59 protein-coding genes (1 of these 59 running past the window's edge) are annotated in these 53,593 nt (G+C 63.0%); 31 read left to right on the plus strand and 28 right to left on the minus strand.

The features are described from left to right. Positions 1-10: 10 nt before the first annotated feature. Both ACH79_RS18750 and ACH79_RS18755 read right to left on the minus strand, forming a co-directional pair. On the minus strand, positions 11-853 hold the full coding sequence (locus ACH79_RS18750) for a MoxR family ATPase (protein WP_057836460.1): 843 nt from the start codon (positions 851-853) through the stop codon (positions 11-13). Between the two features lie 98 nt (positions 854-951). Then, the gene (locus ACH79_RS18755) at positions 952-1,194 is read right to left on the minus strand and encodes a GlsB/YeaQ/YmgE family stress response membrane protein (RefSeq protein WP_161852315.1); all 243 of its coding nucleotides are present in this window, start codon (positions 1,192-1,194) and stop codon (positions 952-954) included. 141 nt (positions 1,195-1,335) lie between these two features. Here ACH79_RS18755 and ACH79_RS18760 point away from each other — a divergent pair, with 141 nt between their 5' ends. The 3 genes from ACH79_RS18760 to sseA all read left to right on the plus strand — a co-directional run bounded on the left by ACH79_RS18760 (position 1,336) and on the right by sseA (position 4,027). Continuing rightward, positions 1,336-2,511: a VWA domain-containing protein gene (locus ACH79_RS18760; RefSeq protein ID WP_161852316.1), complete on the plus strand. Its 1,176-nt coding sequence runs from the start codon at positions 1,336-1,338 to the stop codon at positions 2,509-2,511. Positions 2,512-2,641: 130 nt separating this feature from the next. Continuing rightward, positions 2,642-3,055, plus strand: coding sequence for a rhodanese-like domain-containing protein (locus ACH79_RS18765; RefSeq protein ID WP_161852317.1), 414 nt, complete (start codon positions 2,642-2,644; stop codon positions 3,053-3,055). A gap of 117 nt (positions 3,056-3,172) precedes the next feature. Further along, positions 3,173-4,027 (plus strand): 3-mercaptopyruvate sulfurtransferase, encoded by an 855-nt coding sequence (sseA, locus tag ACH79_RS18770; protein WP_161852318.1) that lies wholly within the window; start codon positions 3,173-3,175, stop codon positions 4,025-4,027. A 17-nt stretch (positions 4,028-4,044) separates the two neighbouring features. On the opposite strand, the gene ACH79_RS18775 is transcribed toward sseA, so the two are convergent. Then, positions 4,045-4,872 (minus strand): hypothetical protein, encoded by an 828-nt coding sequence (locus ACH79_RS18775; RefSeq protein ID WP_161852319.1) that lies wholly within the window; start codon positions 4,870-4,872, stop codon positions 4,045-4,047. 345 nt (positions 4,873-5,217) lie between these two features. Between ACH79_RS18775 and ACH79_RS18780 the strand changes: the two genes are divergently transcribed. Together ACH79_RS18780 and ACH79_RS18785 are read left to right on the plus strand one after the other, a co-directional pair. Further along, positions 5,218-6,585, plus strand: coding sequence for a L,D-transpeptidase (locus tag ACH79_RS18780; RefSeq protein WP_161856440.1), 1,368 nt, complete (start codon positions 5,218-5,220; stop codon positions 6,583-6,585). Positions 6,586-6,785: 200 nt separating this feature from the next. Further along, positions 6,786-7,754, plus strand: a complete 969-nt coding sequence (locus ACH79_RS18785) for an NAD(P)-dependent oxidoreductase (protein WP_161852320.1) — start codon at positions 6,786-6,788, stop codon at positions 7,752-7,754. Positions 7,755-7,765: 11 nt separating this feature from the next. On the opposite strand, the gene ACH79_RS18790 is transcribed toward ACH79_RS18785, so the two are convergent. The 3 genes from ACH79_RS18790 to ACH79_RS18800 form a co-directional block, all read right to left on the minus strand. Continuing rightward, positions 7,766-8,725, minus strand: coding sequence for a D-2-hydroxyacid dehydrogenase family protein (locus ACH79_RS18790; protein WP_161852321.1), 960 nt, complete (start codon positions 8,723-8,725; stop codon positions 7,766-7,768). Between the two features lie 103 nt (positions 8,726-8,828). Continuing rightward, positions 8,829-9,107 carry a hypothetical protein gene (locus ACH79_RS18795; protein ID WP_161852322.1) on the minus strand — a complete coding sequence of 93 codons (279 nt, stop codon included), beginning with the start codon at positions 9,105-9,107 and terminating at the stop codon, positions 8,829-8,831. Between the two features lie 103 nt (positions 9,108-9,210). Further along, the gene (locus ACH79_RS18800) at positions 9,211-9,402 is read right to left on the minus strand and encodes a hypothetical protein (protein WP_161852323.1); all 192 of its coding nucleotides are present in this window, start codon (positions 9,400-9,402) and stop codon (positions 9,211-9,213) included. Positions 9,403-9,632: 230 nt separating this feature from the next. On the opposite strand from ACH79_RS18800, the gene ettA reads away from it, so the two are divergent. From ettA to ACH79_RS18815, 3 genes are all read left to right on the plus strand, one after another. Then, entirely contained in the window at positions 9,633-11,282 is a 1,650-nt protein-coding gene (ettA, locus tag ACH79_RS18805; protein ID WP_161852324.1) for an energy-dependent translational throttle protein EttA, read from the plus strand. Between the two features lie 342 nt (positions 11,283-11,624). Further along, positions 11,625-12,215: a TIGR00645 family protein gene (locus ACH79_RS18810; protein ID WP_161852325.1), complete on the plus strand. Its 591-nt coding sequence runs from the start codon at positions 11,625-11,627 to the stop codon at positions 12,213-12,215. A 72-nt stretch (positions 12,216-12,287) separates the two neighbouring features. After that, positions 12,288-13,481 carry a lytic murein transglycosylase gene (locus ACH79_RS18815; RefSeq protein WP_161852326.1) on the plus strand — a complete coding sequence of 398 codons (1,194 nt, stop codon included), beginning with the start codon at positions 12,288-12,290 and terminating at the stop codon, positions 13,479-13,481. A gap of 114 nt (positions 13,482-13,595) precedes the next feature. Here the strand turns inward: ACH79_RS18815 and ACH79_RS18820 are convergent, their stop codons facing one another. Together ACH79_RS18820 and ACH79_RS18825 are read right to left on the minus strand one after the other, a co-directional pair. After that, positions 13,596-13,868: a hypothetical protein gene (locus tag ACH79_RS18820; RefSeq protein WP_065744450.1), complete on the minus strand. Its 273-nt coding sequence runs from the start codon at positions 13,866-13,868 to the stop codon at positions 13,596-13,598. Between the two features lie 229 nt (positions 13,869-14,097). After that, positions 14,098-14,415, minus strand: coding sequence for a hypothetical protein (locus ACH79_RS18825; protein ID WP_161852327.1), 318 nt, complete (start codon positions 14,413-14,415; stop codon positions 14,098-14,100). A 181-nt stretch (positions 14,416-14,596) separates the two neighbouring features. Between ACH79_RS18825 and ACH79_RS18830 the strand changes: the two genes are divergently transcribed. From ACH79_RS18830 to bfr, 3 genes are all read left to right on the plus strand, one after another. Beyond that, positions 14,597-14,863 (plus strand): hypothetical protein, encoded by a 267-nt coding sequence (locus ACH79_RS18830; RefSeq protein WP_161852328.1) that lies wholly within the window; start codon positions 14,597-14,599, stop codon positions 14,861-14,863. A gap of 179 nt (positions 14,864-15,042) precedes the next feature. Further along, on the plus strand, positions 15,043-15,315 hold the full coding sequence (locus tag ACH79_RS18835) for a bacterioferritin-associated ferredoxin (RefSeq protein WP_161852329.1): 273 nt from the start codon (positions 15,043-15,045) through the stop codon (positions 15,313-15,315). A 136-nt stretch (positions 15,316-15,451) separates the two neighbouring features. Beyond that, entirely contained in the window at positions 15,452-15,937 is a 486-nt protein-coding gene (gene bfr, locus ACH79_RS18840) for a bacterioferritin (RefSeq protein ID WP_161852330.1), read from the plus strand. Between the two features lie 164 nt (positions 15,938-16,101). Here the strand turns inward: bfr and ACH79_RS18845 are convergent, their stop codons facing one another. After that, a complete protein-coding gene (locus ACH79_RS18845; RefSeq protein WP_161852331.1) occupies positions 16,102-16,704 on the minus strand; it encodes an MSMEG_1061 family FMN-dependent PPOX-type flavoprotein in 603 nt (200 codons plus the stop codon). A gap of 270 nt (positions 16,705-16,974) precedes the next feature. Between ACH79_RS18845 and ACH79_RS18850 the strand changes: the two genes are divergently transcribed. After that, positions 16,975-17,625 carry a hypothetical protein gene (locus ACH79_RS18850; protein WP_161852332.1) on the plus strand — a complete coding sequence of 217 codons (651 nt, stop codon included), beginning with the start codon at positions 16,975-16,977 and terminating at the stop codon, positions 17,623-17,625. A gap of 76 nt (positions 17,626-17,701) precedes the next feature. On the opposite strand, the gene ACH79_RS18855 is transcribed toward ACH79_RS18850, so the two are convergent. Beyond that, a complete protein-coding gene (locus ACH79_RS18855; RefSeq protein WP_161852333.1) occupies positions 17,702-18,766 on the minus strand; it encodes an alpha/beta fold hydrolase in 1,065 nt (354 codons plus the stop codon). Positions 18,767-18,886: 120 nt separating this feature from the next. Continuing rightward, the gene (locus ACH79_RS18860) at positions 18,887-19,126 is read right to left on the minus strand and encodes a DUF2188 domain-containing protein (RefSeq protein WP_057839295.1); all 240 of its coding nucleotides are present in this window, start codon (positions 19,124-19,126) and stop codon (positions 18,887-18,889) included. 130 nt (positions 19,127-19,256) lie between these two features. Between ACH79_RS18860 and ACH79_RS18865 the strand changes: the two genes are divergently transcribed. Together ACH79_RS18865 and ACH79_RS18870 are read left to right on the plus strand one after the other, a co-directional pair. Then, positions 19,257-19,523: a DUF2277 domain-containing protein gene (locus tag ACH79_RS18865; protein WP_057861102.1), complete on the plus strand. Its 267-nt coding sequence runs from the start codon at positions 19,257-19,259 to the stop codon at positions 19,521-19,523. Between the two features lie 90 nt (positions 19,524-19,613). Continuing rightward, positions 19,614-19,841 (plus strand): hypothetical protein, encoded by a 228-nt coding sequence (locus tag ACH79_RS18870; protein WP_161852334.1) that lies wholly within the window; start codon positions 19,614-19,616, stop codon positions 19,839-19,841. A 16-nt stretch (positions 19,842-19,857) separates the two neighbouring features. On the opposite strand, the gene ACH79_RS18875 is transcribed toward ACH79_RS18870, so the two are convergent. From ACH79_RS18875 to ACH79_RS18890, 4 genes are all read right to left on the minus strand, one after another. After that, a complete protein-coding gene (locus ACH79_RS18875) occupies positions 19,858-21,030 on the minus strand; it encodes a cytochrome P450 (RefSeq protein ID WP_161852335.1) in 1,173 nt (390 codons plus the stop codon). A 185-nt stretch (positions 21,031-21,215) separates the two neighbouring features. Then, positions 21,216-21,974 carry an SDR family NAD(P)-dependent oxidoreductase gene (locus ACH79_RS18880; protein ID WP_161852336.1) on the minus strand — a complete coding sequence of 253 codons (759 nt, stop codon included), beginning with the start codon at positions 21,972-21,974 and terminating at the stop codon, positions 21,216-21,218. Between the two features lie 185 nt (positions 21,975-22,159). Continuing rightward, on the minus strand, positions 22,160-22,411 hold the full coding sequence (locus ACH79_RS18885; protein WP_161852337.1) for a hypothetical protein: 252 nt from the start codon (positions 22,409-22,411) through the stop codon (positions 22,160-22,162). A 187-nt stretch (positions 22,412-22,598) separates the two neighbouring features. Further along, positions 22,599-22,853, minus strand: a complete 255-nt coding sequence (locus ACH79_RS18890; protein ID WP_161852338.1) for a hypothetical protein — start codon at positions 22,851-22,853, stop codon at positions 22,599-22,601. A 177-nt stretch (positions 22,854-23,030) separates the two neighbouring features. Here ACH79_RS18890 and ACH79_RS18895 point away from each other — a divergent pair, with 177 nt between their 5' ends. Continuing rightward, positions 23,031-23,570 carry a DUF2380 domain-containing protein gene (locus ACH79_RS18895; RefSeq protein WP_161852339.1) on the plus strand — a complete coding sequence of 180 codons (540 nt, stop codon included), beginning with the start codon at positions 23,031-23,033 and terminating at the stop codon, positions 23,568-23,570. Between the two features lie 127 nt (positions 23,571-23,697). Here the strand turns inward: ACH79_RS18895 and ACH79_RS18900 are convergent, their stop codons facing one another. After that, positions 23,698-24,390, minus strand: a complete 693-nt coding sequence (locus ACH79_RS18900; protein ID WP_161852340.1) for a glutathione S-transferase family protein — start codon at positions 24,388-24,390, stop codon at positions 23,698-23,700. Between the two features lie 3 nt (positions 24,391-24,393). Further along, entirely contained in the window at positions 24,394-24,783 is a 390-nt protein-coding gene (locus ACH79_RS18905; RefSeq protein WP_161852341.1) for a RidA family protein, read from the minus strand. A gap of 377 nt (positions 24,784-25,160) precedes the next feature. Here ACH79_RS18905 and ACH79_RS18910 point away from each other — a divergent pair, with 377 nt between their 5' ends. Next, the gene (locus tag ACH79_RS18910) at positions 25,161-25,601 is read left to right on the plus strand and encodes a hypothetical protein (protein WP_161852342.1); all 441 of its coding nucleotides are present in this window, start codon (positions 25,161-25,163) and stop codon (positions 25,599-25,601) included. 145 nt (positions 25,602-25,746) lie between these two features. Next, the gene (locus ACH79_RS18915) at positions 25,747-26,292 is read left to right on the plus strand and encodes a phosphohydrolase (protein WP_161852343.1); all 546 of its coding nucleotides are present in this window, start codon (positions 25,747-25,749) and stop codon (positions 26,290-26,292) included. Between the two features lie 3 nt (positions 26,293-26,295). Here the strand turns inward: ACH79_RS18915 and ACH79_RS18920 are convergent, their stop codons facing one another. Continuing rightward, entirely contained in the window at positions 26,296-26,799 is a 504-nt protein-coding gene (locus ACH79_RS18920) for a DUF1993 family protein (RefSeq protein WP_161852344.1), read from the minus strand. A 223-nt stretch (positions 26,800-27,022) separates the two neighbouring features. After that, complete coding sequence (locus ACH79_RS18925) at positions 27,023-28,372, minus strand: lytic murein transglycosylase (protein WP_161852345.1); 1,350 nt, start codon at positions 28,370-28,372, stop codon at positions 27,023-27,025. Between the two features lie 361 nt (positions 28,373-28,733). On the opposite strand from ACH79_RS18925, the gene ACH79_RS18930 reads away from it, so the two are divergent. The 4 genes from ACH79_RS18930 to ACH79_RS18945 all read left to right on the plus strand — a co-directional run bounded on the left by ACH79_RS18930 (position 28,734) and on the right by ACH79_RS18945 (position 33,199). Continuing rightward, positions 28,734-29,606, plus strand: a complete 873-nt coding sequence (locus ACH79_RS18930; RefSeq protein WP_161852346.1) for a xanthine dehydrogenase family protein subunit M — start codon at positions 28,734-28,736, stop codon at positions 29,604-29,606. 17 nt (positions 29,607-29,623) lie between these two features. Then, positions 29,624-30,100: a (2Fe-2S)-binding protein gene (locus ACH79_RS18935; protein WP_161852347.1), complete on the plus strand. Its 477-nt coding sequence runs from the start codon at positions 29,624-29,626 to the stop codon at positions 30,098-30,100. A gap of 18 nt (positions 30,101-30,118) precedes the next feature. Further along, positions 30,119-32,404, plus strand: coding sequence for a xanthine dehydrogenase family protein molybdopterin-binding subunit (locus ACH79_RS18940; protein ID WP_161852348.1), 2,286 nt, complete (start codon positions 30,119-30,121; stop codon positions 32,402-32,404). Between the two features lie 231 nt (positions 32,405-32,635). Continuing rightward, on the plus strand, positions 32,636-33,199 hold the full coding sequence (locus ACH79_RS18945) for a DinB family protein (RefSeq protein WP_161852349.1): 564 nt from the start codon (positions 32,636-32,638) through the stop codon (positions 33,197-33,199). Between the two features lie 156 nt (positions 33,200-33,355). Here the strand turns inward: ACH79_RS18945 and ACH79_RS18950 are convergent, their stop codons facing one another. Together ACH79_RS18950 and ACH79_RS18955 are read right to left on the minus strand one after the other, a co-directional pair. After that, complete coding sequence (locus ACH79_RS18950; RefSeq protein ID WP_161856441.1) at positions 33,356-34,414, minus strand: glycosyltransferase family 4 protein; 1,059 nt, start codon at positions 34,412-34,414, stop codon at positions 33,356-33,358. A 106-nt stretch (positions 34,415-34,520) separates the two neighbouring features. Further along, positions 34,521-35,759 (minus strand): glycosyltransferase, encoded by a 1,239-nt coding sequence (locus tag ACH79_RS18955; protein WP_161852350.1) that lies wholly within the window; start codon positions 35,757-35,759, stop codon positions 34,521-34,523. 642 nt (positions 35,760-36,401) lie between these two features. On the opposite strand from ACH79_RS18955, the gene ACH79_RS18960 reads away from it, so the two are divergent. Further along, the gene (locus ACH79_RS18960; RefSeq protein WP_371419427.1) at positions 36,402-36,809 is read left to right on the plus strand and encodes a VOC family protein; all 408 of its coding nucleotides are present in this window, start codon (positions 36,402-36,404) and stop codon (positions 36,807-36,809) included. 153 nt (positions 36,810-36,962) lie between these two features. Here the strand turns inward: ACH79_RS18960 and ACH79_RS18965 are convergent, their stop codons facing one another. From ACH79_RS18965 to ACH79_RS18975, 3 genes are all read right to left on the minus strand, one after another. Further along, a complete protein-coding gene (locus ACH79_RS18965) occupies positions 36,963-37,244 on the minus strand; it encodes a hypothetical protein (RefSeq protein WP_161852352.1) in 282 nt (93 codons plus the stop codon). 268 nt (positions 37,245-37,512) lie between these two features. Further along, a complete protein-coding gene (locus tag ACH79_RS18970) occupies positions 37,513-37,767 on the minus strand; it encodes a hypothetical protein (protein ID WP_202639268.1) in 255 nt (84 codons plus the stop codon). A 998-nt stretch (positions 37,768-38,765) separates the two neighbouring features. Continuing rightward, the gene (locus ACH79_RS18975; protein WP_161852353.1) at positions 38,766-40,211 is read right to left on the minus strand and encodes a short-chain fatty acyl-CoA regulator family protein; all 1,446 of its coding nucleotides are present in this window, start codon (positions 40,209-40,211) and stop codon (positions 38,766-38,768) included. A 337-nt stretch (positions 40,212-40,548) separates the two neighbouring features. Between ACH79_RS18975 and ACH79_RS18980 the strand changes: the two genes are divergently transcribed. From ACH79_RS18980 to ACH79_RS18995, 4 genes are all read left to right on the plus strand, one after another. After that, complete coding sequence (locus ACH79_RS18980; RefSeq protein WP_161852354.1) at positions 40,549-42,180, plus strand: isocitrate lyase; 1,632 nt, start codon at positions 40,549-40,551, stop codon at positions 42,178-42,180. Between the two features lie 41 nt (positions 42,181-42,221). Continuing rightward, the gene (locus ACH79_RS18985; RefSeq protein ID WP_057838336.1) at positions 42,222-42,431 is read left to right on the plus strand and encodes a hypothetical protein; all 210 of its coding nucleotides are present in this window, start codon (positions 42,222-42,224) and stop codon (positions 42,429-42,431) included. Between the two features lie 268 nt (positions 42,432-42,699). Next, the gene (locus ACH79_RS18990; RefSeq protein WP_161852355.1) at positions 42,700-43,257 is read left to right on the plus strand and encodes a hypothetical protein; all 558 of its coding nucleotides are present in this window, start codon (positions 42,700-42,702) and stop codon (positions 43,255-43,257) included. Between the two features lie 33 nt (positions 43,258-43,290). Then, a complete protein-coding gene (locus ACH79_RS18995) occupies positions 43,291-43,986 on the plus strand; it encodes a hypothetical protein (RefSeq protein WP_161852356.1) in 696 nt (231 codons plus the stop codon). A gap of 20 nt (positions 43,987-44,006) precedes the next feature. On the opposite strand, the gene ACH79_RS19000 is transcribed toward ACH79_RS18995, so the two are convergent. Next, positions 44,007-44,897 carry a metallophosphoesterase gene (locus tag ACH79_RS19000; protein ID WP_161852357.1) on the minus strand — a complete coding sequence of 297 codons (891 nt, stop codon included), beginning with the start codon at positions 44,895-44,897 and terminating at the stop codon, positions 44,007-44,009. Positions 44,898-44,992: 95 nt separating this feature from the next. Between ACH79_RS19000 and ACH79_RS19005 the strand changes: the two genes are divergently transcribed. The 4 genes from ACH79_RS19005 (at position 44,993) to ACH79_RS19020 (ending at position 48,257) form a co-directional block, all read left to right on the plus strand. Beyond that, a complete protein-coding gene (locus ACH79_RS19005; protein ID WP_161852358.1) occupies positions 44,993-45,481 on the plus strand; it encodes an NUDIX domain-containing protein in 489 nt (162 codons plus the stop codon). 62 nt (positions 45,482-45,543) lie between these two features. Next, positions 45,544-46,695, plus strand: coding sequence for a hypothetical protein (locus ACH79_RS19010; RefSeq protein ID WP_246738596.1), 1,152 nt, complete (start codon positions 45,544-45,546; stop codon positions 46,693-46,695). 46 nt (positions 46,696-46,741) lie between these two features. Then, positions 46,742-47,677 carry a glycosyltransferase family 2 protein gene (locus ACH79_RS19015; RefSeq protein WP_161852359.1) on the plus strand — a complete coding sequence of 312 codons (936 nt, stop codon included), beginning with the start codon at positions 46,742-46,744 and terminating at the stop codon, positions 47,675-47,677. A gap of 67 nt (positions 47,678-47,744) precedes the next feature. Next, entirely contained in the window at positions 47,745-48,257 is a 513-nt protein-coding gene (locus ACH79_RS19020) for a GNAT family N-acetyltransferase (protein WP_161852360.1), read from the plus strand. 38 nt (positions 48,258-48,295) lie between these two features. On the opposite strand, the gene ACH79_RS19025 is transcribed toward ACH79_RS19020, so the two are convergent. The 3 genes from ACH79_RS19025 to ACH79_RS19035 all read right to left on the minus strand — a co-directional run bounded on the left by ACH79_RS19025 (position 48,296) and on the right by ACH79_RS19035 (position 53,151). Then, complete coding sequence (locus tag ACH79_RS19025; protein WP_161852361.1) at positions 48,296-50,095, minus strand: cation:proton antiporter; 1,800 nt, start codon at positions 50,093-50,095, stop codon at positions 48,296-48,298. 138 nt (positions 50,096-50,233) lie between these two features. Next, positions 50,234-52,618: a TonB-dependent receptor gene (locus ACH79_RS19030; RefSeq protein ID WP_161852362.1), complete on the minus strand. Its 2,385-nt coding sequence runs from the start codon at positions 52,616-52,618 to the stop codon at positions 50,234-50,236. A gap of 110 nt (positions 52,619-52,728) precedes the next feature. Beyond that, a complete protein-coding gene (locus tag ACH79_RS19035) occupies positions 52,729-53,151 on the minus strand; it encodes a DUF2946 family protein (protein WP_161852363.1) in 423 nt (140 codons plus the stop codon). 298 nt (positions 53,152-53,449) lie between these two features. Here ACH79_RS19035 and zigA point away from each other — a divergent pair, with 298 nt between their 5' ends. Next, a protein-coding gene (gene zigA, locus ACH79_RS19040; RefSeq protein ID WP_161852364.1) for a zinc metallochaperone GTPase ZigA crosses the window boundary here: on the plus strand, positions 53,450-53,593 show its 5' end (the start). The gene runs 1,062 nt beyond the window's last position; 144 of the gene's 1,206 nt are visible here — the first part of the coding sequence; it begins with the start codon at positions 53,450-53,452; its stop codon lies off the right edge, out of view.

Here is a 53,593-nt window from a genome sequence, read left to right on the forward strand (position 1 = left end):
CGTCAGCGAATTACACTTCGCGGCGGCTGAGGAAGGCCAGCCGCTCGAACAGGTGCACGTCCTGTTCGTTCTTGAGCAGGGCGCCGTGCAGCGGCGGGATCAGCTTGCGCGGGTCACGCTCCCTGAGCATTTCCGGCGTGATGTCCTCGTTGAGCAGCAGCTTGAGCCAGTCGAGCAGTTCTGACGTCGAGGGCTTCTTCTTCAGGCCCGGCACTTCGCGTACCTCGAAGAAGATGCGCAGCGCCTCTTCCACCAGCCGCTTCTTGATGCCAGGGAAGTGCACGTCGACGATCCGGCCCATGGTGTCGGCGTCGGGGAACTTGATGTAGTGGAAGAAACAGCGGCGCAGGAAGGCGTCCGGCAGTTCCTTCTCGTTATTCGAGGTGATCATCACGATCGGGCGCAGGCTCGCCTTGATGTTCTCGCCGGTCTCGTAGACGAAGAACTCCATCCGATCGAGTTCGAGCAAGAGGTCGTTCGGGAATTCGATGTCGGCCTTGTCGATCTCGTCGATCAGAAGCACCGGGCGCTTGTCGTGGGTGAAGGCTTCCCACAATTTGCCGCGCTTGATGTAGTTCGAGATATCGGAGACGCGGGGATCGCCGAGCTGGCTGTCGCGCAGGCGCGACACCGCGTCGTATTCATAGAGGCCCTGCTGCGCCTTGGTGGTCGACTTGATGTGCCAGGTCAGCAGCGGCGCGCCGAGCGCCTTGGCGACTTCCTCCGCCAACACGGTCTTGCCGGTGCCGGGCTCGCCCTTGATCAGCAGCGGGCGCTCGAGCACGATCGAGGCGTTGACGGCGACCTTGAGGTCGTCCGTGGCGACATAGTCCTTGGTGCCGGTAAATTTCATCTATCCGTTTGCCTTGTTGTTCGTCCGTAAGCCGCAATGGCCTGAACAGTAAACGACCGCCGATCCGGCGGTCGCTATTGGAGTAGCTGGCGGCTCCGTCAGCGTCTGATCAGCGACAGGATCACCAGAATGATCACCGCGCCGATCGTGGCGTTGATGATATCGCGAACCCAGCCGACGCCGAGGTTGACGCCCAGCTGCGGCAGCAGCCAGCCCGCCAGCAGCGCGCCGATGATGCCGACCACGATATTGCCGATCAGCCCGAAGCCTGCGCCGCGCACGATCAGCCCGGCAAGCCAGCCCGCAATACCGCCGATGATCAGCGCCGCAATGATACTCATTGAATTTCCCCTGCCGGAATAAGCCTTTTATGGTTCAATTGTAATTGAAAAAGCCTCCCGGTCTAGGCCTGACAGCTATGCGCCGGCCTTTGAGCATGCTCCGCACTTGACGTGCGCTGCCCGGCGGGCAATCTGTATGCCATGTTCCTGCAATTCTTCACTTCGCTTCGCGACGCGCAGGTCCCGGTGACCTTGCGCGAATATCTGACGCTGATGGAGGCGCTCGACGCTGACCTCGCCGATCAGACGGTGGAGAATTTCTATTACCTCTCCCGCGCCGCTCTGGTGAAGGACGAGCGCAACCTCGACAAGTTCGACCGCGTCTTCGGCACCGTGTTCAAGGGGCTGGAAAGCCTGCTCGACGCCATGGACAAGGCCGAGATCCCCGAGGAATGGCTGAAGAAGCTCGCGGAGAAATACCTCACCGAGGAAGAGAAGAAGCAGATCGAGGCGATGGGCTGGGACAAGCTCATGGAGACCTTGCGCAAGCGCCTCGAGGAACAGAAGGGTCGTCACCAGGGCGGCAACAAGTGGATCGGCACCGCAGGCACCTCGCCGTTCGGCGCCCATGGCTACAATCCCGAAGGCGTCAGGATCGGGCAGGAGAAGAACCGCAACAATCGCGCGGTGAAGGTGTGGGACAAGCGCGAGTTCAAAGATCTCGACGGCAATGTCGAGCTCGGCATCCGCAACATCAAGATCGCGCTGCGCCGCTTGCGCAAATTCGCCCGCACCGGCGCGCCCGACGAACTCGATTTGGACACCACGATCAGGGAGACCGCCAACCACGGCTATCTCGACGTGCACATGCGGCCCGAGCGTCGCAACGCGGTCAAGGTTTTGGTGTTCTTCGACATCGGCGGCTCGATGGATTCGCATATCGAGCAGGTCGAGGAATTGTTCTCGGCGGCGAAGTCCGAGTTCAAGCACATGGAGTATTTCTACTTCCATAACTGCCTGTATGAAGGCGTCTGGAAGCAGAACAAGCGCCGCTTCACCGACCGCACGCCGACCTGGGATGTGCTGCATAAATATCCGCACGACTACAAGGTGGTGTTCGTCGGCGACGCCTCGATGTCGCCGTACGAGATCATGGTGCCGGGCGGCTCGGTCGAGCATGTCAACGAGGAGGCCGGTTCGGTGTGGCTGGAGCGCGTCACGCGCACCTATCCGCATACGGTGTGGCTCAATCCGGTGGCGCAGAAGCATTGGGACTATTCGGAATCCACCACCATCATCCGCCGGCTGCTTTCGGGCCGCATGTATCCGATCACGATCGAAGGCCTCGAAGGCGCGATGAAGGAACTGGTGCGGTAATCACCGTCATTCCGGGGCGCGCGCAGCGCGAACCCGGAATCTGGAGCTTATTTCACCCCGTCGAGATTCCGGGTTCGATGCTTCGCATCGCCCCGGAATGACAGGTCAAGGAAAACGAAAGGTGCAATCAATGCCCCAGACCATCCACCGCGGCATCAAATCCCTGATCGACGAAGCCAACGCCGAGATCGAGACCGTCAGCGCCACCGATGCCATCAAGGCCGCGCAGGACCCGGGCGTTGTGATCGTCGATATCCGCGATCCGCGCGAGATCGAGCGCGAGGGCAAGATCCCCGGCGCCTTCTCCTGCACCCGCGGCATGCTGGAATTCTGGATCGATCCGCAAAGTCCCTACGCCAAGCCGATCTTCCAGGAGGACAAGAAATTCATCTTCCACTGCGCCGGCGGCCTGCGCTCGGCGCTAGCCGCCAAGACCGCGCAGGACATGGGCCTGAAGCCGGTCGCCCATATGGGCGGCGGCTTCGCCGCCTGGCGCGACGCCGGCGGCCCTATCGAGAAGTGGGAGCCGAAGAAGAAGGGGTGAAGATTCGTCACACGCGGCTTGACCCGCGTGTCCATCCCAAAATGAGTCCTTCGAAGAAGATGGATTGCCGGGTCAAGCCCGGCAATGACGATCTGAGAAATCCCGGAGACTGTATTCATGCCCGCTACCACCGACCCGCTCGTCTCCACCGAATGGCTCGCCGCACACCTGGGCGATCCCAACGTCAAAATCATCGACGCCTCGTTCAAGATGCCGGGCGTGCTGCCGCTGCCGAAGGACGATTATCTCGCCGCGCATCTTCCGGGCGCGGTGTTCTTTGACGTCGACGCGGTATCGGATCATTCCAACCCGCTGCCGCACATGTTTCCCTCCGCCGAACAGTTCGGCCGCGATGTCGGCGCACTGGGCATCGGCAATGACGACACCGTCGTGGTCTACGATTCCGGCGGCTGGGTCGCCGCGCCCCGGGCGTGGTGGATGTTCCTGTCGTTCGGCAAGGAGGTGCGGGTGCTCGATGGCGGCCTGAAAAAATGGGTCGCGGAAGGCCGCAAGACCGAGAAGGGCGAGGTTGTGCCGAAACCTTCGACGTTCAAGGCGACGTTCGATGCGCGGCGCGTGCGCAGCATGCAGCAGCTCGTTGCCAATCTCTCGAGCCGCGCCGAGCAGGTGATCGATGCCCGCGCCAACGAGCGCTATCAGGGCAAGGTCGCCGAACCGCGGCCGGGGCTGCGCTCCGGCCACATCCCCGGCAGCCTCAGCCTGCCCTACAACAATTTGTTCGATGCCGCGACCGGCACGATGAAGCCGCTCGATGCGTTGCGGGCGGTGTTCGCCGGCGCCGGCGTGAAGCTCGATGCGCCGATCGTGACGAGCTGCGGATCCGGCGTCAGTGCCGCGGTGCTGACGCTGGCGCTCTATCGTCTCGGCGTCGAGAACCCGGCGCTGTATGACGGCTCGTGGACCGAGTGGGGCGCCGCAGACGGCCCGCCGGTCGCAACCGGCCCGGCCTGATCTCTTGATCGAGCCCGCTAACGTGTCGCGCGCGGCGTCTGGAATTGCGTGAACGGATTGGCGAGCAGTTGTTGCTGCTGCAGTGCCGCCTCACGTGCCAGGCGTGCGCGGCGCGCGGCCAGCTGCCGCCGTTCCCGGGCCCGCTCCGCGGCCCGCTTCTTGACGGTGCTGCGGTCCGGCTTCGCTTCCGTGGTCGCGGCCGATGTCTTTTCATCGATGACGACGGCGGGACCGCCGAGCGTCGCGATCCGGGGCGCAGCAGGGCTAGCTTCGGGCGAGGCCGCTGCCGTGGCCGGCTCGGCCGGGGCCGTCACGGCCGAAGGCTGAGGCGTTTCCACGATGGCAGCGAGCTTCGCTTCCGTCTGGATCGCGGGCGCTTCGGTTACGGGAGCCGGAGCGGGCGGCGTCTGGGCGCTTGCCTCCTGCGCCGGAAGTTCCGGCTTGGCGGCTTCCATTACGGCTTCCTTTGCAATTTCCTTGGCGGCTTCGGCCTGCACGGGCTCAGCCGTCGGCAGCGCAGCCAGTTTCTCGGGCTCGGCCGGGCTGGCGTCCGGCGTTTGCCCGGTTGTCACCGGGGCGTCCGCGGCGGCTTCCGGAATGGCGGCGGCCGGGACGTTCTCCGTCGGCGTGTCCGCGACCGGCGGATCGACGCGCAGCAGCGCCAGCGTCGGCAGCGAGTCGTCGGTCTGGCGGGCAAACATCGGCTCGGGCGCCGCCCGTCGCGAGGGAAGGTTGGCAAATTCCTCATGCGCCGCCCGCAACAGCGCGGCGGCGCCAAGGCCGAAAATCAGGACCGACATCGAGAGGATGATTGCAGTGAACAGAAAACGAAAGCCGGGAAGCATGGACGCGAGTTCCACCCCTCCTTGAGGGCCGGAGGGTTATTGATTGCCAAGGGAAACGCGGTGACCACTGTGCGGCTGAATTTCGCGGGAGGCGCCGCGCGCGAATCAGGCCGATATGAGAGTATCTCAACGCCCGGCAGCTTTTTGTTACAAAATCTGCGGTTTCGAGTCGCGCGCCATGCGATATCGGCGATTTCCGGCGCGCTGAGGCATCTTTGCCGCAACTGGCGGCGATCACAAATGGCTGGCAGGACCCGAATTTCGGGGATTTGTCTTGAATGTGCCGCTATCTTCCGTCATCTGCCGTTAACCGTCCGGTGGGGCTTGGGGTCTATAAAAAAGGCGATGATGAACAACCGCATTCTGACGATTTGTGCCGCCATTGCCGCTGCCCTGGCGGGAACTTCGCTCGCCCATGCGCAGCAGGGCTATCCCGCCCAAGGCCAAGTCTATTCGACGGCTCCAGGCCCGTATGTGCAAGGTGGTTATGCGGTTCAAGAACGCCGCGGCCCCGGCGAGCCCGATTTCGACGCGCTGGACGATGATGACGACGAGGCGCCGAACGGGCAGAACTCGGCCGCGCTGCCGCCACCCGGTCCGGTGATGTCGCCCAGCGATCCCCGCTATGGCCGCCCGGCCGGTGCCCCCGTTTATTCAGACCGTGGCGCTCCGACGCCCACGGGCCCGATCCTTTCCCCCGACGATCCGCGCTATGGCCGCCCGGCCGGTGCTCCGGTCTATTCGGACCGTGGCGCTCCGACGCCCACGGGCCCGGTCCTTTCCCCTGACGATCCGCGTTATGGCCGCCCGGCCGGTCCGCCGCCGGTGATCTATGCGGACCGTCCGCCCGCCTCGCAGCAGCAGGTCTATTCGGATCGCGGTGACAGCCGCATTCCCGGCGCCAGCATTGTCTATCCGAACGACGACCGCGCTGGCCTGCGCCCGCCGGGGGCCATCGGCGCCGCACCGGCGCAGGCACCCGCCGCCACCGGCGCGCTCCCGCAGTCGCAGCAACCCGCCGTCGGCGCCGACGGCAGGCCGGTGCAGCTCGCTGCGCTGCCGCCGGAAGAGCAGCCGGAAGTGGGCCCTGCGCAGCTTCCGCCGCACCTGCGCCGCCAGGAAGTGTCCTTCGCGACCAAGGAGCCTGCGGGCACCATCGTCGTCGATACCTCCAACACCCACCTCTATTACGTGCTCGGTGGCGGACGCGCGATCCGCTACGGCGTCCGCGTCGGCCGCGACGGCTTCACCTGGAACGGCGTGCAGAAGATCAGCCGCAAGGCCGAGTGGCCGGACTGGCATCCGCCGACCGAGATGATCGAGCGCCAGCCCTATCTGCCGCGCTTCATGGCCGGCGGCCCCGGCAATCCGCTCGGCGCGCGCGCCATGTATCTGGGTTCGACCATCTACCGCATTCACGGCACCAACCAGCCGTCGACGATCGGCAAGTTCGTCTCCTCGGGCTGCATCGGCATGCTGAACGAGGACGTCTCCGACCTGTTCGAGCGCGCCAAGGTTGGCACCCGCGTGGTGGTGATGCCCGGCGGTCCGCCGCCCGCCAACACCGCAAGCGCTTCGAACGCCACGCCGCCGCCCGCCGCGGGCCCGGCCGCCGCCGCAGCCCCCGGACCGGCGCAGGCCCAGCTGGCCCCCGTTCCCGGCGCGCAGCCGACGGCGGTGCCGCCGCTGCCCGCACCGGTCACGATTCGCTGATAGGACGGTTGTCGAACAAGCATCTGAGGCGCGCCGAGAGCGCGCCTTTTTTGTTGGGTCGTCTTTGCCGGGACAGCGGGCCCGGCCCGATCTGAGTTCCGTGGCTCGCACAGATTTCTCCCGCCGCGACATTCGCCCGCTTGATTTCACGTTCGCTCCGACTACCTGCCGCCCGTCGCAACGAACATGAGGATCACGCCATGCGAATTCTTGTTGCGGGTGCCACTGGCGCCGTCGGCCTTAAGCTCGTTCCGCAGCTGATTGAGGCCGGTCATTCCGTTGTCGGCACGACGCGAACGGCAGCGAAGGTCGAAATTATCAGGCGGATGGGCGCGGAACCTGCGATTGCCGATGGGCTCGACGCACAGGCCATTCGCACTGCTGTGATCGCGGCGAGGCCGGATGTCATCGTCGATCAGATGACCGATCTCGCAGGGGTCACCGATCTCAGGCATTTCGACCGCGCCTTCGCCACCACCAACAAGTTGCGCACGCAAGGCACCGATTTCCTGCTGGCGGCTGCACGCGAAGCCGGCGTGCGGCGTTTCATAGCCCAGAGCTTCTGTGGCTGGACCTACGGTCACGGCGGCGAAGCGATCAAGACGGAGGCCGATGCGCTGGACCCCGATCCGCCGGAGGAACTGCGCCGCACGCTGCAAGCAATTCAATATCTGGAAGGCGCCGTCGCCGGTTCGGCAAGCCCTGAAGGGATCGTTCTGCGATATGGATCATTCTACGGCCCGGACACCGGCATGCTCTCGCGCGCAATGATCGATCAGGTGCGCCGCCGCCGCGTGCCGCTGATCGGCGGCGGTGGCGGACGGTGGTCGTTCATCCACGTCGATGATGCCGCTGCCGCGACCGTTGCTGCAATCGAGCGCGGCAAGCCAGGCGAAATCTACAACATCGTCGACGATGAACCGGCTGATGTCAGCGAATGGCTGCCTGCGCTTGCCACGCTGGTTGGAGCGAGGCCGCCCATTCGCGTTCCGGCCTGGCTTGGCCGGTTGTTCGCCGGCGAGCACCTGGTTTCAATGATGACCGAGGTGCGGGCGGGCTCCAACGCCAAGGCTAGGCGGGAGCTTGGCTGGCAGCCGGCGCACGTATCCTGGCGAGAGGGATTTGCGGAAGCCGTCAGGCAGTCCGGCGAGCAGAGAGCGGCGGCCTGAGGTTTGCCGCCTCAGGCCAGCCGCTGCTTCGGCTCGCCCTTGAACCAGGCGTCGATGCCCTCGACCATCTGCTGATAGTGGTTGCGGAAGCTGTCCTCGGTGACGTAGCCGAGATGGGGCGTCAGCACCATGTTGTCGAGCTTGCGGAACGGATGGTCGATCGGCAGGGGCTCGACCGAGAACACGTCGACGCCGGCGCCGGCGATCTTCTTTTGGGTCAGCGCTTCCAGCAGCGCGCCCTCATCGACGATCGGCCCGCGCGCGGTGTTGACGAGATAGGCGGTGGGCTTCATCCGCGCCAGCTCGGCAGCTCCGACCAGCCCGCGCGAGCGCTGGCTCAGCACTACATGGATGGTGACGATGTCGGCGGTCGAGAACAGCTCGTCCTTGCTGACATAGGTGACGCCGACTTCCTTGCACTTTTCAGCCGTCAAATTCGGGCTCCAGGCGATCACGTGCATGCCGAAGGCCTGCGCCAGCTTCGACACTTTGGTGCCGAGCTTGCCGAGGCCGATGACGCCGAGCGTGCGGCCCTCGATCTCCATGCCGACATGAGCCTGCAGGGGCTCGCCGGCATGCATGCGGGCGTTTTCGCGGCCGATATTGCGGGTCAGTTCCAGGATCAGGCCCATGGTCAGCGGCGCGGTCGGGTCGCGGCCCCATTGCGTGCCGCACAGCGTGACCTTGTGGTCCTTGGCGGCCTCCATGTCGATCGCGGCATTGCGCAGGCCCGAGGTGATCAGCAGCTTCAAATTCGGCAGCGCGGCAAACATGGTGCGCGGGAACGGGGTGCGTTCGCGCATCGCGCAGATGATCTCAAAATCCTTGAGCGCGCTGGCCGCCGTTTCCGCGTTCGTGAACGGCTGGCTGAACACCGTGATGTCGACGCGATCGGAGACTTTGGACCAGTCGGCGACGGTCAAGGCTACGTTGAGATAGTCGTCGAGGATTGCACAGCGCAGCCGCGTCATGGGGGAGGTCCGTTGGTGGCGAGGATGACGGTAGAATGGCCGTCGGGGGAGCGCCATGGTCGCGCGTATCGCGGCTCAGCGCAAGAAGCCGATGTCTCCAGGGCTACGAACCAAGCGGCGGTCGCACTTCGCCTTTGGTGCGGGCGTTGGTGCGCACCCGATCGTCCTCGTCAATCGCCTTCTGCTCAAGCCGCGACCACAACTTTCTGCCCCGGCGCGAATAAATCAGCATGCAAGCGGTTGCCGCCAACGCCGAAAGGAACACGACGGAAGCGACGACATCCGATGAGCTGATTCTTCCGATATGTTGCTCCTGGAAGAAAGCGAGCGCAGCCACACCCGCTAGACATCCGCCGATCAAGAGATACAGGATGCCATTCATTGAATTTGCTCGCAGGCCGCCTGACCACCGGATCGGCGCCATGCACGATAACAGAGGGGATCGGCGAGCGTCCCGCAGTTTCTCAGATTTTCCTCGAACCCACTTAGTCGCGACAAGCCTGCTTGGCGCGCCAGGCAGGTCCCGGGCCGCGCATATAGTGCAGTTCCGGGCGGTAGGGGTTGAACGCCTTGGCGATGAACTGGCGCAGGAAGGCGCGGAGTTCTGCCAGCGGTTTTGCCAGTCCGGCGCTTGCATGAGCCGGGGCGTGAAGGGATGCCGAGCTGATCGTAGCCATGACGCGGGCCTTGTTTTCAGAACGCCTGTTTCGGCGCTGAAAACGATTTTTCGCCCGATTTATTAAAAGATAGTTTCAATTGTCGGGATCTCGGCCCACATGGTGACCAACCCGTATTCACCCGTGGTGAACGGCTGGAAAACGGGTTCCCGCGGTTGCCCTTTGGCGGCCACGCCGCTACATCAGCGGCAGCAAATCTCCGTAAAATCCAACCATTTCCAAGGATCGCGATGGCTCGCCAGTTCGTCTATTTCATGCAGGGTCTGACCAAGAGCTACCCGACCCGCAAGGTGCTCGATAACATCCATCTGAGCTTTTACCCGGACGCCAAGATCGGCGTGCTCGGCGTCAACGGCTCGGGCAAATCGACCCTGCTCAAGATCATGGCCGGCCTCGACAAGGAATATACCGGCGAGGCCTGGGTCGCCGAGGGCGCCCGCGTCGGCTATCTCGAGCAGGAACCGCACCTCGACCCCGCCCTCAACGTCCGTGAAAACGTCATGCAGGGCGTCGCCAAGCAGAAGGCGATCCTCGATCGCTACAATGAGCTGGCGATGAACTATTCGGACGAAACCGCCGACGAGATGACCAAATTGCAGGACGAGATCGAGGCCCAGGGCCTCTGGGATCTCGACAGCAAGGTCGACCAGGCGATGGACGCGCTGCGCTGTCCGCCCGACGATGCCGACGTCACGAAGCTTTCCGGCGGTGAGCGCCGCCGCGTCGCATTGTGCCGCCTCCTGCTGGATCAGCCGGAACTGTTGCTGCTGGACGAACCGACCAACCATCTCGACGCCGAGTCGGTGTCCTGGCTGGAAGGCCATTTGCGGAATTATCCCGGCGCGATCCTGATCGTGACCCACGATCGCTACTTCCTCGACAACGTCACGGGCTGGATCCTCGAGCTCGACCGCGGCCGCGGCATTCCCTACGAGGGCAATTATTCGTCCTGGCTGGTGCAGAAGCAGAAGCGCCTCGAGCAGGAGGGCCGCGAGGACGCCGCGCACCAGAAGACGCTGGCCCGCGAGCAGGAGTGGATCGCATCCTCGCCAAAGGCGCGCCAGGCCAAGTCCAAGGCCCGCTACCAGCGCTATGAAGAGCTGTTGAAGCAGGCCAGCGAGAAGCAGACCCAGACCGCGCAGATCATCATCCCCGTCGCCGAGCGGCTCGGCGCCAACGTCGTCGACTTCGAGGGCTTAAGCAAAGGTTATGGCGATCGCGAACTGATCGACGATCTCACCTTCAAGCTGCCGCCGGGCGGCATCGTCGGCGTCATCGGCGCCAACGGCGCCGGCAAGACTACGCTGTTCCGCATGATCACGGGGCAGGAAAAGCCTGATAAGGGCACCATCACGATCGGCGAGACCGTGCATCTCGGTTATGTCGACCAGTCGCGCGACGCGCTCGATGGCAAGAAGACGGTGTGGGAGGAGATTTCCGGCAATAACGAGCTGATCCTGCTCGGCAAGAAGGAAGTCAATTCGCGCGGCTATTGCTCGTCGTTCAACTTCAAGGGCGCCGATCAGCAGAAGAAGGTCGGCGCGCTGTCAGGCGGTGAGCGCAACCGCGTGCATCTGGCCAAGATGCTGAAGTCCGGAGCCAACGTACTGCTGCTCGACGAACCGACCAACGACCTCGACGTCGACACGCTGCGCGCGCTGGAAGAGGCGCTGGAGGACTTTGCCGGCTGCGCCGTCATCATCAGCCATGATCGCTGGTTCCTCGACCGCATCGCCACCCACATCCTGGCCTTCGAAGGTGACAGCCATGTCGAATGGTTCGAAGGCAACTTCCAGGATTACGAAAAGGACAAGATGCGCCGGCTCGGCCAGGACAGCATCATTCCGCACCGCGTGAAGTACAAGAAGCTGACGCGGTGAGTCGGCACTCCCGAGGCAACGCCCGTGGCTCGAGCCACGGGCGTTTTTGTTTGAACTGCGGTGGCTGATTTGCTGCGGCGCTCCGCCCAACATTTTCGCGCCCCCTTGGTGAAGCGCGAACGAAAGCTGCAGCCTTATCGCCCATCGGAAATCTGCCAGCGTGGAACGAGCCCGGTAATTTCTAGGCGCGATCATAAAGACCGCTAATTTTGCCTTGAAACTCGGCATAACGTGACGTTCCCGTAATATGCGCTGCGGCCAGTTGTCGCTTCACAGCGCGGTCAGATTGCGTAGATATAAGCCGCCTTCCGCAATTCGAATCCTCCAGCCGAGCCCTCCCTGATGTCCCTTGCTCCCGAAACGCCGTTGCCGCCCGAAGTTCAGCGGAAGGCATTGCGCCCGATTCCGCTGCTGATCTTCAGCTCCCGCTGGCTGCAGTTGCCGCTCTATATCGGCCTGATCGTCGCGCAGGGCGTCTATGTGGTGCTGTTTCTGAAGGAGTTGTGGCACCTGTTCGCCCACGCCTTCGATTTCAGCGAGCAGCAGATCATGCTGGCGGTGCTGGGCCTGATCGACGTGGTGATGATTTCCAACCTGCTGGTGATGGTCATCGTCGGCGGCTACGAGACGTTCGTCTCTCGGCTCAATCTGCAAGGACATCCCGATCAGCCGGAATGGCTCAGTCACGTCAACGCCAGCGTGCTCAAGATCAAGCTCGCGATGGCCATCATCGGCATCTCGTCGATCCATCTGTTGCGCACATTCATCGAGGCCGGCGGACTGGCATCGGGCAAGAGCGGCTATACCGAAACCGGCGTGATGTGGCAGACCATCATCCACACGGTTTTCATTCTGTCGGCGATCGGCATTGCCTATGTCGATAAGCTGTCGAATGTTTCCACGGAGAATGCCAAACACGCCGCCTCGCATTGACGGGCGTGTAAATCAATTGGAGTTTCGGCTTTGCGAACGGGAGCGATCGTCGCAATTCTGATCGGAGCTGCGATGACTCTTGGAACGGCGCATCCGGCGTTCTCCGCCGATGCCGCCTTCACCCAGTTCATTGCCTCGCTGTGGCCGGAGGCGCAGGCGGCGGGCGTGTCGCGCGCGACGTTCGATCGCGAGACGCAAGGACTCGAGCCCGATTACAAATTGCCCGATCTGTTGCTGCCCGGCCGGCCCGCCACCGGCGCGCCGGCGCAGGCCGAATTCGTGCAGGTGCCCGCCGACTACGTGAAGGAATCCTCGATCGCGCGGCTGGCGGCCGAGGGGCAGAAGCTGATGCAGAAGCATCGCGCGGCGCTCAGCGAGATCGAAAAGCGTTTTGGCGTTCCTTCAAGCGTCGTGCTCGCGATCTGGGGCCGTGAGACCGACTACGGCCGCTACCGCCTGCCTTACGACACGCTACGTGTGGTCGCCACCCAGGCCTATGTCGGTCGGCGCAAGGAGCAGTACCGCGGCGAGTTCATCCTGGCGCTGAAGCTGCTCGGCGAGGGCGCGGTGGCGCGCAGGGATTTTCGCTCGTCCTGGGCCGGCGCGACCGGTCTCACGCAATTCCTGCCGTCCGAGTACTACAAGCACGGCGTCGATCTGGACGGCGACGGCAAAGTCGACATCTGGAATTCAGTTCCTGATGCGTTGGCAGCGGCCGCGCAGCAGCTCGTCAACAAGGGCTGGCAGGCGGGTGTGCGCTGGGCCTATGAGGTGAAGGCGCCCGCCAATGTCGATTGCACCATGGGCGTGCCCGAGATGACCAAGCCGATCGCCGAATGGCTGCGCGCAGGGTTCGTGCCGGTGCGCGGGCAGCGGTTGAGCGCGGCCGAGCAGGCGCAGCCGGCTTCGCTGTTGCAGGTGGAGGGCATCTACGGCCCGGCGTTCCTGACGACGAAGAACTACTTCGTCATCAAGGAATACAATTTCTCCGATCTCTATGTGTTGTTCGTCGGCCATCTCGCCGACCGCATGACGAACCCGCAGCCGTTCGCGACGCCATGGTCGACCTCGACGCAACTGCGCTCGGCCGATGTCGAGGCCATGCAGCGTCACCTGACGCGCATCGGTCTCTACAAGGACAAGCTCGACGGCAAGGCCGGCATGCAGACCCGCGCGGCGCTGGGGGCGTATCAGAAGTCCGCCGGCCTCAAGGTCGATTGCTGGCCGAGCGAAGCGGTGCTGCGCTCGATGAGCGCGGGGCGCTGACGTCGTTCATCACGTAGCCCATCCGGGCTGCAGGTCGAAGCAAACAAAAAGCCCGGCCGAGATTTCGGCCGGGCTTCGGATCAGGACGCGCGGGTCGCGCGCCGATCGATCAGATCAGTTGCAGACTTCGACGCGGCGATAGCGCCAGTCGTAGCCGTCCCAGAAGCGCTCGCGAACCATGCGGCACGCCGGGTAGGGCGCTTCTTCCACATACACCGGACCGCCGTAGGCTGGGCGGCTGGAGGCGATCGCGCCACCGATGATCGCGCCGCCGAGCAGGCCGGCCGCCACACCTGCGGCAACGCCGCGCTGTGCGCTTGCGGGCGTCGAGGCAAGCGAACCGGCAATTGTTGCGACCGCGACGAAGGCAGCAAATGTCTTCTTCATGTCCTGGGCTCTCCTGAGTGACGCCTTCGGGCGCCGGGTTTAGGGATGACTCACACGCTGTTTCGAACTGCCGCTTCGCTAAAAAAGCGCACATGGGTCAATCGAAAGTAAACGTTCGCAATGGGTGGCCGAAAAAAACGGTATTTTTGCGCCAGAGATGGCAGACATCCCGGAACAGCAGTGCTTTTCCGGGATGTTTGGGCCGTAATTTAATGAAGATGAACGGCGGTTAATCGCAAACCCTGACGCTGCGGACCCGCCAGCCATAGCCGTCCCAGAACCGCTGCCGCTGCCAGATGCAGGATTCGCCGTAGCCGGGATCGGCGACATAGGCCGGGCCGCCGTAATAGCCAGGCGCATAATAACCCGGGCCGCCGTAATAATAGCCGTTCTGGGAGGCAATCGCGCCGCCGACAATGGCGCCGCCGATCAAGCCGGCGGCGACGCCCGCGGCCACGCCGCGCTGCGCATGGGCCGGCGCGGGAACAGCCACGGCCGAAACGGTTAACGCAGCGGCGGCGCCGAGCGCGATCAATGTCTTCTTCATGGGCTCACCTTTCTCAACGTGAAGAGCATCACGGTTTTGCCGCGGCAAAAGTTCCACATTTCGCTTGAATGATCAATGAACGCAGAAGGCTCCGGCGATGACGAAAACGGGAGGTGGAGCACGTCACGGTGCGAAGATACCGACGGCTGTTCTTGGTCCTTGAACGAAGGATGCGACGACGATGAGCGGAATGGCGGCATTCATGGCAGCGGTCGGCGGCACCTCGCTGATCTGCTACCTGCTGATGAACCGGGTGCCAAACCGCAAGCCGCGGCGCGAGAGCGCGGGTGGCGACAGCTATGGCACGACTTCCAGCGCCAGTTCCGGCGGCGATGGCTGGAGCCTGTTTTCCTGGGGCGGCAGCGACAGTTCTTCGCCCCATGATTCCGCTTCATCCAGCGACAGCGGAGGAGGCGGTGGCGACGGCGGAGGTGGTGGCGGCGATTGATCGCGGAAACACCGGCAATCAGCGCCGGATTGGTTTACCGCAACTCTGCCTTTTTAGATTCATTCCAGAGTTTCCCCGGCATCAGTTTGGAATTGCTTGAAAATGCGGCTTTTCCTTTTGCATCTCTTCGCTCCCTTAAATAACGATGAGGTCGCATCACTAAGGGTTCTAGCGGTTTCATGATTGTCTGTTCCTGCAACGTCCTGAGCGACCACGATGTCCGTAATGCCGTGAGTGCAGCTTCGGACCTGCCGCGAAATCCCAAGCAGATTTACGGCTGCCTCGGCTGCAGTGCCGAATGCGGCCGGTGCGCGCGCACGATCAAGACCATCATCGACGAAGCGCTGGGCGCCTGCGCCAAGGAATGCTGCTCCGGCTGCCCGCACAGCCGCCACGCCAACGACGAGCCTGCGCAGGAAACCGCCCCGGCGTTCGCCCTCGCGGCCTGCTGAAAGCTCTCTGAATCCCCTGATTTTTCGCCGTTTCCACCGCTTTTTTTGCGGAACGATTGCTCTTGGCTCCAAACTGATTTAGAAGCGTTCTAAATTCAGTGTCAGGCCGCCTTGGCCTGAGAAATCGGAGTGGACCATGCAGGGCGATCCCAAAGTCATCGACTATCTCAACAAGGGCCTGCGCAGCGAGCTCACCGCGATCAACCAGTACTGGCTGCACTACCGGCTCCTGAATAATTGGGGCCTTTTGGACATGGCCAAGGTCTGGCGCAAGGAATCCATCGAGGAGATGGAGCACGCCGACAAGTTCACCGACCGGATCCTGTTCCTGGACGGCTTCCCCAACATGCAGGTGCTCGATCCGCTCCGCATTGGTCAGAACGTCAAGGAAATCATCGAATGCGATCTGGCTTCCGAGATTGCCGCGCGCACGCTCTACCAGGAGGCCGCAACCTACTGCCACAGCGTCAAGGACTACGTCTCCCGCGACCTGTTCGAGCAGCTGATGAAGGACGAGGAACATCACATCGATTTCCTCGAGACCCAGCTCGATCTGATCCAGCGCATCGGCCTCGAGCTCTACACCCAGAAGCACGTCGGTGGCCTCGAGAACGAGGATTGAGCGCCGGATCTCTGGCAAGCGACTCCATCCACTTCGTCATGCCGGGCAAAAGCGCGAAGCGCGTCTTCGCGCTAGATGTCCCGGCCATCCACGTCTTGGGCATGGCATGCAAGTAAGTCGTGGATGCCCGGGTCGAGCCCGGGCATGACGGCGAGAAAGCAAGCTCAAAGCTGCGTCTTATAGCGCTCGTAGATCTCCGCCTGGCTTTCGCGCTCGCCAAGGCCGGTCTGGTCGTGGATCACTTCGCCGATGCTCGGCATCACCGAGCGCTCGACCCGCTCGCCGCCCCACAGTTTCGAGCGCATTAGCGCTTTGCCGCAGTGGAAATAGGATTCCCTGACCTCGATCCGCAGTATCGCGCGCGGCGGCTTGCCGAATTCGATCATCGAGGCCATCAGCTCCGGGTCTGCCGACACTTTGCCCTTGCCGCCGACCCGCAGCGTCTCGTCGATCCCGGGCACGAAGAAGATCAGCTGCACGAAGCCCGAGCCCTCGACGATGTTGCGAAAACTGTCGATGCGGTTGTTGCCCGAGCGGTCCGGCATCAGCAGCTCGTTCGGCCCCGCAACGTGGATGAAGCCGGGATTGCCACCGCGCGGCGAGGCGTCGACGCTGCCGTCCGAGCCTGAGGTCGCCAGCACGCAGAACGGCGACATGCCGATGAATTTCTTCGCATGAGCGTCAATCTCCGGCCGCGCCTTGGCGATCACGCGCGGCGAGGGGGCAGGATAGATCGTGGCGAGGTCGCCAGGGGCAAGATCGGACAAGGGAATCCTCCTGTCGGTTTTTATCAGACTAGCATCCCGCCAATTTTACGTCATCCCCAGGTTGGACGGCTTCCAGCTCCGTCCTTGCGAGCGAAACGATTTGTCCGCCGCAGCTTTAGCGAAGGCGGAAGGGCGGCATGAACGTGCTATCGATCTTGCGTGTGGTTCGTGGTGAGGTGCCGGCGCAGCATGCGCCCAACATGCGGTTTAACCGCCCGCGGTTGGTGGAACGAGCCGCTCTACGGTCATATCTTCACGATTGGAAACGCGTTGAGCACGAACCCGAAGATTGCGATCGTCCTGCTTTCACCCGTGGGACTGCTGTTTGCGCTGCCCATATTGCTTTGGGCTTTCAGCTTCACTGAACTCTTGGGGCAGGAGAAATGCAGCATCGGCTCCATTAGCGACGTCGAATACGAGCGCATCCTGTCTCGGGCCGGCGCGCAACGCTGGACAGTATGGCCCGGTCTGTCGAATGGGGTGTTTTGGCCGTCGGACAATGGCTTCCGAGGCCCGACAGCATCCTTCAACAGCAATCTCAATAATCAGCTTCTCTCACATGTCAGAGAGCTTGCTGGACCCGAGGCGTCCATTGATCGCCAACTGGCTTCCGGCCATGCCGTTATGCGCAGCATGGGCGCAGAATACGTCCAGACTCAGGAAGTGCCTGATGTGCGTCGGGATCGCGCCGGTTCGCACGTCCGTTTCACATACTACTTGCCGCAGGTTCGGTTCGCGCCTGCGTGTGTTCTTTGCCTGATATGGTGGTACACGACCATTGACGTGATCTTTTCTCATGACCCCGCCACCGACCGATACGAGTTGCAGGGAGTGACCGTTCTGCACGCAGGGCAGAAAGGCACCCCCGACAAAGAGCGCGCGCGCAACGTCCCGTGGGGTAGTTGCCCTAAGTTTCGATGATCCTTTCGCAATGGACGGTTGGATTGAGCAATGGACATCGCAACGCAACCCGCGGGCTCGCGCTCGCTTCACCAGCTCACATCGCCCGCTGCGGCGCGGTCTGCAGCAATTCCTGCAGCTCCTTCTTGTAGAACTTTGCGTTCCCCGTCGTGAGATGGCCGCGCGTGTCGCTGGAGGCTGGGATCAAAAGCAGGCGGCCGTTCTTGACGCGCTTCATCGCAGCATCCGTGACGCCGGTTTCCGGCGGATTGCGCTCGTCATCCGCGGCGTTGATCAAAAGCAGGGTGGCCTCGATCTTCTCGAGCGCGGGTGCCGGATTGTAATCGTGCGAGGCTTCCCACTGGTAGATGAAGTCGTTGGCATCGGCGGTGATTGCGGTGGCCAGCCGGTCGTCGAACATCTTGTCGGCCTTCGCTGCCGTCGGCGCCAGCGCCTGATAGGCCAGCGTTCCACCGCCGGTCGCAATGCCATAGGCGTTAATGGCGTATTTCATCATGCGCGGCTGAGTGATGTAATTGCCGCTGACGTAGTCGGGGTCGTTCTTGATGGTCTCGAGCATCATGCGGCGCAGCATCCAGTTACGCGCCGCCATTTCGGTCGGCTGCGAGGCCATCGGCACCAGCGCGTCCATGAATTGCGGATATTTGCCGCCCCAGATCCAGGTATGCATGCCGCCCATCGAATTGCCGATCACGAGACGCAGATGCTTGATGCCGAGCCCCTCCGTGACCAGGCGATACTGCGCATCGACCATGTCGTCGTAATTGTATTTCGGAAACGCGGTCTTCATGCCGTCGGAGGGTTTTGACGATTTGCCATGGCCGACGCTGTCAGGAATGATGATGTAGTATTTCGTTGCATCGAGCGGCTGGCCGGGGCCGAACAATTCACCGCCGAAGGTCGCCGTCAGCATGCTCGCCGCCGAGCCGCCCGAGCCATGCAGCACCAGCACCGGCTGCCCGGTCGGCTCGCCGATCGTGGTGTAGGCCAGCCGCAGCGCCGGCATCGTTTCGCCGGTGTGGAACTTGAAGTCCCTGGCGATCCACTCGCCCTGTTTCGGCGCGGGATAATCGGCGGCAAAAGCGGTGAGGGTGCTGAGCGCCAGTGCGGCGGCGGACAGCGCGGCGTGCGACAGATTCATGATGGTCTCCCCAAGACTTGTGGCCGTGACTCGTGGCCGTCTTCTGCGGCTGTCTCGTGCGCCGCTTGCGGAAACCTTATCACACCAGCGATTTCCGTGCGATCCGACGCGCGGCGCTGCCTAGCCCTCCACCTCGGTCTCCGGCCGGTCATTGCCGGCGGCGGTCTCCGAGAGCCATCGTCCGTCAGCGGTTTCGTACTCGATCACCTCCGTGCGGCCCGGCACCCGTTGCTCCGCCGCGGCGCGCCGGGCGGCGGCCAGCGCCGTGGCGCGGTTCGGAAACGGCTCGGAAAACACGCCGTTGACGGTGTAGGCCCAGCCGCCGTCATGTTCGACGATCTTGTAGGTCACGTGGGTCATCGGGAACTCGCCGTTTGCAGGTACCGACAGGGGTGAACGTGCCACTAGATTCATGACAGAATAGGGCACGCCGTCGGATTTTGCACCGGCCGTTCGTCCTTGATCGACGACCCCTGCAGAAGAGAGAAGCATGTGCCGCAACATCAAGACCCTGTTCAACTTCGAGCCCCCGGCCACGCATGCGGAGATCCATGCTTCCGCGCTGCAATTCGTGCGAAAGCTCTCCGGCTTCAACTCGCCGTCGCAGGCCAATGCGGAGGCGTTCAACCGCGCGGTGTCCGAAGTCTCCGACAGCGCGCGGCGCTTGCTGGCTTCGCTTGAGACCAACGCCCCACCGCGCGACCGCGAAGTCGAGGCCGAGAAGGCGAAGGAGCGCTCGCGCCGGCGGTTTGGCTAGCTGGTTCCGGCTGCGCGTGATGCGCCTCACGGTGCGACGAGGCCGCAGCGTCCATGATGGCATCCTGCGTTTAGCCATCGGAGGGATGTCATGGATCAAGAAAAGCGGTTGAAGCTCGCCGCCATCTTCTTCGCCAGTTTCTGGATCGGCGGGATGCTGTGGTGGAGCGACGAGTATCATCCCGCCTACATCATCCTTCTTGCCGTTTGCGGGACCCTCGGAGGCTACCTCTGGTACCTCGGGATGCGCTGGGTTTTTCGTCACATGCACCTGCTGACGCGAAACGGCGATCACGGCGCCGGCAACGAGACGCCGTGACGCCTTCGCCGATCGATCAGCCCGCGTCCCACTTCACCGGCAGATTCAGCAGACCGCGAAATGCCCAGCCGCCGATCCGCACCGGCTCGTTGTCGTCCAGCCGCAACCCCTTCAGCCGCGCGAACAGGCTCGGCAGCGCGACGTCGGCCACCATCGCGCGCGAGGCGAACGCGCCGGCGCAGTAATGTGGCCCGGCGCCGAAGGCAATGCTCTTTTGCGTATCGCGGGTGATGTCGAAACGATCCGGATCGGCAAAGCAGGCTTCGTCGCGGTTGGCGGAGCCGAACATGAAGAACACGCGGTCTTCCGGCTCGAAGTCGATGCCGCCATAGGTCCACGGTTTTGCGACGCGGCGCGGCGACATCTGGATCGGCGCAATCCAGCGCGCATATTCCTCGAACACGTCGATCCATTTTGCCTTGCCCTCGCGCACCAGCGCGAGCTGCTCGGGATGCGTCAGCAGCGCCCAGGTCGCCCCTGCAATCGCATCGCGCGGCTCGTTCTGGCCGCCGGAGATCGCAAGCTTGATGTTGGCGCGGATGCTGTCCATGTTCTGGCCGGAAGCCAAGAGCACGCTGAGGATCGAGGTGTTGGGGTGTTTCTTCACCACCGGAATCATGTCGTCGATGGCGGCATCGATGCCTGCGGTGGCGGCGTGGCAGCGCGCCTCGACCTCCTTGTTGCCGATGTAATTGGCGATGCCGTCGATCATCGCCTGCGACCACGCGTCCATGTCCTGGTAGCGCATGTTGGTCAGCCCGGTGACGTCCTTCAGGCATTCGGCCGACAGCGGCAGCGCCAGCGCCTTGCAGAGATCGGCGCTGCCTTGCGGCACCAGCTCATCAAGGATGCGATCGGCATGGGCCTGAAACTGTCGGACCCAGGTGTCGCGCACGGTGCGCGGCGACACCGCCGGAAACATCGCTTGCCGCTCGCTCATGTGCGCATCGCCATCCTTGCGCATCATGTTGTGGCCCATCAGCACGTTCATCAGCCCGTTCGGCTGATGCGACGAGAACACGTCGATACGCTTCTCCTGGGTGAAGATGTCGTCGCGCCGGGTGAACACCGTCGAGCCGAGCTGCGGCACGAAGGCAATCGGCACCTCTTTGCGCATCTTCGCAAGTGCGGGATAGGGATCGGCCCAGAACGAGGGGACGTCGATATCAAAATGCGGGGCGTTGGACATGGGCTTGGTTCGTTGTGTGTCAGGAATGAGCAGACAAGTATGTCATTGCCGGGCATAGCCGTCCGAAGGACGGCGTCGCTTCCGCTCGCCTATGCCCGGCAATCCATCTTCTTCGCATAGACTCTCGTGAAGCGCGATGGATACGCGGGTTAAGCCCGTGTATGACGGGTGGAGCAGGTGCACTATCACACCGCCCGATAGCCGCCATCGACCATCACGATCGAGCCGGAAACGTAAGCCGAAAGATCGGAGGCGAGGAAGATTGCGGGGCCGACGATGTCCTCTGCGGTGCCGGCGCGGCCGAGCGGGGTGTGGTCCATGAATGTCTTCACCAGCTCCGGATTGTTGGCGCGGGCATTGGCGTTCAGCGGCGTTGCGATGAAGCCGGGGCCGATCGCGTTGACGCGCACGCCTTCCTTGCCGAGTTCGGCGGCGAGCGCCTTGGTGAAGCCGAGCACGCCATGCTTGGAGGCGGTGTAGGCCGGCGAGCTTGGTGTGCGCACATGCACGAAGGACTGGATCGATCCGATATTGACGATGCGTCCCTTGCTGGCGCGCAAGGCGGAGAGGAAAGCGTGCGTCACGTTGAACACGCCGGTGAGATTGATCGCGATGATGTCTTCCCAGTCGCTGATGACAGCCTCCGCCGCGCCCAGCATGCCGTTGCGGCGCACGATGCCGGCATTATTGACGAGGACCGAGACCTGTCCGACCTTGTCGGCGATCTGCTTCGCCATCGCGACGCAGTCCTCGCGCCTGGCGACATCGAGCACAAAGCTTATTGCCTTGTCGCCGATTTCCTTGGCGGCTTCCGCTGCCGCCTTTTCGTCCCTGTCGAGCAGCACGACGCGCGCGCCCTCCCGTGCATAGCCGATCGCGATGGCGCGCCCGATGCCGGAACCGGCGCCGGTGACGACTGCGATGTGATCTTGGAGAAGGGGCATGGGGCGTTTCCTCTTGCTTGGTTTTGCCAGAGGATAGCAAGTGAGCCCGCTTGCACAAGGTGGTAAGAAAGGCGGCGGTTTCGTAGGGTGGGCAAAGGCGCTCTTGCGCCGTGCCCACCATGCTATGCACGTCATCGATTGAATGGTGGGCACGCTACGCTTTGCCCACCCTACAAATGCGCAGCTTACAGCTTGCAGGTACCCTTCTTGAGCATGCCGTCCTTCACCGCCAGCGCGGCGACAAATGTCGGGACCGGCTTGCTGACGGTCTTGTAGTTCGACGGGATCGGCTTGGTCGGAATGCTCTGGTCCCAGACCTGGCAGACGCCGGTGCCTTCCCAGCGGATCAGATGAAAGGCGGCCTCGGCGGGGCTGGTTGCGGCAAGCGCAGTGAAGGCGAGACCGGCGGTGGCAGCAAGAGCGGTCAATCGAAGCATGGGAAAAATACTCCTGTCGTGGAAATGCGTGGCCGCGCTCCGCAACGGAAGTGAGGGAGCCGGCTCCCGGTCGGGGATGACCGGGCATCCCTTTGTTGTAACCGATGCGTGATTGGTTCAACGAGGCTTGCGAAAAAGGCCGGCGCGTCATCCTCGCACCGGCCCGTTACCCCATCTACGAAAGAAGTCAGAACGCGCAGGTACCGTTGCGCAGCAGGCCGTCCTTGAACGCCAGCGCGTGGCTGAAGGTCGGCACTTCAGAGCCGACGATCACGGTGTAATTCCCGGGATACGGCGCAGTCGGGATGCTCTGGTCCCAGATCTGGCAGAAGCCGGTGTCCTGCCAACGGATCAGATGGTACGAGGCCTCGGCCGGGCTCGACGCGGCAAGTGAGGTGAAACCAATAGCGGCAACGGCGCAAAGGGCGAAAATACGACGCATCTTCAATCTCCTGTTTGGATCACGGGGCTTTGGCCCGGCTACCCGAGTGAGTTGCGGGACACGCGAGAAGGTTCAAAGCTGGATGCGCGGTGGGTTAGCGAAATCCTGAACCCCTGTTATGGTTCGAACCGCGGGCGGTGGGGCGATGGCAACGTCCTGGTGGTGAGGATACGAAGCATGATTCAGACGATAATCCGGTGGTGCAGGCGCCACCGCGCCGGCCATGTGTTGACGATACTGTGCGCACTGGCCGCCTTGTCGTCTCCATCGGGCGGATCGTCCGCTGCCGCGCCGATCGCGGTGGCGGTGGCGGATTTTGATTATTTTGATACGTCCGGAGAGGTCGTGGACCAGAGCGCGGAGCATCGCGCCCGCGTGGCGTCGTTTGCAAAATTGCTGCGCGATAATCTGGCGGCGCAGGGCGATTATCGCGTGGTGACGATCGAATGCCGCGATCATCCCTGCACCGCCGCCAGCATGTCGCAGGACGTGTTCATCGCCGCTGTGCGAAAGGCCGGCGCGCGGCTCGTGGTCTATGGCGGCATCCGCAAGATGAGCACGCTGGTGCAATGGGGCGAAATCCAGTTGCTCGATCTCGAAGCCGAGAAACTTCTGATGCGGCGAACGGTGACGTTCCGCGGCGACAACGACGCCGCCTATCGCCACGCCGCCGATTTCGTCAGCAATACGTTGAAGGAAACGATGCCGAAGCCGTGAGTCGCAGGTCCGTAGGGTGGGTTAGGCGAAGCCGTAACCCACCGCGGTCTCTCCGCGCGGAAAAGCGGCGGATTACGCTCGCGCTAATCCGCCCTACGACTTCTGGCTGACGATCCGGCACAAACCTTCAGCGGCTGACCGCCGCGTGTATGGCCTCGCAATGGCGCGCGAGATTGGGATGGGCCGTGACGAAAGCTTTTAGCGGCGTCGGGATCGGGAAGAAGTGGATGTTGGCGATGAAGCCGTAGATGCCGGCATCGATGCTGGTCGGCTTCGGGCCATGCGCATAGCCATCAGCAGGAACCAGATCGGCCAACACCTGCAGATCAGCCAGCCCGCGCGCGTAGGCCTGATCGGGGGCATAACGGCCGATGCCCTGGAAATAATAGCGCTGGGCGTTGTATTCCCTGGCCTTGTTCATCCCGGCTTCGTCGATGCGTGAATGCTGCGCCATGAAGCTGTCGCGAAATGCCGGGAAATAACGCTCGTCCTTCCAGCGCGAATACGACATCACCCAGTAGAGGTCGTCCAGCATCCGCGTGACGAGATGGTTGGTCATGCGCTGCGCGGGCGTGAGATCGGCGTCGATGGTCAGGCCATACTTGCTGACGAGGTGGGCGATGATGGTCTCGCTATCGCCGATCGTTTCGCCATCGTCGACGACATAAGGCAGTTGTCCGCGCGGCGCGGACGAGGCGTCGAAGATGTGTTCATGGACGAACGGCACGCCGGTGAGTTTGAGGAAGGCGTAAACCTTCAGCCCATAGCCGTTGTTGTCGGCGACGCCGAACAGCTCGGGATAGGAGTAGAGGGTCAGCATCGATTACCGCCCGGAAATCTGTGCGACGCATTCGATCTCGATCAGCATCTTCGGATCGGGCAGTGCCTGCACCACGCAGGTGGTGCGGGCCGGGTAGGGCGCAGGCCCGAAGGCGGATGCATACAGCACGTTCATCGTGGCGACGTCGGATGCGCGCGTCAGCAGCACGTTGACCTTGACGAGATCGCGAAACGAGCTGCCTGCTTCGTCGAGCACGCGCTTGATGTTGGCAACGACGAAGCCGAACTGCGCCTCAAAGCCGTCGGCCAGCACGCCCTTGTCGTCAAAACCCGGAATGCCCGAGACGAACAGCAGGTCGCCAACGCGTGTGGCGAACGAGAGCGGCGGGGCCTTGATGCCGGCGGGCGGAGCGAAGTGCTGGATCGGGGGCAAGGGACACCTCCAAGAACGGTTCGGTGCTTTGAGCCTAACGCGCCGCTGCCTCGCTGGAAAGGCAGCGGCGCGGCGCTTACGACCCGCCGATAGCTTTGGAAAGGTGCGATGCGATAGGATCGCGGAAGCAAATTGCCGCGCGGATTACTAGCGCAAGATGATCGCGGCAAAGGTAATGCAGTTCACAGGCGCGACGATTATCATGCGCCTGCGCAGAAATCTTTCGTACGGGACCGGCAGATTTTGATGAAATTGTGTCGCGCCTGCGTCCCCGTGCGGGCCATCAATGCGCTTTCCGGATTACCTCGATGGGGTACAATCAGCCGGTCACGACTCAAGCGGCGCCTCAGGCCGCCAATTCCCTGGAGAAAATATCCATGAAGATGCCATCCGCCCTCCGTGCCGCCATGCTCGCGCTTGCGGCTTTCGCGGGCGTTACGTTGTCTTCCGCCGCGCGTGCCGACGAAGGTTTCGTGCAGCTCACGATCTACAAGGCGGGCTGGGTGATCGGCGGTTCCGGCGGCAGTGGCGTCTTGGATTTCCGCGGGCGGCGATACGCGCTTTCGACCGGCGGCCTCGACTACGGCTTTGTGTTCGGCGGCTCGAAGACGATCCTGCGCGGCCGCGTCAGCAACATCTGGCGCGCCTCCGATGTCGCGGGCGTCTACGGAGCGGCCGGCGCGGGCATTGCGGTCGGCCGCGGCGCGCGCGCGATCGTGCTCACCAACCAGAAGGGCGCAGTGCTGGAATTGACCGGGCACCAGGTTGGCTTGATGGCGAATGCCGATCTCAGCGGCCTCGCGATCACGATGCGGTAATTTCCCCGACGTCATTGCGAGCGGAGCGAAGCAATCCATGCCGCCACTTGCGGAGAGATGGATTGCTTCGTCGCTTCGCTCCCTTGCGCAAACCCTCCGCGTTTGTCGCAGGCAATGACGCTGCTCGAAATGGTGAGCACCTCGCATGAACCGCGACGAGCTGGTTGCCGCTTACTCTGCGCCAAGCCGCCACTATCACAACCTCGCGCATATCGAAGACTGCCTCGCCGTGCTCGCACGCGTGGAAAACCTTTCGGCGCTCGAGCGCGAAATCCTGTCAGAGGCGATCTGGTGGCACGATGTCATCTACGACGCGACCCGCTCGGACAACGAAGAGCTCAGCGCGCAATTGGCCGAGCAGCACGTGCGCGAGGATATTCGCCAGGAAGTCGGCCGCCTCATCCGTCTGACCAAGACCCACGCGGTTCAATCAGATGATCGCCTGGGCGCCATCCTGATCTCGATCGACCTCAGCATTTTGGGCGCGGAGCCGGCGCGATACGACGCTTACGCCGCCGCGATCCGACAGGAGTTCATCCATGTGGCGGAAGGCGACTATCGCGCCGGCCGCGCCAGGGTGCTCAGCCAGTTCGCAGGCCGGCCGGTCATCTTTCCCGATGCGGTTTTCGCCGCGAGATATGACCGGCAGGCCCGCGAAAACCTCGCGCGCGAACTGGCGTCCTTGCGCTGACGGTTACTTCACCCCGAGAAAGTCCCGCTTGCCGATCTCGACGCCGTTGTGGCGCAGGATGCCGTGGGCGGTGGCGGCATGAAAATAGAAATTCGGGAAGGCAAAATTGACGAGATATTGCTGGCCGGTCAGCGTCCGGGTGCTGCCCAGGCCGACGGGGAAGGTCACCTCGCGCGTGTCGCCGCCGTCGAATTGCGCCGGCTTGAACGACTTCACATAGTCGGTCGCTTTCGCAATCCGCTGCTGCAGTTCCTCAAAACTCTTTTCGGTGTCCGGCGTCGACGGCACTTCGCTCCCCGTCAGCCGCGCGCAGGTCTTCGCGGCGAAATCGCAGACGATCTGCACCTGCCGCGTCAGCGGATACATGTCCGGATAGAGCTGCGCATTGAGCAGCACCTCGGGCTGGATGTTCTTCGCCTTGCAATGTGCTTCCGCCTTGGTGAGCAGACCGGAAAGGCCGCCGAGAATCTGCAGGAAGGCGGGCACGGTGGCGTCATGGAAAGACATGCGATGCTCTTTTCGTGATGTGGAATGAGGCCTCGGGAGGACGAGGTGCTTTGCGAGATGGGGAGCTGCGAAGGAAATACAACTCCTGCAGCCTGCGGATCACAGTCAATTATTCCCGCTCCGAACCCGTAGCCCGGATGGAGCGAAGCGCAATCCGGGGTTCTGTGCACGCGGGCACTGTCCCGGATTTCGCTGCGCTCCATCCGGGCTACGAGGAGTCAGTTCATCGCGCTGCCGGCATTACCATGCCGGCAGGCTGCGCCTGGGCGCTCTGCCCGCGCATCCGCGCCAGCAATTCCGCCGTCGGCCAGGAATCCGCAGGGAGCCCGTACTTGATCTGCATCGCCTTCACCGCCGTGCGGCTCAATTGTCCCATCACGCCGTCGACCTTGCCGACATTGAAGCCCGCGCGCACCAGAAGCTGCTGCAGCTCCTTCAGCTCGTTGAGCGGCAGTTGCGCCACCGGCGCCGACGGCTGGCGCATCGGCGGGGCGCCGGCGATGCGGGTGGCGAGATAGGCTGCGGTGGTCGAATAGATCAGCGAGTTGTTCCACTCGGTGTAGGCGGCGAAATTCGCATAGGCCAGAAACGCCGGTCCGGTGCGGCCCATCGGAATTAGCAGCGACGCCGGCAGGTCGTCGTTCGGCAACGGCCTGCCGTCGGGATAGGTGACGCCGAGCTGCGCGAATTTTGCGCGCGGCAGTTTGGTCGTCAGATCAGCCTGATCCCATGGAAAATTCGCAGGCGCGCGGACTTCCTGCAGCCATGGCTCGCCGCGCCGCCATTTTAAACCGGTGGCGATGTAGTTCGCGGTCGAGCCGATCACGTCGGGCGCGCTGCGCAGCAGGTTGCGATGGCCGTCGCCGTCATAGTCCACCGCATAGGTGAAATAATGCGTCGGCAAAAATTGCGTTTGCCCGAGCTCACCGGCCCATGCGCCGATCATCTCGCTTGCCGTGAGGTCGCCGCGGTCGACGATCTTGAGCGCCGCGATGGTTTCCTTGCTGAACATCTCCGAGCGGCGACAGTCATACGCCAGCGACACCAGCGAGCGCAGCGTAGACAGATTGCCGAGCTCGGCGCCAAAACTGCTCTCCAGCCCCCAGAATGCGGCGATCACGGCCGGCGGCACGCCATATTCCTTCTCGGCGCGGTTGAACGCTGCCGCATGCATCCGGATTCGCGCCTGCGCATTTTTTGCCGCGCCGTCGGACGCTCTGTTCCGCGCGAACTCGGTGAACACCTGGCCGAATACGCGCTGGCCGCGGTCGCGATTGACGATGCCCTGGTCGTAGACGAGGTAGGGCGCGGCTTCGGCCAACGCGCGCTGCGACACGCCCTCCGCGGCGGCCTGCTGTTTGAGGTCCGCCAGGAAGCGGTCGAACGACAGGCCGTTGTGGCAGGAAGCGGCACGGGGGGCGCGTGGAACGGCGGCCGGTGGCTGCTGACCGGACAGCGGTGCGACAGCGGGCCTCGGCCCGGGACGGGATGGAGCAAGGACCGGCTGGGCGATGGCGAGGGATGAAAGGAACAGGGACGCCGTGGCAGCAACGAGGAATCGGAAGTGCGGCATCAATGTCCCCGGGTGAAAGGAATCGTAGGGTGGGCAAAGCGACTTGTCCGCCGTAGCTCGAAGAGCGAAGGCGGAAGCGTGCCCACCATCTCAAAGCAAGGTGGCCAGTTCAACCAAGATGGTGGGCACGGCGCAAGGGCGCCTTTGCCCACCCTGCAAATTTCACAATGCCGGAGATCGATCCCCGCCTCGGAGCAATCTGCCGCGCAAGCCCGCCTTGCGCATAGGAGCCTGCCGTAACAACCTGATCTCGCAGGCTGTTCCAACCGCGTTTCCCCGTGTAGGCTTGCCGTCTGCCCGACTTTTGAAGGTGAGCCTACAATCACCGGGGCGGGCGGAACGAGGGAGATGGCGGAAGACCATGACGGAACTCCGATACCTGGCGCCTGATACGCTTGACGAAGCGGTCGGTGCATTCGCGAAGGCCGGCAGCGCCGCGCGCATCCTGGCCGGCGGCACCGATCTTCTGGTGCAGATGCGGTCCGGCGTGCTCAAGCCCGGCGTGATCGTCGACATCAAGAAAATTCCCGAGATGACGGCGATCGAGCAGACCGCCGATGGCGGCTTTCGCATCGGCGCGGCCGTCTCCGGCATGGCGCTCGCCGAGCACGGCAAATTCGGCAAGGTCTGGCCGGGCGTGCTGGAGGCCGTCAACCTGATCGGTTCCAAGCAGGTGCAGGGCCGGGCGTCCGCGGGCGGCAATCTCTGCAACGGTTCGCCCGCCGGCGACAGCGTGCCTGCGATGGTTGCGGCCGGCGCCGTTGTCACCGTGCAGGGGCCGAACGGCCGCCGCGACATGAAGGTGGAGGATGTCCCCGCCGGTCCCGGCCGCACCAACCTCAAGCCCGGCGAAATCCTCGTCAGTTTTGCCCTTCCGCCGCGCCCGCCCGGATCTAGCGACGCTTACTTGCGCATGATTCCGCGCACCGAAATGGACATTGCCGTCGTCGGTGTCGGCGTCAGCCTCACGATCAAGGACGGCACCGTCACGTCAGCCCGCGTCGGCCTCGGCGCGGTGGCGCCCACCGTGCTGCTGGTAGAAGACGCCGCCAGGGCGCTGATCGGCTCCAAGCTCGACGACGCCGCGTTGGCAAAGGCCGCCGCTGCCTGCTCCGCCGCCTGCCGTCCGATCGACGACAAGCGCGGCACCATCGCCTACCGCACCAAGGTGGCCGGCGTGCTGCTCAGGCGCACCGCCGCGATCGCTGCCCAACGCGCGACCCAGAAAAATTGAATCGGGAAATAACTTTCATGGCCAAAGTTCACGTCACCACGTCAATCAACGGCGAGCCGATGGAATTTCTGTGCGAGCCATCAGACACCATGCTCGACGCGCTGCGCGGAACCTTGAATCTCACCGGCTCCAAGGAAGGCTGCGCCTCCGGCGATTGCGGCGCCTGCTCGATCACGCTTGACGATCGGCTGGTCTGCTCCTGCCTGATGCTCGCGGTCGAGTCCGAGGGCCACGAAATCAGGACCATCGAGGGCATGGCGCAGGGCGACAGACTGCATCCGCTGCAGCAGAAGTTTCTGGAAATGGCCGCGCTGCAATGCGGCATCTGCACCTCGGGCATGCTGGTCGCCTCCGATGCGCTGCTGAAGAAGAATCCTGACCCGAGCGAGGAGGAGGTCCGCTTCTGGCTTGCCGGCAACCTCTGCCGATGCACCGGCTATGACAAGATCGTCCGTGCGGTGATGGAAACCGCTGCCGAAATGCGCGCGCAATAGATCGCGGGAGACAGCCCAATGAACGTCGTCACCAACAACAAGTGGATCGGCCAGCGCACCATCAGGCCTGATGGCATGGACAAGGTCACCGGCCGCGCCCAGTTCGCCGCCGACACCACCATGCCAGGCATGATCTGGGGCAAGGTTTTGCGCAGCCCGCATCCGCATGCGCGCATCAGATCGATCAACACGGCCAAAGCGGAAGCGCTGCCCGGCGTAAAGGCCGTCGTCACCTCGAAGGACATCGTCGATTTCCCGATCGAGAAGGGCGCGGTCATGCTCGGCATCCAGGACATGCGCTGGATGTGCCGCAACGTGATGGCGCGCGACAAGGCGCTGTTCCCCGGCCATCCCGTCGCGGCGGTTGCCGCGACCACGGAAGCGATCGCGGCGGAAGCCTGCAAGCTGATCGAGGTCGATTACGAAGTGCTGCCGTGGTCGATCGAGATCGACGACGCGATCAAGCCTGATGCGCCCATTCTGCACGAGTTCAACAAGTTCGATGGCAAGCCCTCCAACATCGCCGGCCGCCTCGAGCACAAGAAGGGTGACATCGCGGAAGGTTTCAAGAGGGCCGATGTCGTCATCGAGCGCACCTTCACCACGCGCCCGGTGCACCAGGGCTATATCGAGCCGCATGCCTGCCTGATCTCGGTGGCGCCCGACGGCAAGACCACGATCTGGAGCTCCAGCCAGGGCCAGTTCATGGTGCGCGCGATGACGTCGATGCTCACGGGCATCCCGCAGAGCGACATCCGCGCCATCCCCGCCGAGATCGGCGGCGGTTTTGGCGGCAAGACCATCGTCTATCTCGAACCGCTCGCGACCCTGCTCGCGAAAAAATCCGGCCGCCCGGTGAAGATGGTGATGACGCGCGAGGAAGTGATGCGCGCGACCGGCCCCACGTCAGGCTCGAAGAGCACGGTGAAGATCGGCGCGACCAAAGACGGCAAGATCGTCGCCGCGCATGGTACCTTCTATCTGCAGGCCGGCGCCTTTCCGGGCTCGCCGATCCGCGGTGCCGCGGGCTGCAGCTTCACGCCCTACGACATCCCGTACCTGCTCTCCGAAGGTTTTGACGTCTGCTCCAACCGCTCCAAGGTCGCGGCCTATCGGGCGCCGGGCGCGCCGATCGGCGCCTACGCGGTCGAATGCGTACTCGACGAAGTCGCAGAGGCCCTGAAGATGGACCCCCTCGACTTCCGCCTGAAGAACGCCGCGAGGGAAGGCACCAAAGCCGCGCACGGTCCGACCTTCCCGCGCATCGGCTATGTCGAGACTGTGGAAGCCGCCAAGAACTCGCCGCATTACGCCGCGCCGCTCGGCGATGGCCACGGCAAGCCGCAAGGAAAACTACGAGGCAGGGGCGTCGCCAGCGGCTTCTGGTTCAACGCCGGCGGCGAATCTTCAGCGCAGGTCAACATCACCGAGGACGGCAACGTCGTCGTCACCACGGGGCATCCTGACATTGGCGGCTCGCGCGCCGGCATTGCCAACATCTGCGCCGAACTGCTTGGCATCGACTACCGCCGCGTCTCCGTTATCATCGGCGATACGCAAACGGTCGGCTTCTCCAACCTGACCGGCGGCAGCCGCGTGCTGTTCGCCTCTTCCATGGTGGTGACGCAGTCGACCGAAAAGATCATCCAGACCTTACGCGAACGCGCGGCAAAAATCTGGGAGATCGATCCCGAAGCGGTGAAGTGGGAGCAGGGCGCGGCGCATCCGGTGAGCCCGAACGCCGGCCAGTTCGAGCCGCTAACGCTGCAACAACTCGCCGAGAAGGCGCCCGCGATGGGCGGACCGATCGGGGCCGGCGTGCAACTCAACACGCAAGGAGCAGACGGCGGTTTCGGCACGCATGTCTGCGACGTCGAGGTCGACGTCGATCTCGGCATCGCGCGCGTGATCCGCTACACCGCCGTGCAGGATGTCGGCCGCGCCATTCATCCCGGCTATGTCGAGGGTCAGCTCCAGGGCGGCGTCGCGCAAGGGATCGGCTGGGCGCTGAACGAGGAATACATCTACACGAAGGAGGGCAAGGTCGATAACCCCGGCTTCCTCGACTATCGCATGCCGGTCTGCTCGGATTTGCCGATGCTCGACTGCATCATGGTCGAGATCCCGAATCCAAAACATCCGCAAGGCGTCAAGGGCGTCGGCGAAGTGCCGCTGGTCCCTGTGATGGCGGCGGTGGCGAACGCGATCTACAACGCGCTGGGCAAGCGGTTCTATGCGCTTCCGATGTCGCCGCCGAAGGTGCTGGAAGTGCTGGAAGCGCCGACGCGAGAGGCGGCGGAGTAGGGTGCACGACGGTATGTGACCAAACCGTCATTGCGAGCGAAGCGAAGCAATCCATAGCACGGCATCGAGAAGGTGGATTGCTTCGTCGCTATCGCTCCTCGCAATGACGGCGGGGAAATCGTGGGGTGAGTTAGCGAGCGTAGCCCGGATGGAGCGCAGCGCAATCCGGGACCTACATTATCGTTCCCCGCATATCGCTGCGCTCATGCGGGCTACAGACCGGCGACGCAAATGAGCGACGTGCTTCCCTTCCGCGCCATGGCGTACAACAACGCCTGGGCAAACCACCGGCTGCTCACCGCCTGCGCTCGGCTGTCGCAGGATGAATTCACCGCGAAACGAACCGGCTTCTTTCCGAGCCTGCGCGCCACGCTCAACCACATCCTGATCATCGACCACTTTTACGTCGATGCGATGGAAGGAGGTACGCTGGGGCCGGCGGCCTTTGCGGATCAGGAGCCTTGTGCGACAGTTACCGCGCTAAAGAAGGCCCAGGCCGCGGTAGACCAACGTCTACTCAAGGTCGTCGAGGCGCTCGATAGCGCCGGACTGCAGCACATCGTCTCCGTGCATCGCGGCACTTCCATCCAGCGCGAGCGGATGGACCGTTTGCTGCTACACCTGTTCCAGCACGACGTGCATCATCGCGGCCAGGCCCACGCCATGCTCAGCGGCACGTCGGTGAGCCCGCCGCAGCTCGACGAGTTCTTCGCGGTCGGCGAAGCGCCGCTGCGGGCGGCAGAGTTCGCGGAGTTGGGTTGGACAGAGGAGAAGATATGGGGTGGAGCGAACTGAGGCTTGAACAAGCGTAGCCCGGATGAGCGACTTGTCCGCCGTAGCTCAACGAGCGTAGGCGGAAGCGATATCCGGGGCCACTCGTCCCCGCATATCGCGGAGCCTGTCATCGGGCGCGCGTTCGCGTGACCCGTTCGCTCATGCGGGCTACGGCGGCTACACCCGCGCACGCTCCAAGACGTTTTCGCTTCTCGTCTGCCGCAGCGCCTCATAGTGCCGCACATACTCCCGCGCCATCCGTTCCGACGTGAACCGCTTCTCGAAATGCGCGCGCACGCGGCCGCGATCCAGCTCCCCGATACGTCCGAGCGCCTCGATCGCCTGCTCTTCGCTCTCCACGACAAAACCGGTGGTCCCGTCGTCGATCACCTCGGGCACCGAGCCCGAGCGGAACGCGATCACAGGCGTGCCGCACGCCATCGCCTCGATCATCACAAGGCCGAACGGCTCGGGCCAATCAATCGGAAACAGCAGGGCCGTGGCGCCGGCGAGAAATTCCTCCTTGGTCTTGTCGTTGACCTCGCCGGTCAGCCGCACCTGCTCGCCATCGATCTGCGGCTCCAGCTTTTCCTTGAAAAAAGCACGCTCGCCGCGCGGCAGCTTGGCTGCGATATGCAGCGGCATCTTTGCCGCGCGCGCGATGCGGATGGCGGCCTCGGGTCCTTTCTCGGCGGTGAGCCGGCCGAGAAAGGCAAGATAGCGCCCACGCTCCAATGAGGGACGGAGCGAAGTCGCAGGAAGGCCGTGATAAACGGTGCCGATCCATTTCGCCTCCGGCAGCGCTTCGCGCTGGTTATTGGAGATCGAGACATAGGGCGCATCGGGAAAGCGCAGCGCGACCTCGGGAAATCCCGGCAAGTCGAGCCGTCCATGCGTGGTGGTGACGAAGGGGACGCCGAGCCGGCTCAGCAACGGCAGATGCAGCCAGTCGATATGGACGTGGATCACATCGAACTCGCTGGCGCGTCGTGCGACGGCGTCGAGCAGCGCCGCCTGCGCTGCCATCGGGTCCGACCGCGGCCGGCCGAGCCGCAGCGCCCGCGGCCAGACCGGCTCGAGCTCGGCGCGGGTTTTGGAATCGCCGCTCGCAAACAGCGTCACCTCGTGACCGAGCTTCACCAGTTCCTCGATCAGCCACGCCACGACGCGTTCGGTGCCGCCATAGAGTTTGGGGGGAATGCTTTCGGCGAGGGGAGCGACCTGCGCGATCCGCATGTTGGTGTTCACCCTTCAGGTAGGCTCCGGTCCTGCACCGGGAGTTGAACGTGTCTCTGCCGCGAGGCGTTCCGCTTCTCTTGCGGGAATTTTCGTCGCACGATCGTCATACCGGCCGCTGATAGCGCGCGAGGATATCCAGCCAATCTTCCAGGAGACGGCTCATCAGGAATTTTTCGCGCACGCTTTCCTTGGCACGGTGACCGAGCTGTTGGCGCAACGCGGGATCCTTCAGGATCTGCACGATCCGTTCCGCCGCCTGATCCACGCTGTCGACCAGAAATCCGTTCTCGCCGTCGACGATCTGCCGGCGGATGCCGCCGACATTGCCGCCGATCACGGCGGCGCCCTTCCACATCGCCTCGGTCACGGTGAGGCCGAACCCCTCGCGGGTCGATTTCTGCAGGACCACGGCGGCGCGGCGCTGCAGCGCGTTCACCAGGATCGGATCGTCGACGGCGAGCACGATGATGCTGTCGTCGATCGAGCGCTTGATATCTTCAAGGATGGTTTCGCCTTCGGGATCGTCGCTCGCATTATTGCCGATCAGGACCAGCGTGCAGTCCGCTTCCTTGCGCGCCTTGCGAAACGCCTCGATCACGCCCTTGGGATCCTTCCACACGTCGAACCGCGAGACCTGCGCTACCAACGGGCGATCGGGCGGAATGCCGTGCTGCACCAGGCAATCGCAAATCTCGGACTCGGACAATTCGACGTTCTTGGCGGAAAACGGATTGATCGCGGGCGTGACGAACAACTCATCGATGCCGAGGTTCTGCGTATATTCCGGCAATGAAAAGATCGCCGCGTCATACTGCTCAATGAATTGCCGCAGGTACTTCCATGTCGGCGGATGCGGCGAGGAAAGATCGACATGGCACTGCCAGAACCACGGCATCCGCCGTTCCGCAATATAGCGCACCAGCGGCAGCGGCTGCGGATCGTGCACGATCACCGCATCGCATTCTTCGAGGTGAATCCGTGTGGCGTTTTCGAACACCACCTGTTCGTAGATCTGCCGGTCGACCTCGGGAAAGTCGATGTCGGCGCCCTGCAGCATGTTGTGCAGTTTCTTGGTGCAACCGAAGAACGCCGGCGTGCCCTGGATCAGGTGCCAGTCGGTCTCGATGCCGATCGCGTTCATCATCAGGGTCAGCGGGGTGAGAATTTCGGTGACGCCGCCGCCATAGAACGTGGAACTCACATGGGCGATTCGAAGCGTGCCCACCCGCTCGGCTTTCCCCGCAATCCGGTTGGCCGCTTTCCGGCCGATGATCGGCTCGTATTGCGCGAGCGAATGCAGGCCGAGCGTCGACCGGTCAATGTCTGGAGTTGCCAGCGACATGAGGCCTCCTTAAGGTTTCCACCGCGCTGCCATTCCATCGGCGCCTGACGCCTGGACGCTGCGCTCGTCACTAACCGCGCTTGCCGGGCTGCGTTCCCGAAGGACCATTGTTCGTTCGGCTAGTGGTCGGGAAATTGTGGCAAGTGTCGTCTGGATGAACGGCTTGTTCATCTGGGCTACGAACTGACCGCTGTTGTCGTCACCTAAAGATCAGCCAACCCAGCGGCGGCAGAACGCAGGGCGTCAAAAATACGCCGAGCGAGAGCCGCCCGAATCCTCAAGTACCGCATCTGCGAAGGATCACGATCCGGCTGACGATCCACCCCAGCGGCGGAAGAGATGCAGCGGCCAGCCAAACAGCCACCTGAGGGCCGACGAGACGGATAACGCCTTCAAGAGGGTCCACAGCACGTCACCCAGCTTCCATGCGGTTGGGCAACCGATGTTGTGCGAGATTAACGTCGTGATGAGGCGAACGGAATGTAGGGCGGATTAGCGCAGCGTAATCCGCCGCCTCACCACCATTCGGCGGATTACGCCGACGCTAATCCGCCCTACGCAGAACGCGATCAAGGCATTGTCGATGCGTCTTCAGCCATGCGACAATCGCCCAACCATCAAAGCATCGACGGAAAACCGGCCGTGAGCGAACCACAAGTGCCATCTCCCTTCCAATCCATCCGCGCCATCGACCATACGATCATCTTCGTCCGCGACATGGCGGCGATGCGCAGCTTCTATGAGGGCGTGCTCCGCTTTCCGCTGATGCGTGAATTGTCGGCGGGATGGATCGAATATCAGATCGGCGGCAACACGCTCGCGCTCGCGCGTCCGAGCCGCACCGCAAAGGATGCGCCGACGCCCACGGGGAGTGCGTCGCTGCAGCTCGCGTTCAAGGTTGCCGCCGAGGATGTCGATCGCTGCGCCGGCGAACTGGTGCGGCACGGCGTCGATCTGCTCGAGCCGCCGACCGATCAGAGCTTCGGCCATCGCACGCTGTTCTTCAGGGATCCCGATGGAAACCTGCTGGAGGTGTATGCGGAGATCTAGCAATCACTCGCCGTCATGGCCGGGCTTGTCCCGGCCATCCACGTCTTATCTCTGCGTCGAAAAGTAAGACGTGGATGCCCGGGACAGGCCCGGGCATGACGAGGAGTGTATTACGATTCGCTAACGCACCCTACGGACTGCCGGCCGCCCCGTCTAGTTCAGCGTCAGCCACACCAGGTTGCAGTCGCTGTGGCAGGTGTTGCAGCGCGCCGGCTGATTGAAAGTGTTGGCGAGCTGCCATTCCTGCGCCTCGTTGCTCCATTGCGCCGTGGCGTGGCAAATGATGTCGTCGGAACCGCAGGCGGCGCAGACCGGCGTGGCACGGGCCGTGCGGTTGACGACTTTCGGCTCGACCGGTTGCGGCTGCGGCCGTTCCGGCGCGATCCGGTCCTGGACGATTTCGAACGGGTTCATCAGCTTGACGCGTCGCAACATCGGGCCTGCATCCATCCGCGAGTTCTGGGAATCGCTGTTTTCAAAACTAGCGAATCGGCTTGGCCGTTCCATCGCAAAATTGCGGAATACCCACGTTTTAAATGTGATCGTCACCAGCGGGACACAGACGCGGCTCTCCGGGTGGGAGATGGCGGTATATTGATGCGCTGCGCCAATGACGCTGGAGACCTGTAGAAAGATCGAACCTGCGGACACGCGAACGCAAAACGGCCCGGCATCGATGCCGGGCCGCGCTGACCAAGTAGAACTAGTTCTTCTTCTTCGTAGCCATTCCGGTCGTGGTCTGCTGACCCGGTGCGCTTCCCGAATGGCCCTTGGCCTTCGCCGATTTCTTCTGATGTCCCGGCGCGTATTCCGACGCACCCGGCGCGGTCGATGTCTTGGCCTTCTGCATCTTCTGTCCCGGGGCGTATTCAGAAGAACCCGGAGACTTCGTGCCGGTCTGCGCAAACGCCGTGGTGGCGAGCAGCACGGTCGAAACGGTGATCAGTGTCTTCAGCATTGGTCTCTCCTCTTGCAGGTCTCTCCTCTTGCAGGTGACCCGAGCAACGCTGCGCTGGCGGCGATGGTTCCACCTTTTCCCGATGGCGACAGCGCGATGCAATGCTGATGAACAGATCTTCATCTTCGCGCCCGAAGACTCATACTGAGGAGGCGCGATGAAGCCTGCGACGTAGGACGGATTAGCGCTAGCGTAATCCGCCGCCTGTGCGGAATCGGCGGGTTACGCTTCGCTAACCCGCCCTACAGGCCAAGGCCGTTGCGCGAAAACAAAAAGTTTCTCAATCCTTTCAAGCTGATTTGCCCTGTCCAGTCGTGCGCGAAAAAAGAAACTCCTTCGCGCGAGACCCAAATCAGTCCTAGAACTCCCGACATCCCGGCCCGCAAGAGGGGCGTATCGCGATCGTCACGAACGTTGGGCCGGGCTGCGATGGACGCGACAGCGCCGGGCGAGCGATGCGGATTGCAGGGCGGGTTTTCCCGTGAGCGATCTCTGGCACGCCAGACGAATGACGCAGTTGCGTACGGCAAAACCGTGTGGTCCTGGCACCCGTGGCTGGTGTCAAGCTGGCGGAGGTTTGCAAAGCTCAACCGGGCGATGCGAGCCGCCAATTCGCCGGCGACGGAGGCCAGAGGAATTCGGCTCCGGGGAGAGCACGGCATAAGCCGTAAAACCATTGCGCAGGGAAGGCCGGTTGTTTCGGCTGATACCTGTATGCTCGTGTGCGTTTTCTTTAGCGCTTGTTGCACACGAGACCGCGGGTGCCAGCCAGCACCCGGCCTTCCCTGCGCCCTCTGCTTCGAGGGTGAAGAATTCAAGCATGACTCGGGCGCGGTGCGTCGCGGGAGCGCGAAGCCATGTCCATCCGCGTCATTGCGAGGAGCGAAGCGACGAAGCAATCCATCCTTTCTCTATGCGGCGAGATGGATTGCTTCGCGGAGCCTGTCATCGGGCGGCGCTTCGCGCCGACCCGTTGGCTCGCAATGACGAGCAGGCCCTCACAACTCCCGCGCATTCGAGAAGGCAAACGACGACAGGCGCCGCGTGTTCTCGTCCAAAATCAAGGTCCGCGTGATCGGCGGCTCGGCGCGCTGGCTGCAGTTTTCGCGTTCGCAGAGACGGCAGTTGACGCCGATCGGCGTGCCCTCGGCCTTCTCCAGGTCCATGCCCGCGGCATAGACCAGCTTGGAAGCATGACGGATTTCGCAACCCAAGCCGATAGCAAAGCGCGGCTGCGGCTGCGGGTGCGGGGCGATCGGCCGGCGCACCATCTGTGCGATCGAAAAATAGCGTGTGCCGTCGGGCAGTTCGATCACCTGCTTGAGCAGGCGGTCCGGCGTGTCGAAGGTCGAATGCACGTTCCAGAGGGGGCAGGTGCCGCCGAATTTCGAGAACGGAAACGTGCCGGACGAAAACCGCTTGGAGACATTGCCGGCATTGTCGACGCGCAGCAGGAAGAATGGCACGCCGCGCGCGTTCGGCCGCTGCAGCGTGGTGAGGCGATGGCAAACCTGCTCGAAGCCGGCATTGAAGCGTTGCGCCAGCACGTGCACGTCGTAGTTCAATGTTTCCGCCGCGCTATGGAACGGCTGATAGGGCATCATCACAGCGGCGGCGAAGTAGTTCGCGAGCGTGATGCGGTAGAGCCGCCGCGGCGTGTCATCGAGGGGGCCTGCGCGATTGACGATGGCGTCGATGGCAGCGCCGCATTCGGCAAGCCCGATCTGCAGCGCGAGCTGAAAGGCGCGCCCCGAACCGTCGACCAGTTCGGAAATCAGAAGCTGTCGCCGATGGCGGTCGAACCGCCGCAGCGTCTCGCGCATCACGTCGACAGGCATGATGCGGGTGACGATCGAATGCTTTTCGCGCAGGCGCGCCGCCAGTGCAGCGAACAGGTCCTCGGCGGAGACGTTGAGTTCGTCACGCAAATTTTCCGCGGCCTGCTCGAGCTCGGGGAAATAATTGCGGTTAGCCTCGATCAGGTCGCGCACGCGCTCGATCGGGTTGGCCTCGAACCGCGCGCCCTCGTCGCGGTCGGCCATTTGCGCCGCCACCAGCGTCTCCCCGCGGCGGGCCTCGGTATAGGCCGCATAGAGCCGTTGCAGCGAATGGGTCACGCCGGGGCAGAGTTCCGCGAGGTCGCGCAGTTCCTGTTTCGGCAGGTCAATCTGCCGGAACAGCGGATCGGAAAAGATCTCGTTCAGTTCGGCAAAGAACCGGTCCTCATCGGCGGTCGCGAGATCGCGCAGATCGAGGTCATAGGTCTCGGCCAGCCGGAGCAGGATCTGCGCCGTCACCGGGCGCTGGTTCCGTTCTATCAGGTTGATATAGCTCGGCGAAATACCCAGGCCCTCGGCGATTTGGGTCTGCGACAGCCCGAGTTGCTGGCGGATCCGCCGGAAGCGGGGCCCGACGAAAAGCTTCTTTCCGGAGTCGGTGGCCATGACGTTGTTCCTAGCTCTTGCAGTGGGTTCCGCCTCTCCCCGCGCGCGGGGAGAGGCCGGCGCGCGGCGACGGGTGAGGGGCTCTCTCCGCGAGTCCGAATGCGCGGAGAGAGCGCTCACCCCGACCCTTTCCCCGCAAGAGCGGGGCGAGGGAGAATAGGCAGTTCCCTTACCCATTTTGTGACAAAATTTACAATATAACAAATGTGACAAGTTCATATGTTACATGACATCACCATTCGAAATCAAGCAGCCTATGCGAATTGGAGATTTTGGCGTTTATCTCTCGGGACGTTTCGCAACGCACTGTCAAGAATGTCGATTGAAGGAACAGCACATGAACTACCAGCCACGTGGGATCAGCATCCAGGGACCGGCTTCCTATCTCAGCGAGATTGAAGCTGCTCAAGCGCTCCTCAAGACCAAGCCGACCTGGAACGGTGTTACCGCCGAAGCCGTGGCACGGATGCGTCTGCAGAACCGCTTCAAGACCGGCCTCGACATCGCCCGCTACACCGCGGCGCTGATGCGCGCCGATATGGCGGCCTATGACGCCGATCCCACCAAGTACACCCAGTCGCTGGGTTGCTGGCACGGCTTCATCGCGCAGCAGAAGCTGATCTCGGTCAAGAAGCACTTCGGCGGCAAGACCGATCGCCGCTACCTGTATCTGTCCGGCTGGATGATCGCGGCGCTGCGCTCCGAGTTCGGACCGCTGCCCGACCAGTCGATGCACGAGAAGACCTCGGTGCCGGCGCTGATCGAAGAGCTCTACACCTTCCTGCGTCAGGCGGACTCCCGTGAACTCAACGACATCTTCCGCGCTATCGACGTCGCCCGCAAGGCAGGCGACAAGGCGAAGGAAAAGGAACTGATTGAAAAGGTCGACAACTTCCAGACCCATGTCGTGCCCGTCATCGCCGACATCGATGCCGGCTTCGGCAATGCCGAGGCGACCTATCTGCTCGCCAAGAAGATGATCGAAGCGGGCGCCTGCGCCCTGCAGATCGAGAATCAGGTCTCCGACGAAAAGCAGTGCGGTCACCAGGACGGCAAGGTGACGGTGCCGCACGAGGTGTTCCTGGCAAAGATCCGCGCCTGCCGTCATGCCTTCCTTGAACTGGGCATCGAAGACGGCGTCGTCGTGACCCGCACCGACTCGCTCGGCGCCGGTCTCACGCAGCAGATCGCCGTCAGCCACAAGCCCGGCGACATCGGCGACCAGTACAACAGCTTCCTGGATTGCGAGGAAGTGACGGCCGCCAACGCCAGGAATGGCGATGTCATCATCAACCGTAACGGCAAGATGATGCGTCCGAAGCGGCTTGCCAGCAACCTCTACCAGTTCCGCCCCGGCACTGGCGAAGATCGCTGCGTGCTCGACTGCATCACCTCGCTGCAGAACGGTGCCGACTTGCTGTGGATCGAGACTGAGAAGCCGCATATCGAGCAGATCGCCAAGATGGTCGACCGCATCCGCGAGGTGATTCCGAATGCGAAGCTGGCCTACAACAACTCGCCGTCGTTCAACTGGACGCTCAACTTCCGTTGGCAGGTCTACGACGCGATGAAGGAAGCCGGCAAGGATGTCAGCAAGTACAACCGCGCCGACCTGATGAAGCCGGAATACGACGATACGCCGCTGGCCATTGAAGCCGACGAGCGCATCCGCACCTTCCAGGCCGATTCGGCAAAGCGTGCTGGTATCTTCCACCATCTGATCACGTTGCCGACCTATCACACGGCAGCTCTGTCGACTGACAATCTGGCAAGAGAGTATTTCGGCGAGCAGGGCATGCTGGGCTATGTGAAGAATGTTCAGCGCCAGGAGATCCGTCAGGGTATCGCCTGCGTCAAGCATCAGAACATGGCGGGCTCCGATATCGGCGACGAGCACAAGGAATATTTCGCCGGTGAAGCCGCTCTGAAGGCGGGCGGCGCCCACAATACGATGAACCAGTTCGGCTAACGCTGGAATTGATCACGCTACTTGGACAACAGGAGACTACCATGACCAAAGGCAGCAATTTCTGGGTGATTGGCGGCGAGTTCGGCTCGATGAACTTCCACAAGCTCGTGGAAGGCTCCGCCCAGGTTCAGGGTCCGTTCAAGACCCGCAAGGAAGCCGAGGACGCCTGGCGCGTCGTGTCGGAAGAGAACCGTCACAAGGCCGGCGTACGCTTCTCCATCGTGGAAGAGCCCTCGCGCATCTCGGCCTGAGCGGCTGCTGCCAATAACGCCTAGGGAAACGCCAAGGACAGGCGGCCCCATCCGGAAAACCGGGTGGGGCCGTTTGCGTTCGCAAAGGGGTGCCCTGGGCTCGTCTCCCTCTCCCCGCGCTTGCGGGGAGAGGGTCGGGGTGAGGGCTCTCGCCGGGGGCTCTGAACTCTGTGGAGTGGTAAGCTATTGAAAACAAACAACCATTGCGCAAGGCATGGTTACTGCTAGGTTAATCGGGCTAACCCTCGCAGGATAAAGGCGGCTCCCGATGTCAAACGCGCAAAATACCGGCAACGAAGCCCGAGACATGCGACCGACCAGGCTGCGCGACGCGCTGCGCCAGGCCCGCATCGAAGCTGCCGACCGCACCGGCGTCGTGGTCGAACTGCGCGATGCCGAGGTCGCCCGGCTCGAGATTCTGAACGAGGCGCTCGATCCCCTGTTCGCCGAGGTGCCGGAGCAGATCGACCTGTTCGATCGCGGCGTCAGCCAGGGCGAGACGCCGCGGCTGTGGATCGACGTGGTCGCGCATATCGTGATGGGACGCGACAAGCGCATCTACCGCTTCGTGCAGGACACGCGCTTCGGCCGCATCGTGATCGTCGAGTCGCATGACGTGCCTGTTATCGTCGACGCCGTCACCGGCTATGTCGCGCGCCGCATGATCGAGCGCGAGCATGCGATGGTGGCAACGCCCGCGGCCGCCGAGCCGGTCGTGGAAAAAAAGCCGCGCGGGCGCGGCTTTGGCATGTTCGTGCTTGGCTTCGTGCTGGGCGCGGTGGCGCTGTTCGGACTGGCATTGTATGCGAGCCTGAAGAATCTATAGCTTGAACCGACGGCTCGGGCATTCGGGGGCATCGTGGCAGTTTCGTCGGTACCGTTGGTCGTGCTGCTTGTCGGCGCGCTGTTCGGAACCTCCTATATCTACGGCAAGTGGCGCACGCTGCGCCGTGCCGAATTCATCCGCACCTTCCGCTGGCCGCGCGGGCTGCTCGAGCGGCTGGAGAAGCATCACCACGGCTTTCAGCGCAAGGACAGCGCGCTGGTCTCGCGCGGACTGCGGCAGTTTTTCCTCGCCTATCTCATGAGCGGCAAGCGCTACGTCTCGATGCCCTCGCAAGTCGCCGACGATCTCTGGCACGAATTCATCCTGTACACGCGCGACTACGACGCGTTCTGCCGCCGCGCCTTTGGCGGCTTCCTCCACCACACGCCCGCCGTCGTCCTCAGCGAGCATCGCAAGAGCAATGAAGGCCTGCGCCGCGTCTGGTGGTATTGCTGCAAATACGAGAACATCGATCCGGTGAGGCCGACGCGCCTGCCGCTGTTGTTTGCGCTCGACAGCAAGCTCAACATCGCAAACGGCTTCGTCTATCACCCCGATTGCGACGAGTTGCGCAAGAACGGCAGCGGCGCCGCGCATTGCGGCGGCGATTTCGCCGATGGCTCGGTCGATGGCAGTACGGACGGGTTTGGCGACGCAGGCAGCGACTCAGGCGGTGATGGAGGCGGTGGTGGCGACGGGGGCGGCGGCTGCGGTGGCGGCGGGGATTGAGAAATTCGCCTCTGAAGAACCTAGAGCAGCGTCGCCTGCTTGATCTGCTTGACGCGGAAGTCGGCGTCGACGGCGCGCACGGTCTGCACGCAGCGCCATTTTTTGCCCTCGCGCGCGATCGAAAACAGATTGTAGGCCGCGGCAGGATAATGCCGGTACGCCAGCGCCGACGCCGACGGCACGCCGACCGCGGGGATCTGGTGGCCGGCGCCTTCGAGCCACATCGTCGAGTGGATATGGTCATGGCCGTGCAGGACCAGTTCGGCGCCGCGCCGCTTCAGCACGGCGCGCAGCGCCTTCGAGTCGGTCAGCCGCTTCATCCGCGACGTGGAGTAGAGGGAGTGATGAACCAGCAGCACCCGGAATGCCTCGTCCGGCGGCAACTGCGCGAGCTCGCGGTCGAGCGCATCGAGCTGCGCGCGGCCGAGCCGGCCGGTCGCCAACAAGGGCAGCGTCGGCACCGCCGAGGAGACGCCGATCAGCGCCAGCGGGCCGCGCCGGCGCAGGAATGGAAACGAGGTACCGCTCGTCGCAGCATCGCCGCGCAGATATTGCTCGAACGCGCCGGTGAAGTGATGCCGCGTCGCCCGCACATAGGCGTCGTGATTGCCGGGAACGACGGTCACCTGTTGCGGCGTGCCGATGCTCTCGAGCCAGGCCTGGGCCGGGGTGAATTCTGCTTCCAGCGCCAGGTTGACGAGATCGCCGGTCACCGCAATGTGGTCCGGCCGCTGCGCCTGCATGTCGGCGACCAGCGCGTCCAGCACCTCGCGGCGGTGATATTTGTGGCGGTTGCGGGTCCAGTTGAGATAACCGAGCGCGCGCTTGCCCGCGAGATCGCGAAGCCGCGCCGCGGGCAGCGGCGGCAGATGCGGATCGGACAGGTGCGCCAGCGTGAAGGTATCGGTCATTCGCGCTCCGCCGCGTTCCCTGTGATATAGAGCCGTCGCACGATCATGTCGGCGATATAAGGATCAAACGTGATAGCTGTCCATCCGAGGTTTGCGTGACGGCGCTGCAGTACCTGCGAAAACGCCTGGGGCCGCAATTGCGACGCGTATTTCATCTGTATTGGCGGATGGCCCGCGGCATGACGCTCGGGGTCCGCGGCGTCGTGCTCGACGGCGATGACAAGGTGTTCCTGGTCAGGCACAGCTATGTCGCCGGCTGGCACCTGCCGGGCGGCGGGGTCGAGGTCGGCGAAACCTTCCTCGAAGCCTTGCGAAGGGAGCTCGTGGAAGAGGGGCGGATCGAGTTGACCGGAGAGCCGGCGCTGCATGGCCTGTTCTTCAACAGCCACGTCTCCCGCCGCGACCACGTCGCAGTCTATGTCGTCAGGCAGTTCCGGCAGGATCGCTTGCCCGAGCCCAATCATGAGATCGTTGAATGCGGGTTCTATGCGGCAGGGGCGCTGCCGGCGGAAACGACCAGGGGTACGCGGCTCCGGATCGCCGAAGTGCTCGACGGCGCGACCCGGATTGCGACCTGGCGCTGATGCAGGGCCGGTTGTTGCTTCGCGCGCTTGCAGCGCCTAGAAGCTGACAAACGGGGTTCGGCGTGGGCAGGATAAAAATTTTCAGGCTTCTCTGCGGCATCGGCCTGCTCGCGATGCTCGCGAGCAATGTCTGGACGATGTCGCGCTGGAGCGAAAGCCGCGGGGTCTATGACGACGTCTGCTATCTGCGTCAGGCGCATCTGTTCCAGAAACATGGCCTCGGCGGCATCGATACCAACATCATTTTTGACGACGACGACTATCTCAAGAACAAGTTGAAGGCGATCGGCTATGCGGAATGGAACGTTGTGGCACGGATACCCTGCCACACCTTCATTCCATCCGCGGACAAATACGTGATGCAATACCCGCCAGGCACCGGCTTCGCACTGGCGCTGTTTCGCGAGGGGTTTCAGGTAATCCCGCTCTATGTGCTGGCGAACGTGACGATCCTTGCCTTCGCGCTGCTTGCATTGTTTCGCGCGCGCGATCCGGCCTCGCTGGCGCTGGCGGCGATATTCGGCTTCGCCGCGCTCTATCTGATGATCAACCCGAGCAAGCCGAGCTATTCGGTGCCGCCGACAATGATGTTGTGCGCGGCTGCGGGATTCCTGACGGCGAGGTATTTCGTTGAAGGACCGCGGCGCCGCCTGCTGCTGATTGCGCTGGTGGGGCTGTTGGTCGGTCTCTCCGTCAATTTCCGTCTGCCCAACCTGTTTCTCGCCATGGGCTATTGCCTCTATCTTGCCGGCGCGTTCCTGCTGACGCGCAGCAGGGAGACTTTTCTGCAGGGAGCCTCATTCGGTGTCGCTTTCCTGATCGGGATGGCGCCGACCTTGATCGCGAACGCGATCAACGCCGGCAGTCCGTTCTCGACCACCTATGGCAGCGTCGACGTTACGCCGCCCGAATTGAATCCGACGGTACTCTTGAGCTATCTCGTTGACGTTCAATTCACCTTGCTGGCGATATCGGCCGCGTGGACCGCCTGGCTCTGGCGCTTCGATCGGGATCGCGCCCGACAGGCTGCCCTCCTGGTCGCCGTAAACCTTGCGGTAAACCTGATTTTCTTCATGACCCACCCGATTTTTACGCCATATTATATTATTCCCATCGAGATGATTTCCCTCTGGACTTTGCTGTTCGCAACGCTCGACCTGCGCGGCGAACGGGCCGCCGGCAGTGCGGCCTTCCCTCAACCGACCAACGCCTGATTGCGGTATGACGCGCCATGGACGGACTTAATTCGGCGAGCGTGCAATGACGGGGCCAGGCTTGCGGATTGCGGTTCTGGTGCCGTGCTACAATGAGGAGGCCGCGGTTGCGACCGTCGTCTCGGATTTCCGCAAGGCGCTGCCGACCGCTCAGATTTTCGTCTACGATAACAATTCCAGGGACCGCACCATTGAGGTGGCGCGCGCAGCGGACGCGATCGTGCGCAGCGAGCGCCGCCAGGGCAAGGGACATGTGGTGCGGCGCATGTTCGCCGACATCGATGCCGACGTCTATGTGCTGGTCGATGGCGACGCGACCTACGATGCGCCGAGCGCGCCGCATATGGTCGATAAGCTGATCAACGAACGTCTCGATATGGTGGTGGGCTTTCGCGTCGATCAATCGGTTGCCGCCTACCGGCCCGGCCACCGTACCGGCAACTGGATGCTGACGAGCTTCCTGTCCGTAGTGTTCGGACAGGCGTTCAAGGACATCCTGTCCGGCTACCGCGTGTTCTCGCGCCGCTTCGTCAAATCCTTTCCGGTACTATCGGACGGTTTCGAGATCGAAACCGAACTCAGCGTGCACGCGCTCGAACTGGCGCTGCCGGTGATGGAGGTCGAGACGCCGTACTATGCCCGTCCCGAGGGATCGTTCAGCAAGCTCAACACCTGGCGCGACGGTTTTCGGATTCTCGGCACCATCCTGAAGCTCTATCGGTCGGAAAAGCCGCTGCGGTTCTTCACGCTGATCGGCGTCTTCCTGATGCTGGTCTCGATCGGCCTCGCGATTCCCATCATCATCACCTTTCTCGAAGAGGGCATCGTGCCCCGGCTGCCGACCGCGGTGCTGTCGATGGGGCTGATGATCGTGGCGGTGCTGTCGGTGTCGTCGGGGCTGGTGCTGGACACAGTGACGCGCGGCCGCCGCGAGATGAAGCTTTTGGCTTATTTGTCCCAGCCATCGATCGGCAAGGATTGAGGCAATACGGGGATTGCGGCTTCCAGCGATGGACCGCGCCGCCGCCAGATGCTATCCCGCGCCCATCATGAGCGAACTTGACGTTACCATCCTGGCCGAAACACCAAAAGACGCGCAGGCGATCGAACGCCTGCACGAGCGCACGTTCGGACCCGGCCGTTTCGTGCTGAGCGCCTACCGCCTGCGGGAGCATGTCGATCACGTGCTGGACCTCTCATTCACGGCGCGGATCGGCACGTTGCTGGTCGGCTCGGTGCGCCAGTTGCCGATCTGCATCGGCGACACGCCGGCCCTGATGCTCGGGCCGCTGACGGTCGAGCCGCCGTTCCGGAAGCGCGGCGTTGGCCGCATGCTGCTCGACCGCTCGCTACAGGACGCCAAGGCCAAGGGCCATCGTCTGGTCGTTCTGGTCGGCGACGAGCCCTATTACAGCCGCGTCGGCTTCAAGGTCATACCGAAGGGACGGGCGACCATGCCGGGGCCCGTCGACTACAGCCGCCTCCTGGTGGCCGAGCTCGTCGAGGGGGCCTTCGATGGCGTCTCCGGCGAAATCCGCCCCGACTGGAGCAAGGCGCGGTAGCGCCGCCGGCGCGAAGGCGTGGTTCCGCGGCCTCGTCGCTATCGAAAAAGTCGCCGCCTTTTGGTGCCGGCCACCGGCTTCGACGCGGACCCCGCGCTTCCGGCTGCCTGTTGCAGTTTGTGCCGAAACTCCTCGCGCTTCTCGTGGATGGAAGCAACCACCAGGCCCATCGCCACTCCCATGCCGATCAGGGCTGCCTCTGATAACAGCAGGCTTGCCTCGATGGTTTCCGGCACGGCGTCGGTCACCCCAATTCCGTAAAGATGTCGCGCGTGGTCGGCGTCGCGGGCGCGGGAAACGATCAGTACGTCTTTCCGTAGCCCGCGGACCTGCGCGACAATTTCGTCAATGCCTTTGGGTTCGTTGATCGTGACGATGACCGCGGCAGCCTCCATGAGGCCGCAGCTCTTCAGGAACTCCGGGTTTGTCGCGTCACCGTAGAAGACGGTACGGCCCTGCCTGCGCTGCTCCGGAACGGCTGCGGCATCGTTGTCGACGGCAGTGTATTTAAATTGATGGCGATCGAGCATCGTACAGACGACTTGTCCAACCCGGCCGTGTCCGACGACAATGGCGTGGCCACTGCCGCCGCTCGGTGCGACGGTGAGCTCAGGATCAAGCGGTTTTTCCTGGCGCACCATCGGCGCCAGCCGCCGCGCGACATGAGACAGTGCCGGGGTGAGCATCATGGTCAGCGTGGTCAGCGCGACAGCGAAGCTCGATACGTTGGCGTCAATCAGGCTAAGGGTCGTCGCCATCCCAATGGCGACGAAAGCGAACTCGCCGCCGGGACCAAGCAGCAGCCCGACCTCGACCGACGCAGGCCAGGAGAGGCGAAACATCCGGGCCAGGAAGACGAGGATGGTGGACTTTACGAAAATCAGCCCGGCCGCACCTGCAATCAGCCAGACCGGATCGCGCGCAATCTGAGCAAAATCGATGTTCATGCCGACCGTGAAGAAGAACAGGCCGAGCAGGAGGCCCTTGAAGGGATCGATCGCAGTCTCGATCGCCTTGCGGAATTCCGTCTCGGCCAGCAACAGGCCTGCGACAAAGGCGCCAAGCGCCATGGAGAAGCCCGCCACGGCGGCGGCTACCCCGGTCGCGACGATCACGAACAGCGTCGTGGCGACGAACAGGTCGCTCATGCCGACCGACGCCACAAGACGGAACAGGGGACGCATCACCACACGGCCAACGACGACGATCACGCCGAGCGCGAGGGCGGCATTCGTGAGCGCGAGCAATAGTGACGCGACGATCGATCCGGAGTCTCCCGCGCCGAAGATCGAGATGAAGAGCAGAAGGGGAGCGACTGCCAGGTCCTGCGCCAGGAGGACCGCGAAGCTTGCCCGTCCCGCGCTCGTATTGAGCCGTTTCTGCCTGGAAAGAATCTCGATGACAATGGCGGTCGAGGACAAAGCGAGACACGCACCGAGGATGAGCGCTACCGGAGCCTTGCTGCCCGCCAGCGCGGCGACGAGGCTGATCACTACCGTCGAGAGGATGATCTGCAGGCTGCCCAACCCGAAAATCAGGCGGTGCATCGCCTTCAATCGGTCGTAGGACAACTCCATGCCGATGAGGAAGAGCAGGAACACTACGCCGAGGTTCGCAAAGCCCGAGACATTTGCCGGGTCGACGACGGTAAACCAGTAGAGAAACGGAAACCTGTCGATGAACGATCCCAGCCCAAGAGGTCCCAGGATCGCGCCGGCTCCTAGATAGCCGAGAACAGGGTTGAAGCCGAACCGCCGCACCAAGGGAATGACGACGCCCGCGGTGCCGAGCAGAACGAGCGCGTCGCTGTAGACGTGAACATTGATGGACGAAGTCATCTATTCCTTGTGCACTCGCTTCCGGGGGCAAGGGACGTCTGACGGGAGATTGCGCCTGGTATCTCCCGTCATTCCCATTTGGACGTTAGCTGGTACCACCAGCTAACGCCACCCCGCGGACCGCTGCACTCGCGGACTTCAAAACTTGAGGTTGGCAAACGCCCGCACGCCGATGCCCGGCAGGAGAACCTGGTCCTTGTTGAAGGACGTCGAATTGCGGATGTTCTCGTTCAGCAGGTTGTTGCCAACGAGGCCGACCATCATCTCGCGTGCGCCGAACCAGGAAGGATCGAGCTTCGTCTTGTAGCTGACCTCCGCCTTCAACAGGTTGTAGCCTGCGGTTGGCGTCTCGCCGATCGGGGCGATGTCGTTCTGGGCGAAGGCGTGCAGCAGGTTGATCCGTGTCAGCCAGTTGGCATCGCGCCAGAACAGCCCGCCGCCGACTCGCACCGGCGGAATTCGCGGAACATTGGTGCCATCGTCAAAGGTCGCGCGCACGACATCGAACTGGTTCTCGACGCCCCAGATGCCGCCATAGAGCGGCCCGACATCCAACTGGCTTTGGAATTCGCCGCCACGGAAGGTGGCGTCACGCTGCGAATAGACCGCCTGGTTCAGCTCAAGGGGAAAAGCCGGATCGGCGGGGCCGACACAGGCGACATCTTCGCAGGTGTTGCCCGTGAGGCGACGGTAAATGAAGCCATTGAACTTGGTGTAGTACGCAGTTGCTTCGAATCGGAAGGGGCCGGTGGCGCGTCGTAGTCCGATCTCGATCGATTTGGCGGTTTCGATGCCGAGATTGGGATTGCCGATATCGAAGGTGATAGTTGCTTCGTGCGGTCCGCGCGAAAACAATTCCGCCGGCTTGGGCGCGCGTTCGACGTATTGAGCGGTGATGCTGGCGACCAGTTGACCTGGAAGATCCTGGATCAAGCCGATGCTCGCGCTCTTCGGCGTGAAGCTTGGATTGCGCGCCGTAGGCGGGCCTATATCGCCGGGATTGGCATTGAGGTCGAACAGCTCCGGAATGAATGCCGGCGTCGTTCCGCTGAGACTGACATGCTCAATACGGCCCGCGATCTGCGCCTTGGTTGAATCAGTGAACTTCAACTCGTTGAAGACGTAGCCGGCGACCCTGTTATTCTTGTTAGGATCAAACAACCCGTTAAGCGGGCTGCCCGGATCGTCCGGACTCGGCGCGGTAAGTTCCTGATGCCCGGCCTGAAGGCCGAATGCCGTCGTAACAGCGGCAAAGCGCGCGTTGAACGGCGTCATCTGGACCTCGACGCGCCCTTCCTGCTCCTTGTTGGTAAAGGTCTGCCGCACGCCAAGGGACGAGAAGTCGGCGGGATCGGCGAGCGCGATCTCGTTGTGCTTGTAATCGGTGGCGCCCGCCCAGAACCTGATGGCGTCGATCGCCGCCGCATCCGGCCGGTATTCGCCCTTGGCCGTGAATTTGGTTTGGCGCGCGTCGATCCGGGACTGGTGATCGGAGGGCTCAATTCCGGGAATGCGGTACAGCGTGTCGTTCTGCGTGATCGCCGCGCCGATAAAGCCGCCATGGAAGATGTAGGAGCCGCCAATCGATGCACCAGCCGCCTGCATCGCCGAATTGGGCTGCCGGCCGTTGACCGGGCGTGTCTGGTCGAACAAATACGGATAGCTCGGAATGCTGTAATCGCTGGCCTTGCGGCCATAGGCGTCGGCATGAACAGCGAAATTGCCACCGCCGGCATCGATCAGGATGCCGCCATCGACACCGCGGTCGACGGAATTGACGGCCGTTCGGGTTTCTACCGTGACGCAGGAAGGTGATCCCACATTTGCGAGCGGCGCTTTCGCCGGCAGTCCGTAGCTCTGGAACGGTGTGGCCGCGCATGAAGGCAGGGCGTCCGGGATGCGATTGTTGGTTGCGCTGACGACGCCGCCGATCGATGTCGATCCGTAGCGCAGCGCCGCCGGACCACGGATGACTTCAACCTGGTTTGTCGCCAGTGGATCGACCGGCACGAAATGGTCTTCGCCGAGATCGGACGCACCGCCAGCGTTGGTGCCGTTCTCGAGGATGCCGACGCGATTGACGTCGAGGCCCCGGATGATCGGCCGGCTCGCGGCACCGGGCGCGAAGGTGGAGCCGGTAATGCCGGGCTTCGAGAACAGGAGATCGCCAAGCTGGGCGGTGCCTTGCCGGCGGATCTCCTCGTTGGGCACCACGGTAACCGTTGCGAACTGGTCGGTCACGACGGGCAGCACGCCCTGTTGGGGCGCGGCTGCAACCGGTGCGGTCTGCGGCTCTGCCGCGGGTTGCCGGTTTTGGCCTGGCGCCGCACGGACGACGCGTGCCGGCGCCGGTGACGGCGCGGGCTTTCGCCGCACAATCGGGCTTGGCGCCGTCACGGTGATTTCAGGCAGTTGCGTCGAGGCGGCTGACGTGCCCTGGGCCATCGCCCCATCGGCCATCGCGCACAGCAATAGCCAACTTGCTCCACCGTAATGGAACGCTCGTTTCTTCTTGAATGTCATTGTCCCGATCCTGATCCCGTCGATGTGCGACGGATCGATTCCGATTTTCCCTCGGCGGATCGGCCGCGCGGCGCGGCGATCCCCTCGGGAAGTGCATCAATCAATCGAGTTCAGGAGACGGGAGGCGCGCGGGACTGGAACGCGGGATGAAGCGAGCCGAGATGCGCGAACTCGGCGCCGGTGGTCAGGTGCAGTAGTTCGACCGCTTCCGGCAGTTTCAGCAGCGGCGGCGCGGCGAACAGGAAATTATTGGCCAGCGAGAGGACGGCACAAACCGCGCAGACATTGGCCGTATGCTGGTCGTCGTCATGGCCGGCAGGCTGTTGCGGCTGCGTGGGCTCGGAATGCGCAACTTGTGCGGCGAGAGTTGCGGCGATCGCAAGATCGGCGTCGGCGACCCCGCTCTGAACGCCCGGCGCCGTCTGCGCGGCGGCAGTCCCGTGAAAATGCCCAAACGACAGCGCAAACTGGATCGCGAGCGCCAACAGCACCAACCGCGAGCCGTGCTTGAGGTGTTTCCGGAACCAGTTCACGACGCCTTACGCCTTGTCCCTCGGTAGCCTAAAGCATCGTGGCAGCCGATGTTACATTATAACATCGGCAAAGGCGGTGGAGTGTCAATCGTCATTCCCGCTTGTCCGTCTGATAGCCCGACAATTCAGACGGGTGTGGGATTCGCGCAACATCTGCATTCCCGCCTCGCGAGTGGTGTGGACATCGGTTGACAACTGTCTCGAAGAGATATGTTATGTTATAACATAACATGATTGGCCCCGATGCGTCGTCTCTCCCGGTTAGGGCCCCGCAAGGTGAAGAGGCTTTTTGATCTCCATGCGCAAACTCCCCGTCACCGTCTTGTCCGGCTTCCTCGGGGCTGGAAAGACAACTTTGCTCAATCACGTGCTCAACAATCGCCAAGGCCTGAAGGTGGCGGTGATTGTGAACGACATGAGCGAGGTCAACATCGATGCCGAC

This window comes from Bradyrhizobium sp. CCBAU 051011 (genome assembly GCF_009930815.1).
Taxonomy (GTDB): Bacteria; Pseudomonadota; Alphaproteobacteria; order Rhizobiales; family Xanthobacteraceae; genus Bradyrhizobium.

What these genes read in the sequence shown, in the direction of transcription:
- ACH79_RS18880 (WP_161852336.1), bottom strand. Translation starts at nt 21,974, where the DNA reads ATGCCCCTTCTCCAAGATCACATCGCAGTCGTCACCGGCGCCGGTTCC.
- sseA (WP_161852318.1), top strand. Translation starts at nt 3,173, where the DNA reads ATGCCCGCTACCACCGACCCGCTCGTCTCCACCGAATGGCTCGCCGCA.
- ACH79_RS18775 (WP_161852319.1), bottom strand. Translation starts at nt 4,872, where the DNA reads ATGCTTCCCGGCTTTCGTTTTCTGTTCACTGCAATCATCCTCTCGATG.
- ACH79_RS18920 (WP_161852344.1), bottom strand. Translation starts at nt 26,799, where the DNA reads ATGTCTTTCCATGACGCCACCGTGCCCGCCTTCCTGCAGATTCTCGGC.
- ACH79_RS18910 (WP_161852342.1), top strand. Translation starts at nt 25,161, where the DNA reads ATGAAGATGCCATCCGCCCTCCGTGCCGCCATGCTCGCGCTTGCGGCT.
- ACH79_RS18810 (WP_161852325.1), top strand. Translation starts at nt 11,625, where the DNA reads ATGTCCCTTGCTCCCGAAACGCCGTTGCCGCCCGAAGTTCAGCGGAAG.
- ACH79_RS18965 (WP_161852352.1), bottom strand. Translation starts at nt 37,244, where the DNA reads ATGTTGCGACGCGTCAAGCTGATGAACCCGTTCGAAATCGTCCAGGAC.
- ettA (WP_161852324.1), top strand. Translation starts at nt 9,633, where the DNA reads ATGGCTCGCCAGTTCGTCTATTTCATGCAGGGTCTGACCAAGAGCTAC.
- ACH79_RS18760 (WP_161852316.1), top strand. Translation starts at nt 1,336, where the DNA reads ATGTTCCTGCAATTCTTCACTTCGCTTCGCGACGCGCAGGTCCCGGTG.
- ACH79_RS18970 (WP_202639268.1), bottom strand. Translation starts at nt 37,767, where the DNA reads ATGCTGAAGACACTGATCACCGTTTCGACCGTGCTGCTCGCCACCACG.
- bfr (WP_161852330.1), top strand. Translation starts at nt 15,452, where the DNA reads ATGCAGGGCGATCCCAAAGTCATCGACTATCTCAACAAGGGCCTGCGC.
- ACH79_RS18835 (WP_161852329.1), top strand. Translation starts at nt 15,043, where the DNA reads ATGATTGTCTGTTCCTGCAACGTCCTGAGCGACCACGATGTCCGTAAT.
- ACH79_RS18800 (WP_161852323.1), bottom strand. Translation starts at nt 9,402, where the DNA reads ATGGCTACGATCAGCTCGGCATCCCTTCACGCCCCGGCTCATGCAAGC.
- ACH79_RS18935 (WP_161852347.1), top strand. Translation starts at nt 29,624, where the DNA reads ATGGCCAAAGTTCACGTCACCACGTCAATCAACGGCGAGCCGATGGAA.
- ACH79_RS18955 (WP_161852350.1), bottom strand. Translation starts at nt 35,759, where the DNA reads ATGTCGCTGGCAACTCCAGACATTGACCGGTCGACGCTCGGCCTGCAT.
- ACH79_RS18930 (WP_161852346.1), top strand. Translation starts at nt 28,734, where the DNA reads ATGACGGAACTCCGATACCTGGCGCCTGATACGCTTGACGAAGCGGTC.
- ACH79_RS18940 (WP_161852348.1), top strand. Translation starts at nt 30,119, where the DNA reads ATGAACGTCGTCACCAACAACAAGTGGATCGGCCAGCGCACCATCAGG.
- ACH79_RS18875 (WP_161852335.1), bottom strand. Translation starts at nt 21,030, where the DNA reads ATGTCCAACGCCCCGCATTTTGATATCGACGTCCCCTCGTTCTGGGCC.
- ACH79_RS19020 (WP_161852360.1), top strand. Translation starts at nt 47,745, where the DNA reads ATGAGCGAACTTGACGTTACCATCCTGGCCGAAACACCAAAAGACGCG.
- ACH79_RS18790 (WP_161852321.1), bottom strand. Translation starts at nt 8,725, where the DNA reads ATGACGCGGCTGCGCTGTGCAATCCTCGACGACTATCTCAACGTAGCC.
- ACH79_RS18855 (WP_161852333.1), bottom strand. Translation starts at nt 18,766, where the DNA reads ATGAATCTGTCGCACGCCGCGCTGTCCGCCGCCGCACTGGCGCTCAGC.
- ACH79_RS18820 (WP_065744450.1), bottom strand. Translation starts at nt 13,868, where the DNA reads ATGAAGAAGACATTTGCTGCCTTCGTCGCGGTCGCAACAATTGCCGGT.
- ACH79_RS18980 (WP_161852354.1), top strand. Translation starts at nt 40,549, where the DNA reads ATGAACTACCAGCCACGTGGGATCAGCATCCAGGGACCGGCTTCCTAT.
- ACH79_RS18990 (WP_161852355.1), top strand. Translation starts at nt 42,700, where the DNA reads ATGTCAAACGCGCAAAATACCGGCAACGAAGCCCGAGACATGCGACCG.
- ACH79_RS18915 (WP_161852343.1), top strand. Translation starts at nt 25,747, where the DNA reads ATGAACCGCGACGAGCTGGTTGCCGCTTACTCTGCGCCAAGCCGCCAC.
- ACH79_RS19015 (WP_161852359.1), top strand. Translation starts at nt 46,742, where the DNA reads ATGACGGGGCCAGGCTTGCGGATTGCGGTTCTGGTGCCGTGCTACAAT.
- ACH79_RS18925 (WP_161852345.1), bottom strand. Translation starts at nt 28,372, where the DNA reads ATGCCGCACTTCCGATTCCTCGTTGCTGCCACGGCGTCCCTGTTCCTT.
- ACH79_RS19025 (WP_161852361.1), bottom strand. Translation starts at nt 50,095, where the DNA reads ATGACTTCGTCCATCAATGTTCACGTCTACAGCGACGCGCTCGTTCTG.
- ACH79_RS18755 (WP_161852315.1), bottom strand. Translation starts at nt 1,194, where the DNA reads ATGAGTATCATTGCGGCGCTGATCATCGGCGGTATTGCGGGCTGGCTT.
- ACH79_RS18985 (WP_057838336.1), top strand. Translation starts at nt 42,222, where the DNA reads ATGACCAAAGGCAGCAATTTCTGGGTGATTGGCGGCGAGTTCGGCTCG.
- ACH79_RS18785 (WP_161852320.1), top strand. Translation starts at nt 6,786, where the DNA reads ATGCGAATTCTTGTTGCGGGTGCCACTGGCGCCGTCGGCCTTAAGCTC.
- ACH79_RS18975 (WP_161852353.1), bottom strand. Translation starts at nt 40,211, where the DNA reads ATGGCCACCGACTCCGGAAAGAAGCTTTTCGTCGGGCCCCGCTTCCGG.
- ACH79_RS18870 (WP_161852334.1), top strand. Translation starts at nt 19,614, where the DNA reads ATGGATCAAGAAAAGCGGTTGAAGCTCGCCGCCATCTTCTTCGCCAGT.
- ACH79_RS18815 (WP_161852326.1), top strand. Translation starts at nt 12,288, where the DNA reads ATGACTCTTGGAACGGCGCATCCGGCGTTCTCCGCCGATGCCGCCTTC.
- ACH79_RS18890 (WP_161852338.1), bottom strand. Translation starts at nt 22,853, where the DNA reads ATGCGTCGTATTTTCGCCCTTTGCGCCGTTGCCGCTATTGGTTTCACC.
- ACH79_RS19030 (WP_161852362.1), bottom strand. Translation starts at nt 52,618, where the DNA reads ATGACATTCAAGAAGAAACGAGCGTTCCATTACGGTGGAGCAAGTTGG.
- ACH79_RS18950 (WP_161856441.1), bottom strand. Translation starts at nt 34,414, where the DNA reads ATGCGGATCGCGCAGGTCGCTCCCCTCGCCGAAAGCATTCCCCCCAAA.
- ACH79_RS19000 (WP_161852357.1), bottom strand. Translation starts at nt 44,897, where the DNA reads ATGACCGATACCTTCACGCTGGCGCACCTGTCCGATCCGCATCTGCCG.
- ACH79_RS18900 (WP_161852340.1), bottom strand. Translation starts at nt 24,390, where the DNA reads ATGCTGACCCTCTACTCCTATCCCGAGCTGTTCGGCGTCGCCGACAAC.
- ACH79_RS18865 (WP_057861102.1), top strand. Translation starts at nt 19,257, where the DNA reads ATGTGCCGCAACATCAAGACCCTGTTCAACTTCGAGCCCCCGGCCACG.
- ACH79_RS18825 (WP_161852327.1), bottom strand. Translation starts at nt 14,415, where the DNA reads ATGAAGAAGACATTGATCGCGCTCGGCGCCGCCGCTGCGTTAACCGTT.
- ACH79_RS18860 (WP_057839295.1), bottom strand. Translation starts at nt 19,126, where the DNA reads ATGACCCACGTGACCTACAAGATCGTCGAACATGACGGCGGCTGGGCC.
- ACH79_RS18895 (WP_161852339.1), top strand. Translation starts at nt 23,031, where the DNA reads ATGATTCAGACGATAATCCGGTGGTGCAGGCGCCACCGCGCCGGCCAT.
- ACH79_RS18780 (WP_161856440.1), top strand. Translation starts at nt 5,218, where the DNA reads ATGATGAACAACCGCATTCTGACGATTTGTGCCGCCATTGCCGCTGCC.
- ACH79_RS18765 (WP_161852317.1), top strand. Translation starts at nt 2,642, where the DNA reads ATGCCCCAGACCATCCACCGCGGCATCAAATCCCTGATCGACGAAGCC.
- ACH79_RS18830 (WP_161852328.1), top strand. Translation starts at nt 14,597, where the DNA reads ATGAGCGGAATGGCGGCATTCATGGCAGCGGTCGGCGGCACCTCGCTG.
- ACH79_RS18795 (WP_161852322.1), bottom strand. Translation starts at nt 9,107, where the DNA reads ATGAATGGCATCCTGTATCTCTTGATCGGCGGATGTCTAGCGGGTGTG.
- ACH79_RS18750 (WP_057836460.1), bottom strand. Translation starts at nt 853, where the DNA reads ATGAAATTTACCGGCACCAAGGACTATGTCGCCACGGACGACCTCAAG.
- ACH79_RS18885 (WP_161852337.1), bottom strand. Translation starts at nt 22,411, where the DNA reads ATGCTTCGATTGACCGCTCTTGCTGCCACCGCCGGTCTCGCCTTCACT.
- ACH79_RS18945 (WP_161852349.1), top strand. Translation starts at nt 32,636, where the DNA reads ATGAGCGACGTGCTTCCCTTCCGCGCCATGGCGTACAACAACGCCTGG.